The organism is Lysobacter arseniciresistens ZS79 (assembly GCF_000768335.1).
In the GTDB taxonomy this organism is placed as follows: Bacteria; Pseudomonadota; Gammaproteobacteria; order Xanthomonadales; family Xanthomonadaceae; genus Novilysobacter; species Novilysobacter arseniciresistens.
Genome location: NZ_AVPT01000007.1, coordinates 1 through 56,732 on the forward strand (window position 1 = coordinate 1; position 56,732 = coordinate 56,732).

Sequence of the window (56,732 nt, forward strand, 5' to 3'; positions counted from 1 at the left end):
AGCCGATCTGAAGAAGACAGTTGCTCCTACACAGCGCATACGGAAACGGCCGGGTTTCCCCGGCCGCTTCCGTGGTGCAATCGTTCCGACGGATCAGAACCTGTAGCGGAAACCGACCTGCACGGCCCAGCGGGACTGCCCGGTGGTGTCGTACAGGCGCTCGCTGAACACATCGTCCGGATCGAAGCTGTAGACGTACTTGCCGTCCTGCATGCCTTCAAGCTCGGCGACGCGACGACCGAACGGGAAGCCGATCTCGCTGATCTGGCCCCAGTCGTCGTTGATCAGGTTGCCGATGTTCATGATGTCCAGCCAGATCTCCGACTTGTGGCCCTTCCAGAAGCCCGGGAGCTCCTGCAGGATGCGCACGTCGAAGGTGTTGACGAACGACGAGCGCGAGCTGTTGCGCGGGGCGACCTCGCCCTGGAAGCGCGACAGCTCCGGATGGGCGGCAAGCCAGTCGAAGAACGCCGCTTCCATCTCCGCGCCACCGGTGAAGATGACGTCGCCCGGACCGGACGGCACGTAGAAGAGGTCGTTGGTCTCGCTGTCGCCGTTGGCGTCGTTCTGGAACGTCCAGCTGTACGGACGACCGGAGCGGCCTTCATAGAACACCGACACCTGGGTGTTGTAGTCACCGAAGAACGCCTTGCGCCAGGTCACGGCACCGGTGAACCGGTCGCGGATCTCGTAGTTGGAGGTGTCCGCGGTCGGGGTGTTCGGGTTGAGGATCGCCCGACCATCCCAGTTCGAGTGCGCCTGCGAGGAGGTCAGCGGATTGACCTCCGTGGCCTGGGTGTAGGTGTAGCCGAACATCCACGACCAGTTCTCCGTCAGCGGCTTGCTCAGGCTGACCGTGAGCTGCTGGCCTTCACCCTTGTTGGTCGGGCGCAGGTAGACAACGTTGTCGCCACCCCAGTCGGTGATGTTCTCGAACTCGGCCGGGAGCTGGCCCGAGGCACGCAGGGCGGCGATGGCGTCGCCGCTGTTGCAACGGTCACCACCGCTGGCGGTCGCGGGGTCGCACCAGTACGACAGGCGGCCGTCAGGCCCCATCGCGGTCGGCGCACCCAGGCCCAGGATCTCGTAGTGCAAGCCGGTCTTGACGCTGGTGAACAGCGCCTCGGCCGACGCCACGATGCCGTACCACGGCAGCTGGTGGTCGAACGCCAGGTTGGCCTTCCAAACCGACGGCTGCTCCAGCTCCGGATCCATCAGGGCGACGACCATCTGCTGGCCACCCTCGACGATCGGCTGCGCGTCCGGATCCGGGTTGAACGGATACTGAGCCCAGATCGCCTCACGCTCGGCCAGGCTGTAGTCCTCGAGCTCCAGGCCGTAGATCTGCGGGGTGAAGCCGGCGTTCTGGAACGAGTTGCCGATCCACACGTTGGCCGCGGCGCCCTGGAACAGGCCGATGCCACCACGCAACTGGGTGGGACGCTCGCTGTCGAAGGTGTAGTTGAACCCGAAGCGCGGCTGGACCAGCTCCTGGCCGTCGATTGTGGCGGTGTTGTCGAGGCCGTAGACGAGCTCGATCAGCTCGTTCTTGCGCGGGCTCTCATCAATGCTCGGGGTGTCGACGCGGACGCCGTACATCAACGTCAGGTTGTCGGTCACCATCCAGTCGTCCTGCACGAACAGGCCGAGGTTCTCGTACGAGAAATCCGCGGCGATGCTCTCGAACGGCTGGCCCGGCAGCGGACGACGGGAGCTGTATTCCCAGTATTCGCCGTCGCGGAAATGGTCGAGGCTGGCAAACGTGTAGCTGCCGAACAGGTCACGGCCGAACAGGTTGAAGATCTCGTTCTTCTCCCAATCGAAACCGAACTTGACCGCGTGATCGCCCATGTACCAGGTACCGGCACCGAACGCACTGAGCTGCTCGGTCTCGACCCGGTTGATGTGCGTGAACTCCTCGGTACCGAAGTTCAGGTAAGGGGTGCCTGCCGGCTCGTCCGGATCGAAGCCCGGCGCGGACGGATCGAACTCGCGCAGGCTGATGCCGATGTTCGGCATCGGATCGCCGAGCGAGTCGCGAATGGCGCTGTAGTCACGCGTGGACAGCTTGAACTCGGTCGAGAAATCCATCGACCAGTCGCTGAACAGCTGCACGACGGTGCTCTCGAAGGTCTTGTTGTGGTCGTACCAGTAGCTGTTGAGGGACAGCGAGCTGTTGCCGATGCCCGGCAGGTTGGCATCGACCTGCTCCATCTTGGAGTAGCGCAGCGAGGCGCGATGGTAGTCGTTGATGTTCCAGTCGAGCTTGACCGCGTACTCCTCGACGTTCGTTTCCAGGTCACCCGGGACGGTGAACGAACCGATGTCGAGCCCGTAGACGTCGCGCGCGATTTGCTGCGCCTCGGCGATCTGCTCGGGAGTGATGTCGACGATGTTGGACGCACCCGAGCCGACCGGACCGTATGCCGGCCCCGGCGCCGCACGGGTGAACTTCTCGTAGTTGGCGAAGAAGAACAGCTTGTCCTTCACGATCGGGCCACCCACCGTGAAGCCGTAGGTTTCCTCGTCGGTGAAGCCACCGAACGGCGTGCCGTCCTCGTTGTCGCGCACCATATCGTTGTCGCGGAACACGTAGTACGCCGTGCCCCCGAACTCGTTGGTACCCGACTTGGTCACCGCGTCAACGACGGCACCGGTGCCGCCGGCGATCGTGGTGTCATAGTTCGCCAGGTCGATGTTGATGGCCTCGATGGCGTCCATCGAGACCGGCTGGCGCAGCGTCGGCATGTTGTTGGCTTCAAGGCCGAACGGATCGTTGGTCGACACGCCGTCGATACGGATCGAGTTGAAGCGGGTGTTCTGGCCACCGGCGGAGATCTCGCCGCGCCCCTTGTCGGTCTGGGCCAGGCGCGGATCCAGTCGCATGTAGTCCTGGATGTTGCGCTGGATCGACGGCAGCGACTCGATCTGTTCGCGATCGACGTTGGTGCCGGTACCCATCTTGTCGGCACCGAAGATTTCCGGGAGCAACTCGCCCACGACCTGCACCGACTGCAGCGTCGTCAGGTCGTTGTTGAGCTGGGCGTCGACCGTCGTCACCTGGTTCAGCGGGAGGTAGACGTCCTCTTCCGAGCTCGTACCGGCGCCGGCCTTGTTGATGGTGATCGAGTACGGACCACCCACGCGCAGGCCGCGCGCGTTGTAGCGGCCGCTGTCATCGGTGACCACGCGGCTGACCGTGCCCGACTCGGTGTGGACGATGGTTACTTCGGCACCCGCGACGGGCTGGCCGTCGGCGCCGACGACCTGGCCGCCGACACCGGCGGAGGTGCTCTGGGCGAACGCGGGAGCGGTGGCAAGGGCGACGAGCAAACCGAGCGTGAGCCTGGACATGCGGGCGCGGCTGGGGTGATTCATGGCGGATGGCCTCGGGATGGGAAGGGCACTGGCCCCGGGGCCCGCCTGGGGCGACCACCGGGTACGTCGGACACGAGAAACCGGCGCTGACGCCGGTTAACGTGAGTTTAACACGCGGCGATACTACGGCGGATGGTTGACGGTTTTGTTACGGCGAGGAGGTCCGTTGCGTCAAGCGGAGCCGCTCCGGCGGACCGGTACGCGGCAAACCGGTGACAGTCGGATGACAGTCAGGCGGCCGGCCCGATCTGCAGATACGCGCCCAGGCCGTCGAGGAACATCTGCACCGAAATCGCGACCAGCAGCATGCCCATCAGGCGCTCCACCGCGGTCAGCGCGCGCCGGCCCAGCCACTTGTAGAGCACGGTCGCCGAGAACAGGATCGCCGCGGTCGCACCCCAGGCGATCAGCAGCGCCAGGCTCCACTCGCCCAGCCGGCCGGGCTCGTTGCTGCCCATCAGCATCACCGCGGCCATGCCGGACGGCCCGGCCACCAGCGGGATCGCCATCGGCACGATGAAGGGTTCGCCGTCGGGCAGTTCGCCCATCAGGCCTTCCGGCGGCGGGAAGATCATCCGGATGCCGATCAGGAACAGCACGATGCCACCGGCGATCGACACCGACTCCTGCCGCAGGTGCATCGCTTCGAGGAAGTACTTGCCGGCCCACAGGAAGATCATCAGCACCGCCAGCGCGATCAGCAGCTCGCGCGCGAGCACGATCCGCTGGCGCCGGGGCGGCAGCGTCCGCAGCAGGCTGAGGAACACCGGGATGTTGCCCAGCGGGTCGAGGATCAAAAACAGCAGCAGTGCGGCCGAGGCGATGGTCATCCGGGGTCCTTGAGTGCGGCCGGCTCAGCCGGCGGGCGCCCACACCTGGCCGCGATGGGCAGCGCCGGCGGCCGACAGCAGGGTGACACAGGCCTGCGCGCGGGTCTCGGGGTCGCGCGCGGCGCGGTCGTGCTCGTCGACGTAGGCGCGGGCGCGCAGGGCGGTGCGCATCGGGCCCGGACGCAGGCCGGCGACCCGCACGGAACTGTTGGCCAGCTCGCCGTGCAGCATCCCGACCAGCGCCGCGAGGCCGTGGTGGGCGATGCCATAGCCGCCCCAGTTGGCCTTGCCGACGCGCTCGGGGTCGTCCATTGCGAAGACCAGCGCGGCATCGGGGCTGCGCGCCATCAGCGGCAGGCAGGCCTGGCTCAACCACCACGGGGCGGTGAGGTTGACGTGGATCGCGCGGGCGAACGTGGCCGGGTCGGTCTGCAGCAGCGGTGTCAGGCCGCGGAACTCGGCGGCGCAGTGCAGCACGCCGTCGAGGCGGCCGAACTCCTGCTCGAGCCGGCTGGCGAGCTCCTGGTAGTCGTCCGGGCCGGCGCCCTCCAGGTCCAGTGGATACAGCACCGGTTCCGGGCCGAGCGCCGCGGCCGCGTCGTACACGCGGTTGAGGCGCGGCAGCTTGCGACCGAGCAGCACCACGGTGGCGCCGGCGCGTGCGCACGCCTTGGCGGCGGCCGAGCCGAGCCCGCCGGCGGCGCCGCTGACCAGCACGACCCGGCCGTCGAGTTCGCCGATGCCGTCGTGCGGTTCGTTGCCCACCGCGGTACTCACTCGCTGCGCGTTTCGCTGATCATGCGGGCCAGTTCGCCCGACTCGAACAGCTCCATCGTGATGTCGCAGCCACCGATCAGCTCGCCATGGATGAACAGCTGCGGGAAGGTCGGCCAGTTGGAGAAGCGCGGCAGGTTGGCGCGCACTTCCGGGTCCTCGAGCACGTTGACGGTGTGCAGGTCGGTCGCGCCGGCGGTCTGCAGCGCCTGCACCGCGCGACTGGAGAAGCCGCACATCGGGAACTGTGCGGTCCCCTTCATGAACAACACGACCGGGTGGCCTTCGACCTCGGCCTGGATCCGCTCGATCACCGACATTCGGGTTACTCCTGGGATGCCCTGTCCCGGCCTTTTCGCGGCCAGCCAACAAGGCGTGGGGATAGAATGGGGATTGTAAGCCGCCGGGCTGCCCGCACGCGATCGCTTCGGCGACCGGCGGCACGCCCTGCACCGCCAGCCCCCAACAAGGAGACCCGCCCATGGCCATCGAACTGCCTCCCCTGCCCTACGACCGCACCGCGCTGGAGCCGCACATCTCCGCCGAGACCCTCGACTACCACCACGGCAAGCACCACAAGGCCTACGTCGACAACCTCAACAAGATGATCGAGGGCACCGAGTTCGCCGACATGGACCTGGTGGAGATCATCCGCAAGGCGCAGGGCGGCATGTTCAACAACGCCGCGCAGGTGTGGAACCACACGTTCTTCTGGAACTGCATGGCCCCCAACGGCGGCGGCGAGCCGACCGGCAAGGTCGCCGATGCGATCAACAAGGCGTTCGGCGACTTCGCCAGCTTCAGGCAGCAGTTCACCGACACCGCGGTCAAGACCTTCGGTTCGGGCTGGGCGTGGCTGGTGCAGCGCCCCGACGGCGCCCTCGCGCTGGTCAGCACCTCCAACGCCAACACCCCGCTGACCGGCGAGGACACCCCGCTCCTGACCTGCGACGTGTGGGAGCACGCGTACTACATCGACTACCGCAACGCGCGGCCGAAGTACGTCGAGTCGTTCTGGAACCTGGTCAACTGGGAGTTCGTCGCTTCGAACATGAAGTGATCGGCGGCGGTTGCCTGATACGCGAAACGGCCGGGGCGACCCGGCCGTTTTTTGTTTGTGGCAAGGGTGGAACCCGGCTTCTTCCGTTGCCGGTGGACCGCTGTTCGAGCCATCAGTCTTTGTAGGAGCGACGTAAGTCGCGACCCGCCGAACCCTTGAGACGATGTACAGGTCGCGACTGACGTCGCTCCTACAAAGACTCGCCGTCCTGGAGTCGCGCGATGACAGGCGCCACCTGCGCCTCGCGACCCAGCGCCGCCCCGACCTTGCCCAGCGCCGCGGCCAGTTCCGCGGTCGAATCCGCCCGCAACGTCGCATGCCCGACCTTGCGCCCCTCGCGCGGAGCCTTGCCGTAGTCGTGCCAGTGTCCGCCCGGCTCGGCCAGCACCGCGCGGGCCTCGGGCATCGCGCCGATCCAGTTGAGCATGCAGGCGTGACCGACCATCCGGGTCGAGCCCAGCGGCAGGCCGAGCACGGCGCGCAGGTGGTTCTGGAACTGGCTGGTCTCGGCACCCTCGATGGTCCAGTGGCCGGAGTTGTGCACGCGCGGCGCCAACTCGTTGGCCAGCAGTTCGCCGTCGCGGCAGAACAGCTCCAGCGCGAACACGCCGACATAGTCCAGCGCCTCGGCCAGTTGCCGGGCATAGGTGGATGCGGTTTCGGCCAGGCCGGGCTCGACCACCGCCGGCGCGAGGCTGGCCGACAGCACGCCGTCGACGTGCCAGTTCTCCGTCAGCGGCCAGGTGCGGAACTCGCCGTCGCGGCCGCGCACCGCCACCACCGACAGCTCGCGCTGGAACGCGACGAAGCCTTCGAGGATCAGCCCCACCTTCGACGCCTGCGCACCGAGCGCCTGCCACGCCGCGTCGGCGTCGGCCGCCGTCCTGATCCGGAACTGCCCCTTGCCGTCGTAGCCGAGCCGCCGCGTCTTGAGGATGCACGGCGTGCCGACCGCGTCGATCGCCGCGTCGAGTTCCGCACGGGTGTCGATGGCGGCGAAAGGCGGCACCGGGATGCCGAGCTCGCGGAACAGGGTCTTCTCGGCCAGCCGGTCCTGCGCGGTACCCAGCGCTCGCGGGTTCGGGTAAACCGCGACGCGGTCGGTCAGCCAGCGGGCGGACTCCGACGGCACGTTCTCGAAATCGAAGGTGGCGACGTCGACGCGCGAGGCGAACTCGGCCAGCGCCGCCTCGTCGGTGTAGTCGCCGACCACCATCGGCGCGAACTGGCCGGCGCAGGCCTCGGCCGTGGCGTCCATCACCAGGAAGCGCACGCCCAGCGGAGCGCCCTCCAGCGCGAGCATGCGGGCCAGCTGGCCACCACCGAGGATGCCGACCGTGGTCATGCCGGCCTCACTTGCGCGGGTCGTCGTTGCCGGCGACCTCTTCGGTCTGCCGGGTGCGGAAGGCATCGAGCGCCTCGCCGATCGCCGGGTGCCCGGCCGCCAGCATCGCCGCGGCGAACAGCGCGGCGTTGGACGCGCCGGCATTGCCGATCGCGAACGTCGCCACCGGGATCCCGGCGGGCATCTGCACGATGGACAGCAGCGAGTCCATGCCGTTCAGCGCCTTCGACTGCACCGGTACACCGAGCACCGGCACTGCTGTCTTGGCGGCCAGCATGCCCGGCAGGTGGGCGGCGCCACCGGCACCGGCGATGATCGCGCGCAGGCCGCGGCCGGCGGCGCCGGCGGCGTAGTCGAACAGCACGTCCGGGGTGCGGTGCGCCGAGACCACCCGGACCTCGTGCGGCACGCCGAGCGCCTCCAGCCGGGCGGCCGCGTGCTGCATCGTCTCCCAGTCGGAGCGGGAACCCATCACGATGCCGACGAGCGGCGCGTGCGCGGTGTCTGTCATGGTCCGGACCTGCGGCAAAACGGTATTCTACCGACCTTCCGCCGGTGCTTCACCGCCACGCAAGGAGCCACCCACGTGGACCGCAAACTGCTCGACCTGCTCGTCTGCCCCGCCACCCGCCAACCGCTCGCGCTGCTGGACAGCCAGGGCCTGCAGGCGCTCAACCGGGCGATCGACGCCGGCGGCGTGGTCCGCGGCGACGGCGGCGCCCAGGCCACCGCGCTGCGCGAGGCACTGGTCACCCGCGACCGCAAACGGGTCTACCGGGTAGACGACGGCATCCCGGTGCTGCTGGCCGAGGAAGCGATCGAGACCACCCAGGTCGACGGCTTCCCCGCGGCATGAGCACGGGCTTCGCGATGCCCAGCGAGGTCGTCGCGGCCGACGTGGCCGCGGCGCTGGCCGAGGACATCGGTTCCGGCGACGTCACCGCCGCCCTGCTGGCCGACGAGGCGGACAGCGCCTACCTGCTGTGCAAGGAGGACGCGGTGGTCTGCGGCCGGCCGTGGTTCGACGCCTGCCATCGCGCGCTCGACCCCGACGTGCGCATCGACTGGCGGGTGGAAGAAGGCGATCGCGTCGCCGCCGGCACCGTGCTGGCGACCCTGCAGGGCCGCGCCCGCGCCCTGGTCAGCGCCGAGCGCGCGTCGTTGAACTTCATGCAGACACTGTCGGCAACCGCCACCAGCACCGCCGAGCACGTCGCCGCGGTGGCCGGCACCGGCACCCGCATCCTCGACACCCGCAAAACCATCCCGGGCCTGCGCCAGGCGCAGAAGTACGCGGTCCGCGTCGGCGGCGGCTGCAACCACCGCATGGGCCTGTACGACGCGGTGATGCTGAAGGAGAACCACGTCCGCGCGGCGGGTTCGTTGACCGCCGCCATCGAGGCTGCAAGCGCCGCCCACCCCATGCTGCCGCTGATCGTCGAGGTCGAGACGCTCGAGCAGCTGCGCGAGGCTTTGGACGCCGGCTGCGACCGCATCCTGGTCGACGACTTCGACGCGGCGACCCGTCGCGAGGCGGTCGCCGTGGCCGCCGCGCATCCGCGCCGGGTGCCGCTGGAAGTCTCCGGCGGCGTCGACCTCGCCGGCCTGCGCGCGATCGCCGGGGACGGCGTGGACTTCATCTCGATCGGCGGGCTGACCAAGCACATCCGCGCGGTCGACCTGTCGCTCAAGCTCGGCCCGCCGCCGGCCCGCTGAACCATGCCGACCCTGGTCATCCTGATGATCGCCGGCGCCGCCGCGTTCGCGTTCTGGAGCGCCGGCCGCGCCGCCGCCGAACGCGCCGAGGCGGTCGGCCGCGACGCCTGCCAGGCCGCCGGCGTTCAGTGGCTCGACCAGAGCGTGCACGCGACCGGCCTGAAGCTGTGCCGGCTCGACAGTGGCTGGCTCGGGTGGGAACGCACGTTCCGCTTCGACTACTCGCGCAATGGCGACGACCGCCATGCCGGGCGGCTGGTGCTGCGCGGCGACAAACTGGTGTCGTTCACCGGGCCGCTGGCGTCGCAGCCAGCGCGGCTGCAGTAACCGCGGCTACTTCACCACGCGCAGGTGGGCGCCGCGGCGCGGGCCCGGGCCGGCGTCGTCGGGACCGTCCGGACCATCCCCGTCATCCACGGGCTCGCCGGTCGACGCGTCGCCCGGCTCGCTCGGCACCGCACTGAGCGACGGCCGCGCGCCTTCGTCGGGCAGCGCATGGTGGCTGCCACCGTCATCGGCTTCCTCGGGCAGAGCCATGCCCTGTCCGGTCTCGCGCGCGTAGATCGCCAGCACCGCGCCGACCGGCACCGAGATCGACTGGCTGACACCGCCGAAGCGCGCGCTGAAGCGGATCAGCTCGTTGTCCATCTGCAGGCCGGACACCGCGCGCTGGGCGACGTTCAGCACGATCCGGCCCTCATTCACCGCATGCGCTGGCACCAGCACGCCGGGCCGGGTCGCATCGACCAGCAGGTGCGGGGTCATGTCGTTGTCGGCGATCCACTCGTACAACGCCCGCAGCAGGTACGGGCGGTGGCTGGTCATCGGTGCTGCGCTTTCGGTCATGCGCGCAGTCTAGAGCAGTCGCGCGCGAACGCGACCGCTTTCGTCGCCCGTTGCGGGCGCCGTCACAGCGCGTCAGGCCGGCAGGTCGCGCAGGCGGCGCTCCTGCTCGGTCAGGCTGCGGGTGAACCCCGGGTTGCGGAAGATCCGGTTGCCGTAGTCCTCGATCGCCTTGCCGTCCTTCGGCAGCGGCACGCCGAGCGCCGGCAGGCGCCAGATGATCGGCGCCATCGCGCAGTCGGCGAGGCTCATCTCGGTGTTGAGGAAGAACTTGAACGCCTTGAACAGCGGCACCGAGGCGGTCAGCAGCTCTTTCAGGCGCTTGCGGCCGGCGTCGGCCTGCGCCTTGTTGCCGAGCTGGATCGCCTGCACCTGCGGCACCCAGTCGTGCTCCAGCCGCAGCATCGCCAGGCGCAAGCGGGCGCGCGACAGCGGATCGACCGGCATCAGCGGCGGGTGCGGGTAGCGCTCGTCGAGGTACTCGCTGACCACGCTGGCGGCATACAGCACCAGGTCGCGCTCGACCAGGGTCGGCACCGAGTGGTACGGGTTGAGGTCGACCAGGTCTTCCGGCGGATTCTGCGGGTCGACCGGGATCAGGTCGTAGGTGACGCCCTTGGCGGCCAGTACCAGCCGCACGCGGTGGCACAGGACGCAGTCGTTCGAGGAGAACAGGGTAAGGGCATTACGCATGCGTGGGCTCGCCGCCATCATCGACCTCTCCAGCGCCCGGATTCCGCCGGTCGCAAGACGCCGCCCACCCAGCGCGGGCGGTCGTCACGGCCTCGAGTCGCGTCGCCGGTGCGTGCACGGACGCACCGGACCGGCACGGAAAAACCCGCACTCGAAGTGCGGGCTTTTCGACCGGGATCGCCTAGTGCACGTCTCGCCAGTATTCCTTCTTCAACAGCCAGGCGAGGAACGTGAACGCAGCGAGGAACAGGATCACCCACACGCCCATGCTCTGGCGCTTGAGGGCGGCCGGTTCACCGGCGTACTCGAGGAAAGCAGTGATGTCCCGGACGGCCTGGTCGAAGGCCTGCGGGTCCAGCGACCCGGCCTGGGTGACCTTGAGGCCGGTCACCGGGCGCTCGCCGGTCGCCGCGTCGGGCTCGCCGTACTCCGCGTGCTGCAGGCCCTGCAGCTCCCACAGCGGGTTGGGCATCGACACGTTCGGGAACAGCTTGTTGTTCCAACCCAGCGTGCTCGACTCGTCCAGGTAGAACGACTTGAGGTAGGTGTAGATCCAGTCGCTGCCGCGCACGCGCGAGATCAGGCTGAGGTCCGGCGGCATCTTGCCGAACCAGCCGGTGGCGTGCTCGGCCGGCATGGCGACCTGGATCTGCTCGCCGAACTTGGCGCCGGTGAAGTTGAGGTTGTCCATGACCTGCTCTTCGGTCAGGCCCAGGTCCTCGGCGATGCGCGAGTAACGCAGGTACTTGAGCGAGTGGCAGCCCGAGCAGTAGTTCATGTACAGCTGGGCGCCGCGCTGCAGCGAGGCCTGGTCGCCCAGGTCGACGCCCGACTGCTGCAGGTCGCCGCCCGTCGCGGCGAGTGCCGAAGCCGAAACCAGCATGCCGGCGACGACAGTGGCAAAGCGGGTGAACACGCGGTTGCGGAAAAGCCTGGACTTAGTCATGCGTCGTCACCCGTTCCGGCACCGGCTTGGTCTTGTCGATCTTGGTCCACAGCGGCATCGTGATGAAGAAGGCGAAATAAAGGAAGGTCAGGACGCGGCCGATCTGGGTCTCGACCGGGTCGGTACCCGGGCCGGCGCCGATCTTGCCGAGCCACACGAAGCACACCGCCAGCAGGACCAGCATGACCTTGGAGATCCAGCCGCGGTAGCGCACCGAGTGGACCTTGCTGCGGTCCAGCCACGGCACCGCGAACAGGATCGCGATCGCGCCGAACATCACCAGCACGCCGCCCAGCTTGTCGGGGATGACCCGCAGCATCGCGTAGTACGGGGTGTAGTACCAGACCGGCTTGATGTGCTCCGGCGTCACCAGGCGGTTGGCCTCGGTGAAGTTGTCGTGCTCGAGGAACCAGCCACCCAGCGCCGGCGCGAAGAAGATGATGAACGCAGCCAGCATCAGGAAGAAGCCGACGAACACCGTGTCCTTGACCGTGTAGTACGGGTGGAACGGGATGCCGTCAGCCGGCGCCAGCGGCGACCAGCGGTTGCCCTTCGGCCCCTTCTTGATCTCCACGCCGTCGGGGTTGTTGGACCCGACCTCGTGCAGCGCGCCCAGGTGCAGCACCACCAGCAGCAGCAGGACCAGCGGCATCGCGATCACGTGCAGGGCGAAGAAGCGGTTGAGGGTGGCATCGCCGGGCAGGTAGTCGCCCATGATCCACTCGGTCAGGCCGTTGCCGATGACCGGGATCGCGCCGAACAGCGAGATGATCACCTTGGCGCCCCAGAAGGACATCTGCCCCCACGGCAGCACGTAGCCCATGAAGGCCTCGGCCATCAGCACCAGGTAGATCAGCATGCCGAGGATCCACACCAGCTCGCGCGGCTTGCGGTACGAGCCGTACATCAGGCCGCGGAACATGTGGATGTAGACCACCACGAAGAACAGCGACGCACCGGTGGAGTGCATGTAGCGGATCAGCCAGCCCCACTCCACGTCGCGCATGATGTACTCGACCGAGGCGAAGGCTTCCGCCGCGCTCGGCTTGAAATGCATCGTCAGGAAGATGCCGGTCACGATCTGGTTGACCAGCGCCACCAGCGACAGCACGCCGAAGATGTACCAGATGTTGAAGTTCTTGGGCGCGTAGTACTCGCTCATGTGCTTGCGGTACATCGGCGCAAGCGCGGGGGCGCGTTCGTTGACCCAGTCCATCACGCCGTTGGCGCTGCGGGTGAAGATATTGGCCATGGTTTATGCGGCTCCCTGGCTGTTCGACTGCGAGGGGTCGACACCGATGACGATGGTGGTGTCGTTTTCGTAGTGGTGCGGCGGCACGACCAGGTTGGTCGGCGCCGGCACGCCCTCGTAGACGCGCCCGGCCATGTCGAACTTGGACTTGTGGCAGGGGCAGAAGTAGCCGCCCTTCCAGTTGGCGTCGAACGGCTGGGGGCGGATCTCGGCCTTCATTTCCGGCGAGCAGCCCAGGTGGGTGCACAGGCCGACCAGCACCGAGACCTCGGGCTTGATCGAGCGCATGTGGGCATCGCCCTCCAGCACGTAGGCCGGCTGCTGCTCGGGGTTCTCCGACATCGGGTCGCGCAACTGGTCGTCGAGCGTCGGCAGCGCCTGCAGGATCTCCTGCGAGCGGCGGACGATCCAGATCGGCTGGCCGCGCCACTCGAGGATCAGGCGCTGGCCCACCTCGAGCGTGCTGATGTCGGCGCTGATCGGCGCACCGGCGAGCTTGGCGCGCTCGCTGGGGTTCCACGACTTGATGAAGGGCACCGCCACGAAGCCGGCCCCGACGGCGCCGACCACGGCGGTGGTCGCGGTCAGGAACCTGCGGCGACCGTGGTTGACGGGCTCGCCCGCGGGCACGCCCGCGTGCTCGCTGCGAGGATCATGGATCCCTTGGTTGGCCATCCGGCACTCCGCGAATCTTGAAATCGACGTTCACCGCACGGCCTGCACCACTGGCGAAGGCTGGCGGCTCAAAAGACGGGGAAGTGTAACGGAACGGTTAACGACCCGACAATCCGTCGCGCCGCGCCGGTCGCCCGGCGTCGTGCGCGGCGCCCGGCCGCGTCACTGCGCGGCGCGGTAGCGCTCGGCCAGCACCCCGACGCGCTGCACGTAGCGCTGCGTCTCGCTGAAGGGCGGGACCCCGTTGTACTTGTCGACGTTGCCCTCGCCGGCGTTGTAACCGGCGGCGGCCAGGGTCAGGTTGCCGTCGAAGCGCTTGAGCAGCCACGCGAGGTATTCGACGCCGCCCTGGATGTTCTGCCCCGCGTCGAACGCGTTGCCCACCCCGAAGCGACGCGCGGTGGCCGGCATCAGCTGCATCAGGCCCTGCGCACCGACCCGCGACAGCGCGTTGGGGTTGAACGCCGATTCGGCGTGGATCACGGCGCGGACGATGGCTTCGTCGACGCCGTGCTCCCGGGCGGCGGCGGCGATCTCGTCACGGTAGGCCACCGTGTTGAGGCGGACGTTGCCGAAATCGACCCCCGGCTTGGCCGCGCAGGCGAAGCAGGTCTCGAGGAAGCTGTACTTGATCGTGCGCACCGCGCTGGCGCGGGCGACCACGCCCTTCGGCCTGTCGCTGGTGTAGTGGCGCACGCCGTCCTTGATATAGGAGTAGACCTGCCCCTGGACCAGGCGCGAGCCCGCCGAGCCGGGCTTGACCGATTTGACCGGCGCGGCGTTGGTCATGCTGGCGCCTGCCGTCTCCACCGACGCCGGCGAACCGGCGGTGGTGCTGGCTGGCGTGGCGCTGCCGATCGCGGTGGCGGACGCCGGGGTCGCGGCCTTGCGGGCCGGCGGCGGCGACTTGCTGGTGGTGTAGCTGCTGATGGCGCTGCACTTGGCGCCGGGGATGCGCTTGCTGACGTAGCTGCGGCCGCCATCGGCGCTGTCGCAGCGGTAGACGGTACCGGCGGCCACGGGCGTGGCGACCAGCAGGCATGCAAGCCCCAGAAACAACAGGTTCCCCCTCATGGGCGCGAGTCTCCCCCTTCGCCGGGGCGTTGCCAAGTCCCTGATTCTGCAAAACGCGACCTGCTGCGCGGGATGGCCGGGCTTCCGCGCTAGACTGTTCGGTTTCCAGTCAGCCGGCGCGGAATAAGCACCGCCCTTCCGGATTCCCATGACCACTACTGACACCCAAGCCCAAACCCCCGCCCGCCCCGCCACGCTCCCCTCCGGCCTGCCGGCGTCCGGAAAGCTCTATATCCAGACCCACGGCTGCCAGATGAACGAGTACGACTCGGCCAAGATGGCCGACGTGCTGGCGGCCAGCGACGGGCTGGAGCTGACCGATAACGTCGAAGAAGCCGACGTGATCCTGGTCAATACCTGCTCGATCCGCGAAAAAGCGCAGGAAAAGGTATTCAGCCAGCTCGGGCGCTGGAAGTCGCTCAAGGCCGGTGACAAGCCGGTGCTGATCGGCGTCGGTGGTTGCGTGGCGAGCCAGGAGGGCGAGGCGATCGTCAAGCGCGCGCCCTACGTGGACCTGGTGTTCGGCCCGCAGACCCTGCACCGCCTGCCGGAGCTGGTCCGCGCCCGCCGCGAGTCCGGCCAGCCGCAGGTCGACATCAGCTTTCCCGAGATCGAGAAATTCGACCGCCTGCCGGAACCGCGTGCCGAGGGCCCGAGCGCGTTCGTGTCGATCATGGAGGGCTGTTCCAAATACTGCTCGTTCTGCGTGGTGCCCTACACCCGCGGCGAGGAGGTCAGCCGGCCGTTCGAGGACGTGCTGGTCGAGGTGGCGCAGCTGGCCGCGCAGGGGGTGCGCGAGGTCAACCTGCTCGGGCAGAACGTCAATGCCTACCGCGGGCCGATGGGCGAGGACACCGCCGGCGAGGTCGCCGACCTGGGCCTGCTGATCCGCACGATCGCGCAGATCGACGGCGTCGACCGCATCCGCTTCACCACCTCGCACCCGCTGGAGTTCTCCGATTCGCTGGTCGAGGCCTATCGCGACGTGCCGGAACTGGCCAACTACCTGCACCTGCCGGTGCAGTCGGGCAGCGACCGCGTGCTGAGCGCGATGAAGCGCGGCTACACGGCGCTGGAGTTCAAGCAGAAGGTGCGCAAGCTGCGGGCTGTGCGGCCGGACATTTCGATCAGCTCGGACTTCATCGTCGGCTTCCCCGGCGAGAGCGAGGCGGACTTCGAGAAGACGATGAAGCTGATCGAGGACGTCGGTTTCGACCAGAGCTTCTCCTTCATCTATTCGCGCCGGCCGGGCACGCCGGCGGCGGACCTGGACGACAACACCACGTCCGAAGAGAAGCACGCCCGTCTGTCGCGGTTGCAGGCGACGATCAACGAGAACGCGCGGAAGATTTCCGAGGCGATGGTCGGCAGCGTGCAGAAGGTGCTGGTCGAGGGCCCGTCGAAGAAGAACCCCGACGAATTGACCGGCAAGACCGAGAACATGCGGTCGGTGAACTTCGCCGGGCCGAAGCGGCTGGTCGGGCAGTTCGTCGACGTGGTGATCACCGGGGCGTTGAGCAACTCGCTCCGCGGCCGCGTCGAAACGCTGTAACCGGCAGGTCCCGATGGCACCGCCACCCGACAGCCCGCTGCGCCGTCACGCGCTGGGGCTGTGGCTGGGCGGGGTCGCGGTGCTGGGACTGCTGCCGTTCGGCATGCGCGCCTTCGACGGCGGCGTGTTTGCGCCGAGCGTGACCGCCTGGCTGTGGCTGGGCGGCAGCATAGTGGTCGCGACGGTCGCCGCCGTGTTGCTGGTTCGCGCCACAAGGCACTGAACCCCGATGCGACGACGCCGGCACTGGGCCGGCGTCGCGCATCCAAGGAGTGGTGGACGGCTCTAGATCGGCACCACGCTGATGTCGTCGACCTGGAAATCGACGCCGGCGTTCGGCCCCATCACGTGCAGTGCGACCGAGTACAGCGTGCCGACCGGCTCGATCCGGAACTTGCCGGTCAGCTCGGTCCAGTCGCCGTTGTCGGCCGCCGCCCACGCCACGCGCTGCCAGTAGCGGCCGCTGTCATCGTGGATCAGGACCCACAGCGAGGTGGGATCGTTGCGGCCACTGACCTTGACCCGCGCGCTTGCGACGTAGTCGCTGCCCGCCTCGAGCCCGACCAGCTCCTGGCCGACGCCGTCGTACCACGAGGTACGGTTCGACAGACGCAGGCTGCGGCTGCTGTTGAAGCCGTCGCCGACCACGCCGAGGGTGCCGCCGAAGGTACGCGCCCACGACGCCGCGGTGCCGCCTTCGAAATCGCCGTTGCGAACCAGGTTGCCGCTGTCGTCACCGCCATCGACCGGGGCGATGCTGATGCTGTCGGCATGGAAGTTGACACCGGCGGCCGGGCCGTAGACCAGCAGGCGCACCCGGCTGCCGGCGGGCACCTGGTGGGTGAATTCGCCATCGATTTCGGTCCACGCATCGGTCACACCGAAGCGGCCCAGGTCGACGTAGCTCTCGCCGCCGTTGACCTCCAGCACCACGCGCGCGGTATCGCTGGACTTGCCCTGCAGGCGCATCCACAGCCCGAAGGTGTAGTCGGTACCCGTCTGCAGCTTGCCGGTGATGTCCTGGGCGAAGCCGGCCGCGTACGAGCCGCGGTTGGACACCGCCACGCCCTGCTTGCCGCCGTGGCGCCGGGTGCCGCTCAGCGACAGACTGCCGCCATGGGCACCCGCCCAGCCGCCCAGACCGTCCTCGAAGCTCGGGTTGGCGATCATGTTGCTGCCCTGCGGCGGCACCGGCAGCTCCGGATCCGGCTCCGGGCCCGGGTCGGGGTCGGTGCGCGACGGGCGATAGTCGGGGTACTGGTTCGCCATCAGGCCCAGCGAACGCGCCGAGTCCGCGGTCGAGGCGTCGCCGCAGGCGGTGCCGTTGCAGGTCTGGCGCGGGTTGGAAAAGCGATACACGTAGTTGGTGTTGAACAGGTACGCATACGCCATCAGGGTGGCGAACGAGTAGTCGACCCCGTAGCCCATGCCGTACACGTGGTGGCCGCCGGAGGTGTCGCCCTGCCGGCGGCTGTGCATCAGGCCCATGTTGTGGCCGAGCTCGTGGGTAAAGGTCAGGTAACCGCAGTCGATCGCCGAGCTGCTGTAGGCCATGTTCTTGGACGTCGTGGTGATCACGCCGCCGCTGCTCTGGCCGAGCCAGCCGACGCCGCACAGGCCGCCGGGCGCCATGTTGAGCAGGCCGACGAAATCCGCGCCATGGTCGTCGCGCAACGCGTGGATGGCGCCGTCGTTGTAGGTGATGTAGTTCAGCGCGGTGTTGCCCGTGTAGCGGTAGTTCGAGTTGCTGCTCTGGACGCTGTGCACCAGCCTCAGGCGGATGTCGACGTTGCTGGTCTGGTAGGCCTGGTTGGACTGGGCGATGTACTGGTTGAGCCGGGTCTCGATGTCGCCGCCGTACTGCGCCGCCTCGGGCGTGTAGACGTACATGATGTCGACCACGTTCTCGGCGGCGGCCTGGCCGGCGGCGACGGTGCCGGCCAGGGCCAGCGCGAGGGTCGCGAGGCGGTGTTTGCGGGGGCCGGTGTTGCTGGGGCTGTCCATATCGGCGGGTCCTTGGTTGCAGGGTGGATCGCCGGCCGGGGGCCGGCTGGGGGTGCCGCCGGAATCCGGCGACCGGGGGGATGCACGCGGACGAACGCTCGTCGCCCGCGCGCCTTGCTCAGCGTGCGTCGGGCGGTGCGACGGCGTCGGCGGGGTCGGGCAGCAGCACGTCGGGCTGGTCGAAGTCCTGGTGCTGGCGCAGCCGGTCCACGTTGGCGATCCAGCCCAGCCGGCCCTCGGCCTCCAGGCTGTAGGTGCCACTGCGCGTGCTGATGCTGCCGAAACTGGAGTCCTCGCCCTGGGTGAATACCGCAGGCAGTACTTCGCCGCCCGCATCCACCACGTGGCCGATCCAGGACTTGTCGCCGTTGGGGTGGACCTGGATCTCGTCGATCCGCACGGTATGCGGCTTGCCGTCGTCCGGGGTGCGCAGCGTCAGCGTCGAACCGACACCGAGCGATGCCAGCGCAGCGCGGTTGAACTCGACATAGGTGCGATCGTCGACACCGAACGGCAGCTTGCCGGCGAAGTGGGCCCTGGCCGGCGCATGCTCGGCATAGAGCGTGTCCGGCGGCAGGCTGGTGTCGTACTCCGGCGGATCGACCGGGTCGACCGGTGGCAGGTTGGGTGGAATCGGCGGCGTGCGCGGACTCTCGCCCGCGTGGCCACCGTCGCCGGCGTACACGAGGGTGTCGATGCCCGATGCGCCGCCACCGTTGGCCGGGGCTTCACCGCCCTGTTCCAGGTCGGTTGCGGCGTCGGCACCACGCTCGACGGCCGGTGCGATGACGAGGAAAAGTCCGGTCGCGGCGATGGCGACGGTTGCGACTACGAGGGCGCGATTGCGCCAGCGCGAATGCTTCATGCGGGTAAAGCTCCTGATCCAGGTCCGTGGACGGGTGAAACTCCGGCGCCGATTCTAGGCGCCACGATCGACCGGCAGGGTGACGGGCATCACGCCACGCCCGCACCCCGCCGTAGGGTGCGGCGGCGTACGGACGCCTGCGGGACCGCTCACGGCCGGCGGTAGACCGCCTCGCCGTCGACGTAGGTCGCCAGCACGTCGAGTTCGTCCAGCCCGGCCGGGTCGATCGCCAGCGGGTCCTGCGCCAGCAGCACGAAATCGGCGCGCTTGCCGACCTCGAGACTGCCGACCTGGTCCTCGGCGAAGCCGGCATAGGCGGCGTCGGAGGTGAAACCGCGCAGCGCCTCCCAGGCGGTGAGCTTCTCCTGCGGCTGCCAGCCACCGGCCGGCGCAGCCGTGGAATCGGTGCGGGTGGCGGCGGCGTACAGCCCGAGCCGCGGGTCGACCGACTCCACCGGAAAGTCCGAACCCAGCGCCAGCCGGGCGCCGGCATCGCGCAGCTTGCGCCACGCGTAGGCCCACTGGATCCGCTCGTCACCGATGCGGTCGGCGGCCCACGGCATGTCGGAGGTCGCGTGGGTCGGCTGCATCGAGGCGATCACGCCGAGCGCGTCGAACCGCGGGATGTCGGCGCGGGTGAGGATCTGCGCATGTTCAACGCGCCAGCGGTGGTCGCCGGCGGCATCGTCGCCAAGGACGTGCTCGAAGGCGTCGAGCACCACCCGGTTGCCGCGGTCGCCGATCGCGTGGGTGGCGACCTGCACGCCGCAGCGCTTGGCCCGCGTGGCGACGTCGACCAGTTGCTCCGGCGTCATCAGCAGCAGGCCGTGGTTGCCGCTGTCGTCGCTGTAGTCGTCCAGCAGCGCGGCGCCGCGGCTGCCAAGGGCGCCATCGATGAACAGCTTCACCGCGCGCATCTGCAGGCGGCCGTCCGGGTGGGTGTACAGGCCGTTGTCGCACAGCCACGCCAGTGCCTCGCCGTCGCCGTCGGCCATCGCGTGGATGCGCAGCGGCATCGCGTCGCGGTCGGCCAGCGCCTGGTAGGCGCGCAGTTCCTGCAGCGACACGCCGGCGTCGTGGACGCCGGTCAGGCCGTGCTCGACCGCCTGTCGCATGCCCAGCTCCAGCGCGTGTTCGGTCGCCGCGGCATCCATCGCCGGCATGGCCGAAGCGACCAGCGCCATCGCGCTGTCGACGAGGACGCCGGTCGCCCTGCCCTGCGCGTCGCGGACGATGCGGCCCCCGTCGGGCTGCCAGTCGCCGGACAGGTCGCGCTCGACCGCCGCCAGTGCCGCGCTGTTGGCCCAGCCGGCGTGGCCGTCGACCCGGGTCAGCCAGACCGGGCGGCCGGGGAAAGCGGCGTCGAGGTCGGCGGCGGTCGGGAAGGCGCGTTCCGGCCAGTCGTTCTGGTCCCAGCCGCGACCGAGCAGCCAAGCGTCTTCGGGCAGGTCGGCGGCGAACGCGCGCAGCCGCTGCAGCACCTCGTCCTTGCTGGCGGCGCCGACCAGGTCGGCACGCATCTTGGTCAGCCCGAGGCCGGCGACGTGGCCGTGGGCATCGATGAGGCCCGGGATGACGGTCGCATCGCCGGCGTCCAGTCGCGCGGCGTCGGGGTAACGCTCGTGCAGCGCGGCGCGCGTGCCGAGCGCGAGGATCCGGCCGGCGTCGTCAAAGGCCATCGCCTCGACCCGCGGTTGAGCCGGGTCCATCGTGTGGATGCGCGCGGCGTCCAGCACCGTCACGCCCTCGGCGGCTGCCGGCAGCGCCAGCGTCGCCAACAGTACGGCCAGCGTGGCCGATGTCCGTACCCGCGTCTTGCGCATGCGCCGTCCCCGCGTCGAAGTCCCCGGCACTTTGCGAAAAACACCCCGCGGGCGCAAGCTGGCACGCCCACGCGCAACCACTCCCCATGGCCGCACGCACGACGTCCGAGTTCACCCTCGACCCGCCCGACACCGAACGCCTGGCCAACCTCAACGGTCCGTTCGACGCCCATCTGCGCATGATCGAACTGCGCACCGGGGTGGAACTCGCCAGCCGCGGCAACGTCTACCGCCTGACCGGCCCGAAGGCGATGGTCGGCAAGACCGAGAAGCTGCTGCGCGGCCTGTGGGAGGACGCCGCCGGCCAGGTGCTGGACGAACCGGCGATCCACCTCGCACTGGCTGAAATCGGCGCGGACGGCATGGTCGACGAGGACATCGAACCGCAGGAGGTCGCGATCCGGGTCAAGCGCGGCACCATCCGCGGCCGCGGCCGCAACCAGGCCAAGTACCTGCACGCGATCGCCACCCACGACATCAACTTCGGCATCGGCCCGGCGGGTACCGGCAAGACCTTCCTCGCGGTCGCCAGCGCGGTCGAGGCGCTGAACGAGTCGCGCGTGCAGCGGCTGGTGCTGGTGCGCCCGGCGGTCGAGGCCGGCGAGAAGCTCGGCTTCCTGCCCGGCGACCTCACCCAGAAGGTCGACCCCTACCTGCGCCCGCTGTACGACGCCCTGTACGAGATGCTCGGCGTCGAGAAGGTGGTCAAGCTGCTGGAGAAGAACGTCATCGAGATCGCGCCGCTGGCCTACATGCGCGGACGCACGCTTAACGATGCCTATGTGATCCTCGACGAAGCGCAGAACACCACGATCGAGCAGATGAAGATGTTCCTGACCCGCATCGGCTACGGAAGCACCGCGGTGGTGACCGGCGACCTCACCCAGGTCGACCTGCCCCGCCACCAGAAGTCCGGCCTGAAGGACGCGCTCGACGTGCTGCGCAATGTCGACGGGGTCAGCTTCACCTTCTTCGAGTCGCGGGACGTGGTGCGCCACCCACTGGTCGCACGCATCGTCAATGCCTATGACGCCCGCGACGCGCAGGACGCGCAGACCGGCCCCGCTACCTGAGCGGCCACACGGACGACTGCGAATGAGTCAACCCGCCACCCTGATCGACGTCTCCGTCAGTTACGGCCTGCCGCGCGCCGGCATTCCGTCGGCCGTGAGCTTCCGCCGCTGGGTGGCCGCGGCGCTGGACGGCCGGATCCGCCGAGCCGACCTCGCCATCCGCCTGGTCGACGCGAAGGAAGGCCGCGCGTTCAACCGCCACTACCGCGGCAAGGACTACGCCACCAACGTGCTCAGCTTCCCGGCCGAGCTGCCCGAGGGCGTGGAACTGCCGGTGCTGGGCGACCTGGTGATCTGCGCGCCGGTGGTCGCCCGCGAGGCGCGCGAACAGCGCAAGCGCCTCAACGACCACTACGCCCACCTGACCGTCCACGGCGCCCTGCACCTGCTGGGCTGGGACCACGAGGACGAGCGCGAGGCCGAGTGCATGGAGCAGCTGGAGCGCGAAATCCTCGCCGGCCTCGGCATCGACGACCCCTACCTCGCCGTCGACTGACCACTGCGCCGGCCGCACCCCGCGCTCGTGCCGGGGCCTGCCACGACAGCCATGCCGATACGCTAGACTCGCGGGGACGCTCATCCCCCGGGCGTATCCATGAACCTGTTCAATGTCCGAGGACGACAGTAGTACCCACGCCCAGCCGACCGATTCGCCCGAGCGCGCCCATGACAAGCGCCGCTCCTGGCTCGACCGCATCAGCTCGGCGCTGTCCGGCGAGCCCACCACCCGCGAGGACCTGGTCGAGTTGCTGCGCGATGCGCAGGCCGACGGCCTGATCGAGGCCGACACCCTGACCATGATGGAAGGCGCCATCGCCGTCTCCGACCTCACCGTCGGCGACGTGATGATCCCGCGCTCGCAAATGGTCGCCCTGCCCGCCGACGCGCCGTTCCTGGAGCTGATGAAGATGGTGGTCGAGTCCGGCCACTCGCGCTTCCCGGTCCACGGCGACGACAAGGACGAGATCCTCGGCATCCTGCTGGCCAAGGACCTGCTGCGCGGCGTGGTCGCCGACGACGGCCCCGCCAATGTCCACGCGCTGCTGCGGCCGGCGGTGCTGATCCCCGAATCCAAGCGGCTGGACATCCTGCTGCGCGAGTTCCGCCAGTCGCGCAACCACATGGCGATCGTGATCGACGAGCACGGCGGCGTCGCCGGCCTGCTGACGATCGAGGACGTGCTGGAGCAGATCGTCGGCGAGATCGACGACGAGCACGACGACGCCGAGGACCCCAACGCGCTGATCGCGGCGCAGGCCGACGGCCAGTTCGTGGTCGACGCGCTGACCCCGATCGAGGATTTCAACGAGCGTTTCGGCGCCGACTTCGGCGACGACGAGTACGACACCATCGGCGGCCTGGTCACCGCGGCGATCGGGCACCTGCCGGAAGCCGGCGAGGAGCTGACGCTGGACCGGTTCGTGTTCCGCGTCGCCGGCGCCGACGCGCGCCGGGTGCACGCCTTCCACGTGAGCGTGCTGGGCGATGCCTGACGGCGCCGGGCACGGCGGGACGCCGATGCCGACGATCCACCCCACGGGCCGCCGCTGGCTGCAACTGGCGCTGCTGCTGCTGCTGGTGCTGGCGCTGCTGGCCGGCGTCGCCGCCGCGGCGCCGCGCATCGGCGTCGCCACCATGCAACCGGGCGAGATCTTCTGGGAGCGCTTCGGCCACAACGCGCTGGTCGTGCTCGATCCCGCCACCGGCGAGGCGATCTCGTACAACTACGGTTTCTTCGACCCCACCGAGCCGGACTTCGTCGGCCGCTTCGTCCGCGGCGAGCCGCGCTACCGGCTGGCCGCGCTGCCGTTCGAGCAGGACATGGCGATCTACCGCGACGAAGGCCGCGGCGTCGACATCCAGTGGCTCGCCCTCGACGCCACCACCGCGCAGGCGCTGGCCGACGCGCTGGCGTTCAACGCCCGTCCCGAGAACGCCCACTACCGCTACGACTACTTCCTCGACAACTGCTCGACCCGCGTACGCGATGCGATCGACAACGCGCTGGGCGGCGCGCTGCGGCGGCAGATGGCGGGACGCTCCCAGGGCAGCACCTACCGCAGCGAAGCGACCCGGCTGGCGTCGCCGGCACCGTTGATGTGGCTGGGCTTCGACCTCGGCCTGGGGCCGTCGGCCGACGTTCCGCTGTCGCGCTGGGCCGAGGCCTTCGTGCCGATGCGGCTGGCCGACGCGCTGCGCGACACCCGCCTGCCCGACGGCCGGCCGCTGGTGCTGGAGGAGCAACAGATCCTTCCGCACCGCCTCGCCCCCGAACCGATGGGCGCGCCGACCCGCTGGCTCCTGTGGGCGCTGGCGGGCGTGACCGTTGCCATCGCGCTTGCCGCGCTGGGCCGGCGTTCGCCGCGCGCGGTCGCGGGGTTCGCCGCGGTGTTCTGGCTTGCCTGCGGCGTCGCGGGCGCGCTGATGCTGTTCATCTGGCTCGGTACCGAACACCGCTTCGGCTGGGCCAACCGCAACCTGCTGCTGGCCAACCCGCTGTGCTGGCTGCTGCTGCCCGGCGCGGTCACGCTGCTGCGCGGCCGCGTGCCGCGCGCGTGGTTCCGGGTCACGCTGTGGGCCGTCGCGGCGCTGCCGGTCGCGGCGCTGTTTGGCTACTGGCTGTCGGTGCTGCCGCAGCGCCACCTGCACTGGATCGCGCTGCTGTGGCCGTTGCACCTGGCGCTGGCCTGGACTTTCGGCCGGCGGAGCGCCCGCCCCGGCTTGTGACGCACGCCGCCCGCGGGCACGATGCGGCCCATGAGTGATCCCGGCCCCGCCCTGCCCGCCAGCGTCATCAACTGCGCCGCCTACGACCGCCACGGCGAGCGGCGCGACATCACCCTCGACGCGATCAGCGACGTGCTGGCGGTGGACGACGGCAGCTTCGTCTGGGTCGGCCTTTACGAACCCGGCGAAGGCGTGCTGGCGAAGCTGCAGGAGGAGTTCGACCTGCACGACCTGGCCGTGGAGGACGCCCACCACGCCCACCAGCGGCCCAAGATCGAGACCTACGGGCAGTCACTGTTCATCGCGCTGCACACCGCGCAGTCGGTCGACGAACACATCCGCTTCGGTGAAACCCATGTCTTCGTGGGTCCACGCTACCTGGTGACGGTGCGGCACGGCGCGTCCAGCAGCTACGCCGCCGCGCGCTCGCGGATGGAGCGCGAGCCGGAGATACTGCGCCACGGCCCGGGCGCGGCGCTGTACGCGGTGCTGGACATGGTGGTCGACAACTTCCTGCCGATCGTCGACGAGTTCTCCGACGCGCTGAACGCGCTGGAGAAGGACATCTTCGCCGAGGACTTCCGGCGGCACACGGTCCGCCGGCTGTACGACCTCAAGCGCGAGCTGACCCGCCTGCGGATGGCGGTCTCGCCACTGCAGGACATCCTCGGCCAACTGGCGCGCGCGCGGGGCGGGCTGATCGACGAGGAGATGCAGTTCTACATCCGCGACGTCCACGACCACACCGTGCGCCTGAGCGAGACCACCGACACCCTGCGCGAGATGCTCACCACCGCGGTCAGCGTGAACCTGTCGCTGGTGACGGTGCGCCAGGGCGAGACGGTGAAGCGGCTGGGTGCCTGGGCCGCGCTGCTGGCGGCGCCGACGCTGATCACCAGCTGGTACGGCATGAATTTCACGCACATGCCCGAGCTGGCCGGGCGCTGGAGCTACCCCGTGCTGATCGGCATCGTCGCCGTGGTGTGCGTGGTGCTGTACCGGATGTTCAAGCGCGCCGGCTGGCTGTAGCCGCGCAGTGCGGCGTCAGCCGGCGAGCGCCTGCAACGCCAGCCCGGTGATGTAGGCGCAGTAGGTGCCCAGCGCGTAGCCGAACACCGCCAGCAGCACGCCCACCGGCGCCAGTGCCGGGTGGAACGCGGTCGCCACCACCGGCGCCGAAGCCGCACCGCCGATGTTGGCCTGCGAGCCGACCGCCATGAAGAACAGCGGCGCCCGGATCAGCTTGGCCACGCCGAGCATCAGCGCCGCATGCACGCTGATCCAGATCACGCCCAGCAGCAGCAGCAGCGGCCGGTCGGCCAGCGCCTTGAGGTCCATCTGCATGCCGATCGTGGCGATCAGGATGTACAGCAGCACCGAGCCGACATTGGAGGCGCCCGCGCCTTCCAGCCGCCGCGCGCGGGTGAAACTGAGGACCACGCCGAAGGTGGTCGCCAGTACCACGATCCAGAAGAAGCCCGAATCGAGGCTGTAGTCCTGCAGCCGCCACTCGGCCGGCAGCGAGCGGATCCAGTCCACCAGCGGGCCGGCCAGCAGGTGCGACAGGCCGGTCAGGCCGATGCCGACCGCGAAGATCATCATCAGGTCCGGCATCGACGCCACGCGCGAGTGCTCGGCCTGGTAGCTGGCGATGCGCTGCTTGAGGTCCTCGATCGCCGAGGTGTCGGCGCCGGTCCAGCGGTCGAACTGCTTCGCCCGGCCGGCCAGGAACAGCAGGATCGCCATCCAGAAGTAGGCGACGATCACGTCGACCGCGACGAACTGGCCGAACAGGTTGGCGTCGACCTCGAACACCTCCTTCATCGCCGCCTGATTGGCGCCGCCGCCGATCCAGCTGCCGGCGACGGTGGTCATGCCGCGCCAGGTGTCGCCGGCCACCACCGACGGGAACAGCGCCTGCATCACCAGCAACGACACCACCGCACCGAGCATCACGCCGACGGTGCCGGTCAGGAACATGATCACCGCCTTCGGCCCCAGCCGCAGCACGGCACCGATGTCCATCGCCACGCAGAACAGGATCAGCGCGGCCGGTAGCAGGTAGTCGCGTGCCATCGGGTACAGCCCCGAGGCGCTGCCGTCGATCAAGCCGACCGTGTTGTAGATGGCCGGCGCCAAGTAGCACATCAGTAGCGCCGGCACGTAACTGTAGAACCGGTGCCAGAAGCCCGACGGGCGCGAAGCGGTCCAGAACACCGCGCCGAGGGTGGCGGCGAGCAGGCCGAGGACGACGGCCTCGTTGGTGATCAGGGCGGTGCTGGGTGGGGCCATGCGGGACTCCGGCGCGGGGCGTCCCGGCGGGACGGGGTGGATGACACGGAGTCCTTTCCGCAACCGGCACCGTCACCCCCGCGCGGGCGGGAATGACGGCACGTGACTTTCGGGTAGCGGTTACTGGCCCAGGTGCTGTTCCAGCCAGCTGTTGACGGTGTCGTGCCACATCACGCTGTTGTGCGGCTTGAGCACCCAGTGGTTCTCGTCGGGGAAGTACAGGAACTTCGACTCGATCCCCTGCCGCTGCAGCGCGGTGAACGCCGCCAGCCCCTGGCTGACCGGGATGCGGAAGTCCTGCTGGCCGTGCACCACCAGCATCGGCACGCGCCACTTGTCGACGTGGCGGCTGGGGTTGAACTGCTCGTAGTTCTGCGGGACCTGCCACGGCGTGCCGCCGTTCTCCCACTCGGTGAACCACAGCTCCTCGGTGACGAAGCCCATCATCCGGGTATCGAACACGCCGTCGTGGTTGACCAGGCACTTCCATGGCGCGTTCCAGTTGCCGGCGATCCAGTTGACCATGTAACCGCCGTAGCTGGCGCCGAGCGCGCAGGCGTTGTCGCCGTCGAGGAAGCCATACTTGCGCTGCGCGGCCTGCCAACCCTTCTGCAGGTCCTCCAGCGGGCGGTCGCCCCAGTGCTGGCTGATCGCGTCGGTGAAGGCCTGGCCGTAGCCGGTGGAGCCGTGGAAATCGATCATCACCACCGCGTAGCCCTGTCCGGCGTAGGTCTGCGGATTCCAGCGGTAACTCCAGCCGTTGCCGAAGCTGCCCTGCGGACCGCCGTGGATCAGGAACGCGACCGGGTACCGCTTGCCTTCCTCGTAGTTCCACGGCTTGACCACGTAACCGTGCACGGTGTCGTTGTTCCAGCCCTTGAAGGTGAACTGCTCGTACTCGCCGAAGCCGACCTCGGGCAGCATCTCGCCGGCACTCGGGGTGATCGCGCGCTCGGGCGCGCCGTTGATGCCGCCGGTGAACACCTGCACACCACTGGCGAGGCTGTCACGGGTGAACGCGAGCGTGCCACCCGACAGCTGGACCGAGCCGATGCTGCCGTCGCCGATGATCCGGGTGACGCCGCCGCTGTCGACGTGGACCGCGAACAGCGGATGCTCGCCGGTGTCCTGCGCGGTGACGTACAGGGTCTCGCCATCCTCCGACACGGCGATGCTGCCGGCCGAGCGGTCCCAGCCCGGCGCGATTTCACGGCGCTCGCCGCTGGCCAGGTCCAGCGCCATGATCGCGAAGCGGTCGGCCTCGAAGCCGGGCCGCTTCATCGCGCGGTAGTAGAGCGTGTCGCCGCCGTTGCCGAACACCGCGCCGGTGTCCCAGGCCGGGTTGCCGGCGGTCAGGTTGGTCGCCGTGCCGCTGCCGTCGGCGCTGACGCGGTACAGATCGAAGTTGGTCGACCACGGCTCGGTGCGGTCGGCGCTGCGGGCGCTCAGCACCAGTGACTTGCCGTCCGGCGCCCAGGTGTACTCGCTGCTGTCACCGAACGGGCGCGACGGGACGTCGGCGATGACATCGGTCGCGATCGCGATCGCGCTGGTGACCGGCGCGCCCTCGCCCGGCAGTCCGGCGACGAACACGCGGTTGAGGCGGCCGTCGTTCCAGGCGTCCCAGTGGCGCACGAACATGCGGTCGTACACGGTGCCGGTGGCGGGGCTCTTCTCGCCCGCGGCGAGGCGGTCGCGGGTGCAGGCCAGGTCGCTGCCGCAATCGATGAAGGCCTCGGCGTTGAACGCGACGCGGCCGCCATCCGGCGACAGCTGGAAACCGCCGACATCGACCGCGAAGTCGGTCACCTGGCGCGGCTTGCCGCCGTCGATGCCGATCGCGTACAGCTGCGAGGTGCCGGACTTGCCGCTGAGGAAGTACACCGTGCGTCCGTCGGGCGCGAAGGCCGGCGAGTTGACGTTCCAGCCCTCGGGCGTCAGCCGCACCGGCGGCGCCGCGTCGCGGGCGACCAGGTTCTCGATCCACAGCGAGGTCGAGGCCTTGTTGGCGTCGAAGTCAACCTCGCGCTTGGCCACCACCAGCAGGCGGCCGTCGGGCGACAGCGTCGGCGAGGACCAGCGGTCGAGCGTCGCCAGGTCGGTCGGCTGGAGGCCGCGGGTGGCGGCGTCGGCGGCCGGGCTGAAGGCCGGCAGGGCGAGCGCGAGCAGTACCGGCAGGGCGGCGGGACGCAGGTTCATGGCAGGGTTCCCCGGAGCAATCGAAGCCCGATGGTAGGCGCAGCCGCTACCCGCGGCCAAGCGTGGCGGCCGGGCGCCGCCGCCACGCGATGCGGCCCAATGCTCAGTCGGCCGTCGCGGAACGGCGGGCGCCGGTGCGGTACAGCAGCCAGCCGACCACGACCAGCACCAGCAGGCCCAGCCATTGGCCGAAGCGCAGGCCGTCGGGCATCGCCAGCACCTCGGCGTCGCCCGTGGCCACGATCGGGATCGCGATGGCGATGCCCATCAGGGCCTCGCCGGTGATCAGGCCGGCCGCGAACAGCGTGCCCGGGCGGTGGATGCGGTCGCGCGCCTCCTCGTCGCCGGCGCGCAGGCCGTGGCGACGCTCGACCAGCCACGACAGCAGGCCGCCGAGGAAGATCGGCACCATCAGTTCCAGCGGCAGGTAGATGCCGATCGCCGCGGCCAGCACCGGCACGCGGAAGCTGGCGCCACGCTTCTTCAACCGCTCGTCCAGCGCGATGATCACCGCGCCGACCACGGCGCCCAGCGCGATCATGTCCCACGGCAGGTGGCCGCCGAACATGCCCTTCGCCACCGACGCCATCAGTGTCGCCTGCGGCGCGGCCAGCGAGTTCGGCCGCTCCGCGGTGGGCGCGCCGATGCCGTAGGCGGCCGCGAGCAGGTCCAGCACCGGTGCCATGATCAGCGCGCAGGAGAATGCGCCGATCGCCAGCATCAGCTGCTGTTTCCACGGCGTGGCGCCGACGATGTAGCCGGCCTTGAGGTCCTGCAGGTTGTCGCCGCCGACCGCCGCGGCGCAGCACACCACCGCGCCGATCATGATCGCGGCGACCGCGCCGATCTCCGAATCGCTGCCCAGCAGCAGCACCAGCACCAGCGATGCGAACAGGATCGTCGCGATGGTGATGCCCGACACCGGGTTGTTGGACGAGCCCACCAGGCCGGCCAGGTAGGCCGAGACCGAGACGAACAGGAAGCCGGCGACGATCATGATCACCGTCATCGGGATGCTGACCGTCCATTGCCCCACGATCGCCTGGTACAGCAGGCCCAGCGGCACGACGAAGGCCACCAGCGCGACCAGCATCCACTTCATCGGCAGGTCGCGCTCGGTCTCGGCGACCACCTGGCCGACGCCCTTGCGGGTCGCCGCGATGCCGCTCTTGATGCCCGACACCAGCGATTTGCGCAGCGAGAACAACGTCCACACGCCGCCGATCAGCATCGCGCCGACGCCGAGGTAGCGGATCTTGGCGTCCCAGATCGCGAACGCCGCGGTGGTCGCGTCCTGCCCGGCAACGGCCGCGGCCAGCGCCGGGTCGGTGTCGAGGAACAGCGCGTGGTAGATCGGGATCGCGATGTGCCAAGACAGGATGCTGCCCGATACGACCACGATGCCGATGTTGAGGCCGACGATATAGCCCACGCCCAGCAGCGCCGGCGACAGGTTGGTGCCGAGGTAGCCGAGGTAGCGGCCGAAGAAGCCCGAGCCGGCGGCGGCGTCGGGGATCATCCGCAGGCCGCTGCCGGCGGCCAGCTTCACCAGCGCACCCAGGCTCGCGGCGATGCCGAGGATCTTCAGCCCGGGGCCGGGATTCTCACCGGCCTTGAGCACCTCGGCCGCGGCCTTGCCTTCGGGGAATGGCAACGGTTCCTCGACGATCATCGAGCGCCGCAGCGGCACCGAGAACAACACGCCCAGCAGGCCACCGAGGCCGGCGATCGCCAGCACCCACGAGTAGCGGAAGTCGTCCCAGTAACCGAGGATCACCAGCGCCGGGATCGTGAAGATCACGCCCGCCGCGATCGACGAACCGGCCGAGGCGCCGGTCTGCACGATGTTGTTTTCGAGGATCGTGCCGCCACCCAGCAGCCGCAGTACGCCCATCGATACCACCGCCGCCGGGATCGCGGTGGCGATGGTCAGGCCGGCGAACAGGCCGAGGTAGGCATTGGCGGCCGCGAGGATCATCGCCAGCACGATGGCCAGCACGACGGCGCGGAAAGTCAGTTGCGGCACGGGCCGGTCGGCCATGGCGGGTCCCCTTTGTCGGATGGCGGATATTCGCACGCCGCGCGGGGACAGGCGAGACGGGAAGCGGCGGTCTGCGGTGCCGCTTCCCGTCTTTCAAGCCGGGATCAATCGGCGGCTACGTTGTTGCCGCCACCCGCCGCCCGGTCACCCCCGAGGTGCCGCGCGAGGAAATCCAGCAGCGCGGTGTAGTACTTCCGGCGATTCTCCGGCAGGTAGTAGCCGTGCCCCTCGTTCTTGAAGTAGAGCGCCTCGACGGGCACGTCGGCGTCGCGCAGCGCGCGTTCCATCATCCGGGTGTGCTGGACCGGCGCGCGCTCGTCCTCCTCGCCGGCGGCGAGGAACACCGGGACGCGGATGCGCTCGGCAAGCCGCGTGGGCGAGTGGGCCGCGACCTCGTCCCGTCCGCCAACCCATTCGCGGAGGAACGTCTCGCCCGAACCGCGCTCCTGCACGTCGCCCGCCGTGTGCATGGTGGGCAGGTCGTAGACACCGATGTTGCCGGACGCACAGCGATACAGATCCGGTTCGCGCACGGCACCCATCAGCGCCGCGTACCCGCCATAGCTGGAACCGTGGATGCAGATGCGGTCGGCCGCCGCGACACCCTCGTCGATCAGCCAGCGGGTCGCGTCGGTCAGGTCGTCCTGCATGGCCTGGCCCCACTGCCTGGCACCGGCCGAGCTGAAGGCCTTGCCGTACCCGCCGGAGCCGCGGAAGTTGACCTGGAGAACTGCGTACCCCGCTTCGGCGAGCATCTGGACGCCGCTCTCGAACCCCCATCGATCCCGCACTCCAAACGGCCCGCCGTGCGGCACCACCACCGCCGGCAGCGACTTGCCGGTGGAACCGGTCGGGACGGTGAGATACCCATGCAGCGCCAACCCGTCGCGGGCAGGGATGGTGACGGGCTTCTTGGCCGCCATGGTCGCCGGGTCGAACCACGCGCGGCGACTGAGCAGGTGGTCGGCCTTCTTGTCGACCGTGTCGAACAGGAAGAAGTCACCGGGATTGCGGTCGCTCCATGTCTGGACCAGCGCGATCCGTCCATCGCTGGTACGCGAGGTGATCTTCACCGGGACTCCGCCAAACGCGGCTTCGAGGCTGCGATACATCCGCGCCTCTTCGCTGCCGGGCTGGAAGAACTCGGTGCGCGGCTTGCCATCGAGCAGGAACACGCCAACCGGCTCAAGACTCCCGTGGCGATAGATGATCTCGCCGGGATCGACGCTGTCGTCGCCGAGGACCTCGGTGCGCTGGCCTGTGGCGATGTCATGCGCAACCAGTACGTTGGGGCCGTTTGCGCGCTGGGCCTCCAGGTAGGCGGTGCGGTCATCGGCGGCAAATCCAACGGGGAAATGCCGCAGTCCGTTGGTCGCCTCGTCGTTCACCAATTCCCACTTGGCGCCTTCGCCGGCCCGGTAGTACACCTTCTGGAGCCGGTCGACGCCTTCGCCGACGGCGTAGCGCACCACGCCCTGGTTGTCGGTCACGAAGCTCGCGTTGCGCACCGGGGCCGACGCCACCGGGTGACGCCGGCCGCTGTAGACGTCCAGACGCTCCGCCTCGGTGAACGCATCGGCATGGAACGGGCTGACCGAAATGATGACGTGGCGGTCGTCGTTCCGAAGCGTGTCGACGAGGAAGGCGGCGACCCGTTCGACCTTCTTGGGCTGGATACGCGTACCCAGGCCCCGCCCCCGCACACGTTGACCGACGAGAAGCTCGACCCCGGTGCCATCGGCATTCATCGCATACAGCTCGCCGGTGAGCGACGGCTGCTCCAGCAGACCGAACTTCTCCGATATGCCGATCAGCACGCGCTCGTCGTTGACCCACCAGAAATTCTCGACGTGGGTGTTGCGTTCAAGCACGAACGTGCCGGTGACCGCGTTGTCCCCGCGCCGCATGATGACAAGCGCGGTTCTGCTGCCATCGTCCATCGGAACGGTGGCCGCGAAGTAGCCACCGGTCGGCGAGATCTTGATGGTGCCGAAGCTGTCGTCCTTGATGTAGCGCTCGATGTCCACCGCCTGCGCGGGCGACATCCACAGCAACGCGGCCGACAGGGCCGCGCCCCAAATCCATTTCTTCATGTGTTTCCCCTGGTTGCGATCCTCCAGCGTGCCCCGCGCGCACCACGATCAGCCGCCGCGGCATTGCTGGAACTGGTGTTCGACGTTCCCCGTCGTCCGCGGACGAAGCGCGGGTACCGCACGTCGCCCATTGGAAGCGTACTCGAACCGGGCGAATCAGCGCGACGACGACGCCAGGGTCGTCCGTAGCGCATCGCGCCAGTGCGGCATTTCAAGGCCGTACTCGATCTGCAAACGCGTGGTGTCAAGCACCGACCACGCGGGGCGGACCGCACGCGTCGGGAAGCCGGAGGTGGGGATCGGCAGGACCGTCGGGCGCGAGGCGAGCAACCCGGCGTCCCGGGCCTCATCGAAGATCGCGTCGGCGAACCCGTGCCAGCTGGTCTGCCCCGCGGCCACGAGGTGGCGGATGCCGGAGGCGGCGATTCCGTGCCGGATGATGGCCGCGGTCACGTCGGCGATCAGCCACGCGGGCGTGGGCGAGCCGATCTGGTCGGCGACCACCTTGAGCTCGTCGCGCTCCGCACCCAGGCGCAGCATTGTGCGCAGGAAGTTCGCGCCGTGCAGGCCGTAGACCCAGGCCGTGCGCAGGATCAGGTACCGCGCGCCGCTCGCCGCGACGGCCTGCTCGCCGGCCAACTTGCTGCGGCCGTAGGTGCCCAGCGGCCCGGTCGGATCGTCCTCGCGCCACGGGCGCTCGCCGGAACCGTCGAACACGTAGTCGGTCGAGTAGTGGATCAGGCTCGCACCCTGTGCGGCACACGCCGCCGCGATGCGGCCCGGTGCGTCGCGGTTGATCAGGAACGCCGCCGCTTCGTCGTCCTCGGCGCGGTCGACCGCCGTGTACGCGGTCGCATTGACCACCATGTCGGGCGCGACCCGTTCGATCAGCGGTGCGATGTCATCGAGCCGCGACAGGTCGAGCGCCTCGCAGCGACTCCCGTCCGGCAGCTCGCCGGTGCGGGTGGTCACCACCAGCTCGCCCAGTGGCGCAAGCGAGCGCCGGCACTCGTGGCCGACCTGGCCGTTGCCGCCCAGCAGCAGGATCCTCATCGCGGCGTCAACCCTCGAACACGGGCAGGCGCTCAGACGTTACGTCCGCGAGCAGCGGTGCCTTGGCGTCCTTGCCCGACAGCAGCGGATCGGCCACCGGCCAGTCGATCGCCAGTTGCGGATCGTCCCAGCGGATGTTGGCGTCGGCGTCCGGGTCGTAGGTGGCAGTGCACAGGTAGGTGAACACCGCGCGCTCGCTCAGCGTCACGAAGCCGTGGGCGAAACCCTCGGGAATCCAGAAATGCCGCTTGTTCTCGGCGCTCAGCACCACCGCGGTCCAGCGGCCAAAGGTGGGCGACCCACGGCGGATATCGACCGCCACGTCCCAGACCTCGCCCTCCACCACCGACACGTACTTGCCCTGTGGCCGTGGCCACTGGTAGTGCAGGCCGCGCAGGACCCCCTGGGTCGAGGACGAGACATTGCCCTGCACGAAGACCGGCTGCAGGCCGTGTTCACGCAACCTGTCGTTGTTGAACGATTCGAAGAAGAACCCGCGGTCATCGCCGAACACCCGCGGCTCGATGACCAGGCAACCCGGCAGGTCGGTTTCGATCACCTTCACGGCACGTACCCCCGGTCGATCAGGTTGAGCAGGTACTTGCCATAGCCATTCTTGACCAGCGGTTGGGCAAGCTCGCGCAGGCGGTCGTCGTCGATCCAGCCGTTGCCGTGGGCGATCTCCTCCGGGCAGCACACGCGCAGGCCCTGGCGGGCCTCGATTGTCTCGATGTAGTTGGACGCCTCAAGCAGGGACTGGTGGGTGCCGGTGTCGAGCCACGCGTAGCCACGCCCCAGCCGCTCCAGATGCAGCGAGCCTTCTTCGAGGTAGCACTTGTTGAGATCGGTGATCTCGAGTTCGCCACGATGGGACGGCTTGATGCCGGCGGCGAAGTCGCTCGCACGGCCGTCGTAGAAATAGAGGCCGGTGACCGCGTAGTTGGATCGTGGCTGCGGCGGCTTCTCCTCCAGCCCGACCACCCTGCCGTCGGCATCGAACTCGGCGACGCCGTAGCGTTCCGGATCGTTGACCCAGTAACCGAACACCGTCGCGCCCTGCTCGCGCTGGCCGGCGCGCTTGAGCATCGCGGTCAGGCCGGGGCCGTGGAAGATGTTGTCGCCCAACACCAGGCAGCTCGGCTGGCCGCCGAGGAAGTCGCGGCCGATCAGGAACGCCTGCGCCAGACCGTCGGGGCTCGGCTGGACGGCGTACTCGATCTTCATCCCCCACTGCGAACCGTCGCCGAGCAGGTTGCGGAACAACGCCTGCTCATGCGGGGTGTTGATGATCAGCACCTCGCGGATGCCCGCCAGCATCAGCACGCTGAGCGGGTAATAGATCATCGGTTTGTCGTAGATCGGCAGCAGTTGCTTGCTGATGGCCTGGGTGATCGGATAGAGCCGGGTGCCGGAACCCCCGGCGAGGATGATGCCCTTGCGGTTCATGCGTGCTCCTGCTCAGGCCTGGCCGATGCGTTCGAGGCGGTAGCTGCCGTCGAGCACGCGCTGCACCCAGGGGGCGTTGTCGAGGTACCAGTCCACAGTGCGCGCCATGCCTTCGTCGAAGGTCACCGTTGGCGCCCAGCCCAGTTCGTCCTTGAGCTTGGTGGCATCGATCGCGTACCGGCGGTCGTGGCCCGGGCGGTCCTTGACGTAGGTGATCAGCGATTCACGCGGCTTGCCGTCCGGCAGCGGGCGGCGGGCATCGAGCAGTTCGCAGATGGTGCGCACGACGGTGATGTTGGTGCGCTCGGCATCGCCGCCGACGTTGTAGGTCTCGCCCAGGCGGCCCGCCTCGAGCACCCGGCGGATCGCCGCGCAATGGTCGCCGACATACAGCCAGTCGCGCACGTTCAGGCCGTCGCCGTAGACCGGCAGCGGCTCGCCGGCGAGCGCCTTGGCGATGACCAGCGGGATCAGCTTCTCGGGGAACTGGTACGGGCCGTAGTTGTTCGAGCAGTTGGTGGTGAGGACCGGCAGGCCATAGGTGTGATGGAAGGCGCGGACCAAGTGGTCGGACGCGGCCTTCGAAGCCGAGTACGGCGAATTGGGCGCGTACGGGGTGGTCTCGGTGAACTTGCCGGTGTCGCCCAGCGTGCCGTAGACCTCGTCTGTGGAGACATGCAGGAAGCGGAACGCGTCGCGCCCGGCCGGATCGAGCGACTTCCAGTAGTCGCGAACCTTCTCCAGCAGGCTGAGGGTGCCGACGACATTTGTCTGCACGAACGCCGCGGGGCCGTCGATCGAACGGTCGACATGGCTCTCGGCCGCGAAGTTGATCACCGCGTCGGGGCGGTGTTCCCGCAGGAGCCGTTCGACCAGGCCGGCGTCGCCGATGTCGCCTTCGACGAACACGTGGGCCGGATTCCCCTCGAGCGACGCGAGGGTGTCCAGGTTGCCTGCATAGGTCAGGACGTCGAGATTGATGACGCGATGGCCATCATTCACCGCACCGAGGACGAAATTACCGCCGATGAAGCCGGCACCGCCGGTCACGAGCCATGTGGACACTCGGAAACTCCAGTTTGAAACCAGGGATTGTTCAGGGTCAGCGGACGCCCATCAGAACGGAATATCGTCATCCGCGAAGTCGTCGCCGAAATCGTTCGACTTGGCCGGCGGGGCCTCGCGGCGCGGGGCGTCCTGTCGGGCTGCCGGGCGCGAGGGGCGCTCGCTGCGGTCACCGCCACGGAAACCGCCACCACCGCCACCGCTCCCCTCGCCACCGCCGCCGAGCATCTGCATCTCGTCGGCGACGATATCGGTGAAGTACTTCTCCACGCCGTCCTGGCCGGTGAACTTGTCATACCGGATCGAGCCTTCGATGTAGACCTGACGGCCCTTGCGCAGGTATTCGCCGGCGATTTCGCCGAGCTTGCCGAACAGCTTGACCCGGTGCCACTCGGTGCGCTCCTGGGTGTTGCCGTCGCGGTCCTTGCGCACGCTGGTGGTGGCCAGGCTGAGGGTGGTCACGGCCATCCCGCCCTGGGTGTACTTGGTCTCGGGATCGTTGCCGAGGTTGCCGACGAGGATCACCTTGTTTACGCCACGTGCCATGAGTTCGGTCCTGTCCGGTCGTTTGGCCCGCCATCGCGCGGCGAGCGGCTGGCCAGTATACCCATCCCGCCCACCCACCCCGGGTCGGAACCGGCCGCGCGCAGGTGTCGGAATTCATCCCGCCAGGGCAGGGCCGGTTTGCGGACCGGCCACGCCCACGACCGCGGCCTATAATCCCGAATCCCCCGCCGCCGGTCGTTCAATGCACGCTCGCACCCAGCCTTCGCCCGCCCTCGACCTGCCCGGCATCCAGGCGCTCGCACGTGGCGACATGGAAGCCGTCGACGCGCTGATCCGGCGCCGGCTCGCATCCGACGTGGTGCTGATCAACCAGGTCGCCGAGTACATCGTCAACGCCGGAGGCAAGCGGCTGCGGCCGATGCTGCTGCTGCTGGCAGCGGGCGCGCTCGACCACCGCGGCGCAGACGCGCACCAGCTGGCGGCGGTGATCGAGTTCATCCACACCTCCACCCTGCTGCACGATGACGTGGTCGACGAGTCCGACCTGCGCCGCGGCCGCCGCACCGCCAACGCGGTCTGGGGCAACGCCGCCAGCGTGCTGGTGGGCGACTTCCTGTACTCGCGCAGCTTCCAGCTGATGGTCGAGCTGGATTCGATGGAGGTGCAGCGGATCCTCGCCGACACCACCAACCGCATCGCCGAGGGCGAGGTGCTGCAGCTGCTGCACGTGCGCAACCCGGACACCGACGAGGCCGCCTACCTGCGCGTGATCGAACGCAAGACCGCGGTGCTGTTCGCCGCGGCGACGCGACTGGGCGCGCTTCTCGCCGGGGCGGACGAGGCCATGCAGCAATGCCTGCACGACTACGGCCTCAACCTCGGCTACGCCTTCCAGATCGCCGACGACGTACTCGACTACGCCTCCGACGCGCAGACGCTCGGCAAGAATCTCGGCGACGACCTGGCCGAGGGCAAGGCGACGCTGCCGCTGATCCACGCGATCCGCCACGCCGATGCGGCCACCGCGACGCGGCTGCGCAAGGCGATCGAGGACGGCGACACCGATGCGTTGCCGGCGGTGGTGGAGGCGATCCACGCCACCGGCGGGCTCGATTACAGCCGCCAGCGCGCCCGCGATTACGCCGAACTGGCCGTGGATGCACTGGACGGGCTGGCGGACAACGACTACGTGGCCGCCCTGCGTGGGCTGGCGGCATACGCGGTCAGCCGCGACCACTGAGCCTCAAAGTTCCGCGCAGGAGCGGCTTCGGCCGCGATCGCGAAACAGCCTTCGGCGAACGATTCCACGATCGCGGCCGAAGCCGCTCCTACCGCCCACCCGGATCCACAGCCGGTTCGCGTCCGCCGGCGGACACGAGAGACGCTATTCCGCCGCGAAGCGCTCGCGCAGGAAGTCGTGCGTCATCTCGAACGCCCGCTTCGCAGCCCGCTCGTTGTAGACGCAGCCCGGCGGGTTGTTCGCGTCCGCCTCGGCGAAGCAGTGCACCGCGCCGCTGAAGTTGACGAACTGCCAGTCGGCACCGGCGGCATCCATCTCGCGCTCGAAACCGGCGATGTCCTCGTCGGTCACGCCGCGGTCGTCGGCGCCGTTGAGCACGAGGATCGAGGTCCGAACCGCGTCGTCCTTCGCCGGCACCGGCGTCGACAGGCCACCATGCAGGCTGACCACGCCGGCGAGGTCGCTGCCGGCACGGGCGAGCTCCAGCACCGCGGTGCCGCCGAAGCAGAACCCCAGCGCGGCGATGTGTTCGGCGTCGAGCGGCACCTTGCCCGCCTGCGCCTGCAGCACCTCAACCGCCTTCCCGACACGCGTGCGCAGCAGTCCGCGGTCATCGCGCAACGCGCCTGACACCTTGCCCGCGGCCTCGCGGTCGACCGGCCGCACATCCTTGCCGTAGACGTCGGCCACCAGCACCACGTAGTCGTCGCCGGCGAGCTGCTTCGCCTTCTCGACCGCGGACGGGGTCACCCCCATCCAGTTCGGCACCATCACCACGCCCGGCCGCGCGATCTCGTTGGAATCGTCATGGACCAGCACGCCGCTGAAGGTGGTGTCACCGATCGACCACTCGACCGGTTCGGCCTGCATCGCGGCGAACGCCGGGCCGGCGAGCAGGACAAGCGGGAGTGCGAGGGCAAGGCGGGGCAGGCGCATGGCGGAACTCCTCTCCGTGGCGTTCTCCGGAGGGTAGCGCCGTTCTGGCCCGGTTGCGTCGGGGCGGGCCGGGCGGACCGCCCCGCCCGGATCAGGCCACGCCGATTCCGGGAATGGCGCTGATCGCGTCGGGATCGAAACCCGCCAGCGCGGCGAAGTGTCGGCCACGCTCGACGTAGTCGCGGTACGGCCCGAAGCTCGGCGCACCCGGCGACAGCAGGACCACGCCCTCCCCGGCCAGCGCGGCTTCGGCCTCGTGGACGGCGTCGGCGAGGTCGTCCGCGGCCGCAAGCAGGAATCGCCCTTCGGCCGCGAGCGGCGCCAGCAGCGCGTGGATCCGCGGACCGTTGGCACCCATCGTGATGGTCGCAGCCGGTGCGCGCCGCGCCATCGCGGCAGCGAACCCCGACCAGTCGACCCCGCGGTCATGGCCACCGACCAGCAGCGCGACCGGGCGTGCGCCGAAGCATTCCAGCGCGGCGAGGCTGGCGTGCGGCGTGGTGCTGATCGAATCGTTGACGTAGCTCACCGCGCCGCGGGTGCCGAGCATCTGCAGCCGGTGCGGCAGCGGGCGGAACGACAGCGCGTGGCCCGCCAGCGCCGCCGCGTCGAACCCCAGCGCCTCCAGCGTCGCCAGTACCGCGCAGAGGTTGCCGCGGTTGTGCCGTCCCGGCATCGGCAGTGGCAGCGTATCCATGACGAACATGTCGCCGCGGTACAGGTCGTCGCCACGCAGGTGCCAGCCGTCCTCGCGACCGAACCAGCGCACCTCGCTGCCGGGCAGTTCCAGCGCGGCCAGCTCCGGGTCGGCGGCGTTGAGCACCGCCACCCGCGGGCGCGCATCGGTCAGCAGGCGCAGCTTGTCCTCGACGTAGCGCGCCTGCGAGCCGTGCCAGTCGAGGTGCTCGGGGAACACGTTGAGTGCGACCGCGACCTCGGGACGCCCGCCGCCCGCGGCGACGTCACCGGTCTGGTAGCTCGACAGTTCGATCGCCCAGTACGCCGGCGGCCGCGGCACGTCCAGCAGCTCCAGCAACGGCAGGCCGATGTTGCCGGCCAGCGCGGTGCGGTGGCCGGCCGCGCGCAGCAGGTGGGCCAGCAACGCGGTGGTGGTGCTCTTGCCTTTGGTACCGGTGACGCAGGCAGTACCCGGGGCGATGCCGTCGGCGCCGGCGTGCTCGCCGAACCACAGCGCGGTGCCGCCGATGAAACGCGTGCCCCGCTCCGTCGCCGCAGTGGCTTCGGGGCCGTAGGGGCTGATGCCGGGCGACTTCACCACGACGTCGAAGCCGGCCAGGCGCTCGCCGCTGACGGCGGTCTCGACCTGCAGGTGCGCGTCGCCGAGCGTGCGCGCCTCGTCGGCCTCGGTCGCGTTGCAGAACAGCGTCAGCGGCAGCGCCGGCAGGCGGTCGCGGATCGCGCGGTAGGCGGCGCGGCCCTCCCGCCCCCAGCCCCACAACGCGACCCGGCGGTCGCCCAGTTGCGCGATCCTAAGCGGCGAGGTGCGCACGCAGGCGCTCCCACAGCCGCGGCGGGATGCGCTGCTCGTCGTCGATCACCAGCAGCGGTTCGATCCGCAGGTCATCGTCGGACAGTTGCGGGCGGATCTCGCGGGCGAAGCGCTTGACCAGCGCGTCCTCGCGCCACTCCGGTCGCGCCGCCAAGGCCGCCATCGCCGCGCGCGATTCGCGCCCCTCGCCGACGCACTCGAACGGCTTGTGGTCGCGGAACTCCAGCAGCGCGTCATAGCCCGCGGTCTGCGCGGCGTCGTCCAGCAGATTGCGGCCGAAAATGCCGACCAGCCGCGGCTTGCTCATGAACGGCGCCAGCGCCAAGAACACGAATTGGCACTTCGGGCAGACCCCGCACCAGCGGTTGACCGGCCGCTCGCCGAGGATGTGGAAGTTGCGGTTGCAGCTGGAGAAGTGCGCGTCGTAGCGGTCGGTGCGGGTGAACTGGCGCGCCACCGCCAGCTCGCTCAGCGGACGCAGCAGCGAGTAGTAGTGCAGGTCGGCGGCGACGTGGCGCTCGATGTGTTCGCCGAACGCGGTCTCGAACGCCCAGCCCTTCGACCACTGGTGGTTCACCTCGCCGGTGCCTTCGATCAGGCTGCCGTAGCTGGCCGAGCGCTCGTTGGAGAACACCACCTGGTCGACGCCCTGCAGCAGCGCCGCCAGCACCAGGATCGCCGAGTTGACCGCGGTCACCGGGATGTGGCCGTTCCACGCGCCCTCGCGGTTGTAGTCGAACAGTTGCGGCGCCAGCGCCCGGCCGATGTTGAGCGTCGGCAGGCCGGTGCGGTCGGCGCAGGCGCGGATCAGCTGCGAACCGCCGATCCAGCTCACCGTCTGCCCGACGCCGAGCGCACGCAGCGCCTCGATGCTGACCAGCGAATCCTTGCCGCCGCCGATCGCCACCAGCGCATGCTCGCGCAACCCGAGCGCCGGGGCGGCGGTGCTCTCGCCCCCTTCGTGCGGGAAACGGATGCGACCGTGCAGGTCGAGTCCGTTGCGGTAGGCGAATTCCCCCAGGCCGTTGAGGTAAACCGTCTCCAGCAGCGCGGCGGTATCAGCGTCGATGGTGTACGCGTCGAGGCGGATCTCGCCGGGCACCGCGGCCTTGTAGTAGCTGACGCCGGCGATCAGGTGCAGCAGCCGCAGCGCGCGCTCGACCGCCGCCGCGCGCTCGCCTTCCAGCACGAACGGCGCGCCGGGCACGGTCACCGTCTCGACCAGCTCCGGGCCGTCGTCGAACGCGTACACCAGTTGCGCGACACCGGTCCGCGGGTCCAGCCCGCAACGCACGAACCGGAACGCGGCGATCGCGTCGCGACGGAATTTCCACTCGCTCATTCAATGACATCCTCTGCCGGCAGTGCCCGCAGGTTGTAGGTGTTGGCCATGACCATGCCGTAGGCGCCGGTGTCGGCGACCAGCAGCACGTCGCCCTCGGCGGTCGCGGCCGGCAGCGGGCGCCCGAAGCCGAGCACGTCGCCGCTCTCGCAGATCGGGCCGACCACGTCGTACTCCAGCGTGTCTTCGTCGCCGAGCCGGCTCAGGTTGTGGATGCCGTGGTAGGCGTCGTACACCGACGGCCGCATCAGCGCGTTCATGCCGGCGTCGGCGCCGATGCGGCGCACGCCGTCCTTGTCGACCACCTGGGTGACCGACAGCAGCAGCACGCCGGCTTCGGCGACGAGGTAGCGGCCGGGCTCGACCACCAGCCGGTAACGCGGGTAGTCGGCCTTGATGGCCTCCAGCCCGCTGCGCCACAGGGCGACGTCGAACAGCGGCGACTCCGGCGTGTACGGCACCGGCAGGCCGCCACCGATGTCGATGCTCTCGACCGTGCCGATGCGGTCGGCCAGGCAGGCCAGCTGCGCGTACACGTCATGCCAGTGGCGGGCGTCGTCGATGCCGCTGCCCAGGTGGGCGTGCAGGCCGCCGATGCGCAGGTCGATCGCGCGTGCGGCATCGAGGAAGGCATCGACCCGCGCCAGCGGCAGGCCGAACTTGGCCGCGACACCGCCGGTCTTGACCTTGGCGTGGTGGCCCTCGCCGCGGCCGAGGTCGAGGCGCAGCCACACGGTCCGGCCGCGGAACACCTCCGGCCAGCGCTGCAGCGCCTCGACGTTGTCGACGGTGACGGTGACGCCGTGCCCGAACGCCGCCTCGTACTCGTGCCGCGGCGCGAAGCTCGGGGTGAACAGCACGCGCTGCGGCGACAACCCCGGCACGTTCGCGAACACGTGCTCGATCTCGCCCAGCGACACGCACTCCAGCCCGAAGCCCTCGGTCACCAGCGTGCGCAGGATCGCCGGATGCGGGTTGGCCTTGATCGCGAAGTAGCAGCGGTCGATCGCGTCGGTGCCGGTCAGCACGCGCGCATGTTCGCGCACGGTTTCCAGGTCGTAGACATAGCGCGGCGTGCCTTCGGCGGCGCGGGCCAGCAGTTGCCCGCGCCGGCCGACCCACCACGAGGCCCGCCGCTGCGCCCGGCCGACTTCCAGCTCGCGCCAGCTCGGGCCGAACACCCCCGCCGCGCGCACCGGCATCGCGCCGCTGCGGATCAGCTCGGCGTGCAGCTGAGGCAGCAGTCCGGCGGCGTCGGCCTCGTCGATCACGAAAGTCAGGTTGAGGTCGTTGGACGACTGCGAGATCAGGTGCACGCGCTCCTGCCCGAACGTCGCCCAGATGTCCGACAGCCGGTGCAGCAGCGAGCGCATGCCGCGGCCGACCAGGGTGATCGCGCTGCACGGCACGATCACCTTGACCCGGCAGACCTCGGCGAGGTCGGCCGCCAGCGCCTCCAGCACGTTGCCGGTGACGAGGTTCTCGCTCGGGTCCAGCGAGATGGTGACGTTGGTCTCGGACGAGCCGATCAGGTCGACCGACAGGCCGTGGCGGCGGAAGCGCTCGAAGATGTCGGCGAGGAAGCCGACCTGCTGCCACATGCCGATGCTTTCCATCGACACCAGCACGATGCCGTCGCGGCGGCTGATCGCCTTGACGCCGGGGACGGTCTCCGCGCTCGCGTCGATGCGTGTGCCGGGCAGGTCCGGGCGTTCGGTGTCGAGGATCGCCATCGGTACGCGCGCCTCGCGGCAGGGACCGATCGACCGCGGGTGCAGCACCTTGGCGCCGGTGGTGGCGATCTCCTGCGCCTCGGCGTAGTCGAGCCGGGCCAGCAGGCGGGCATCGGGCACCTCGCGCGGGTTGGCGCTGAACATGCCGGGGACGTCGGTCCAGATCTCCACCCGCGCGGCACCCAGCAACGCGCCGAAGCACGCCGCCGAGGTGTCGGAGCCGCCGCGGCCGAGCACCGCTGTACCGCCGTCGGCATGGCGGGCGATGAACCCCTGGCTCAACAGCATGGCGGTCGGCTGCGCGGCGAAGCGTCCGCCGAAGCCGGCATCGGCGTCGCGCCGGCAGTTGACCGCCAGCCGCGCCGCCCACTCGCTCTGGTTCGGCAGTGCCACTGCCTCGAGCCAGTCGCGCGCGTCGCACCAGCCGAAGTCGTGGCCCTGCGTGCGCAGGTAGGCGGCGCCGATGGTCGATGACAGCAGTTCGCCCTGCGCGAGCACCTCGGCCTGCCAGTCCAGCGGCCGGGTCGCCGTGCGCGGGTCGCCGGCCAGCGCCTGCAACGCGGCGAGCCGCTCGCCGAGCACGGCGTCGGGATCGAGGTCGAGCTCCACGCAGAAGCTGCGGTGGCGGTCGACCAGCGCGGCGACGCGGCCGGCGATGTCGTCGCCGTTGCCGATCGCCAGCAGCTCGTTGGTCACGCCCGACAACGCCGAAACCACCACCAGTACCCGCGCGTTCTCCTCGGCCATGCGTTTGGCGGCGATGCGACCAATGGTGTCCCAACGGTTGCGGCGGGACACCGAGGTGCCACCGAACTTGAGTACTACCCAGCGTTGCGCTTGCGCCACCACGTCCGCCTCTGGTTTGTGGGTACGGGTCGGCGCGCGCCCGCAAAGCGCCTAGAATGGCTGCCCCGCCGACACCCGCCTCATCGCGAACCCGCGATTCTAGGGTGCGCCCCGCCCGGCAGTCATCCGGCCCCGCGCCGGGGCCGCCACGACCTTCCTCCCCCGATCCTCATCCCCCCGCCATGCCCCTGCGCCGCTACCTGCAGCTCGACGTGTTCGCCGACCGGCCCGGTGCCGGCAATCCGCTGGCGGTGGTGCTCGACACCGACGGCCTCGACGACGCCACCATGCAGGCGATCGCCCGCTGGACCCGGCTGCCGGAAACCACCTTCATCTTCGCGCCCGGCGCGCCGGGTGCGAGCTATCGGGTGCGGATCTTCAGCCCGCAGCGCGAGGTGCCGTTCGCCGGCCACCCCAGCGTCGGCAGTGCGTTCGCCGCGCTCGATGCGGGACTGGCCGCGCCGGTTGATGGCCGCCTGCTGCAGGAGGGCATCGCCGGGCTGCTGCCGCTGTCGGTCGATGACGGCGACGGCGGCCCGGTGATCGCGGTGCGGACGCCGCGCGCGGAGGTGGTCGAGGTGGCCACGCGCGACGACCGGCGGCTGGCCGCCGCGGTGGCCGCGCTGCCGGCGGGTACGTTGCCCCCGGCGCTGGTCGACGGCGGTCGGCGCTGGTGGCTGGTCGAGGTGGCCGACGAAGCCGCGCTGCGCGGCGCACGCCCCGACTGGGAAGAGATCAGCGCGCTGGCCCGCGACACCGGCAGCATGGGCGTGTGCGCATTCGCCCGGGCGGACGGCAGCGGCGGCCACGACCTCGCGGTACGCGCGTTCGTCGGCGCGAGCGGGCCGTTCGAGGACGCCGCCTCGGGGGCCGCCAACGCGATCCTCGCCGCATGGCTGGCCCACAACGAGGCCCTGCCCGGCCGCGACGGCCGCTACGTCGCCAGCCAGGGGCGCGAGATCGGTGCCGATGCGCGCCTGCAACTGCGGGTCGATGCCGACGGCGATGTCTGGTCGGGCGGCCGGGTGCAGCCGGTGGTCCGCGGCCACATCGACTGGTAACCGCCGCGGCGGCGGCACAAGGAAAAACGGGGGCGCTCCGGCCCCCGGCGCGCATCCGCGCGGCTCCCCTTTCAGGTGTGGTCGACAGGCGGGCGGTCGATCGCTCGCAGGCGCGCCATTACGCCGGTCATTCAGGGCGGACGTCGACCCGGACCCGGATGCGGTCGCCCGGGTGGTAGGCGGTACGGGTGGTGTACTGGCGCCCGGCGTACTCGTAGGTCACGTCGTACTCGCTGACGCCGTTGCCGCCGGTCTGCATGTAGTGGCCGTCGGCCGGGACCGGATCGCACACCGTCACGGTGCCGCGATGGTCCTGCTGGCGCCGGTTCTGCTCGTAGATCTCGCGGCCGGCCATGCCGCCGACCATCGAGCCGATCGCCGAGGTCGCGTAACGGGCGCTGCCGCCGCCGACCTGGCTGCCGATCACCGCGCCGACCACGCCGCCGATGACGGTCGCCATCGTGCTGCCGACCTGGCTTCCGCCGCCGTAGCGGTCGTCGCGGTAGCCATCGCGGTAGTAGTCGTCGCGCCCGTAGTCGCGGTAATAGCGGTCGTCGTAGGCGTCGCCGCGGGCGTAGCTGTCGCGCTGGTAGCAGCGCCGGTCGTTGCTGGCGTAACGGCCGGAATCGAACACCGGATCGACCCGCACCACGCGAGCATAGTCGTACTGCACGCCCGGGGCCGCGTAGCCGTTGCCCGCCGGCTGCACATACAGGCCGGTGTACTGCTGCGCGCCTGCGGCGCCGCTGGTGGCGACCAGCGCGAAGGCCAGGAGGGGGGCGAGGCCCCGGGGGGTTGGTCGGTTCATGCGCAACGGCTCCGGAAAAGGCGGGCCGGACCATCCTCGGCAGCGCGAACGCAACCCCCGCTGAATTTTGTTAGGACAAAGTGAAACCGTTCAGCGGGGGTGGCGCGCGCCTCTCAGGCCCTGAGCGTCGCCTCCAGCGAGATCGGCACCGCCGACAACGCCTTCGACACCGGGCAGTTCTCCTTCGCGTCGTTGGCGATCGACTGGAACTTCGCGTCGTCGATCCCCGGCACCTCGGCGTCCACCTTCAGCCGGATCCGCGACAGGGCCGGCCCGCCCTCCATCGACAGGTCGACATCGGCGCGGGTGTCGAGCCGCGCCGGTGGGTGCCCCGCCTCGCTCAGCTTGGCCGACAGCGCCATCGTGAAGCAGCCGGCGTGCGCGGCGGCGATGAGCTCCTCCGGGTTGGTGCCCTTCTCGTCACCGAAGCGGCTGCTGAAGGCGTACGGCGTGTCGGACATCAGTCCGCTCTGGGGCGTGGCGAGGCGGCCGCGGCCGGTCTTGAGGTCGCCTTCCCAGTGCGCGGTGGCGTGGCGCGAAATACCCATGTCGTGCTCCCTTGGTGGCCAGGAACCGCCATCCTGCGCGGGCCGGCGTTAGCCCCGCATGCACGCCGCGCCACGGCTTGACGCGCCCCGGCGACGGCGCGAGGCTTGGGGTCCGGCGCCCGCCGCCGGCCTCCCGCCATGACCGCCCGCCGAGCGCACCACGCCCGGCGCGCAGCGCGGACAGCCATGACGGCCTTCCATCCCGCCCAAGGGAGAAGTCCGCTCATGTCCTACACCACGCAAGACATCCGGAACGTGGCGCTCGCAGGCCACCCCGCCGCCGGCAAGACCACCCTGTTCGAAGCCCTGCTGCACGCCGGCGGCACCATCCAGACGGCAGGCACGGTCGAACGCGGCAACACCCTGTCCGACTCCGACCCGGTCGAGAAGCAGCGCGGCCACTCGCTCGACATCGCGGTCGCGGCGATCGACCACGCGGGCATCCACCTCAACCTCGTCGACACCCCGGGCTATCCCGACTTCCGCGGCCCGGCGCTATCGGCGCTGGCGGCGGTGGAGACGGTCGCGATCGTGATCGATGCCACCAGCGGGGTCGATTACGGCGCGCGCCGGATGATGGACCGCGCCCGCGCGCGCGGACTGTGCCGGGTGGTGGTGGTCAACAAGATCGACGCCGACGGCGCCGAACCCGCGCGCGTGCTGGAGGAACTGCGCGAGACCTTCGGCCCCGAGTGCCTGCCGCTGAACCTGCCGGCCGACGGCGGCAAGGCGGTGGTCGACTGCCTCGCCAGCCCGGAAGGCGACAGCGACCTCGGCCCGGTCGCCGACTGGCACCGGAGGATCATCGACCAGGTGGTCGAGATCAACGAGACGGTGATGGAGCGTTACCTCGACGTCGGCGAGGGCGGCCTGTCCGGCGACCAGCTGCACGACGCCTTCGAGCAGTGCCTGCGCGAAGGCCACCTGGTGCCGGTACTGTTCTGCTCGGCACGCAGCGGGGTCGGGGTAAGGGAGCTGCTGGACGTTGCCGAAAAGTGGTTCCCCAACCCGGCCGAGGCCAACCCGCCGCCGTTCGAGAAGGGGGCCGCGCGCACGCGCATCCAGGCCGTGCCCGACCCCTCCGCGCACGTCATCGCCGACGTCTTCAAGATCGTCAACGACCCGTTCGTCGGCAAGCTCGGCATGTTCCGCGTCTACCAGGGCACGGTGCGTCGCGACAGCCAGCTGTACATCGACGACGGCAAGAAGCCGTTCAAGGTCGGCCATCTGTTCAAACTCAAGGGCCGCGAGCACGCCGAGATCGACCGCGCGGTGCCCGGCGACATCGCCGCGATCGCCAAGGTCGAGGACCTGCACTTCGACGCGGTGCTGCACGACAGCCACGACGAGGACGAGATCCACCTCTCGCCGCTGGACTTCCCCAGACCGATGTTCGGCCTCGCGATCGAGGCGGCCAGCCGCGGCCAGGAGCAGAAGCTCGCGACCGCGCTGCACAAGCTGGCCGAGGAGGACCCGTGCTTCGTCGTCGAGCACGAGAGCGAGACCAACGAGACCGTCGTGCGCGGCCTGTCCGACCTGCACCTGCGGGTCAACCTGGACCGGCTGAAGGAGCGTTACGGGGTCGATGTCGAATCGCGCCCGCCGCGGATCGCCTACCGCGAGACCATCAGCGCGCCGGCCGAGGGCCACCACCGGCACAAGAAGCAGACCGGCGGCGCGGGCCAGTTCGGCGAGGTGTTCCTGCGCGTCGAACCATTGCCGCGTGGCGGCGGCTTCGAGTTCGTCGACGCGGTCAAGGGCGGGACGGTCCCGGGGCAATTCCTGCCGGCGGTCGAGAAAGGCGTGCAGCAGGTGCTGCGCAGCGGCGCGCTGGCCGGTTACCCGATCCAGGACGTGCGCGTGACCGTGCACGACGGCAAGCACCATCCGGTCGACAGCAAGGAGGTGGCTTTCGTCGCCGCTGGCAAGAAGGCCTTCCTCGACGCGCTGGGCAAGGCGCGGCCGCAGGTGCTGGAGCCCATCGTCGACCTGGAGGTAGCCGCGCCGGAGCAGCACATGGGCGACATCAGCGGCGGGCTGGCAGCCAAGCGCGCGCGGATCAACGGCACCGACACCCGTCGCGACGGCATCGTGGTGAAGGCGCAGGTGCCGCTGTCGGAGCTGGAGGGTTATGCCGCGGAGCTGAAGTCCGTCACCGCTGGCCGCGGCCGCTACTCGCTCGACTTCAGCCATTACGAGCCGGTGCCGCCGCAGGTGCAGCAGAAGCTGGTGGCGGCCTACCAGCCGCGGCACGAGGACGACTGAGCAACGAGGACGGTTCGGCCGGCGATGGTGTCCAGTGGGATGTCCAGCTCGGCGACGCGGGCGCCGTTCGCGCTGGCGGCGCCGACGTGCAGCGTCGCGCCGGTCGGGCCGTCGTCCAGTCCGGCATGGCGAACCCCATCCGAAGGTCACCGTCTTCGCGCTAGCATCCACGGGCGCCGGTGGTGCGTGGCCGCCACCGTCGCTGACCCGTCATTCACCACCGCCGGGTAAGGTGGCGACGCTCTTTCGAGGACCGATCATGCGCAAACCCGTGGTATCTGCCGTCTTCCTCCTGGCCCTGCTGGTGGCCGGCTGCTCCACGCTCAACACGCTGGGCGCGCTGCTCGGCAGCCAGGTGACGTTCACCCAGCCGCAACTGCAGCACGCGCTGGACGGCAACTTCCCGAAGGAGTACGACAAGCTCGGCGGGCTGGTGTCGCTGCGCCTGACCAACCCGACGCTGTCGATCCCCTACGACAGCAACCGCCTGCGGCTGGACTTCGATGTCGGCCTGTCGGCGATGGGCACCAGCGTCGCAACCACCGGCCACTTCGCGCTCAGCAGCGGCCTGCGCTTCGACCCCGGCACCCGCGGCCTGCACCTGCAGGACCCGATCATCGAATCGGTCGACGTGCCCGCGCTGGGCGGCGTGATGAGCGGCAGTTCGCGCGAACTGCTCAATTCGTGGCTGGCGGACTACGCGAAGCAGGAGCCGGTCTACCGCCTCGACAGCACCCTGCTCGACCGGATCAGCGCGCGCCGGATCGACTCGACCGTGATCGACCGCGGCGTGGTGGTGGTCAACCTGGGCGAATGACGTGCGCGCACTGGCTCCCCTGCTGTTGGCGATGACACTGGCCGTGGCCGGTTGCGGCGATGACGACGACGCGGCCCGCAGCGTCCGCCAGGCCGGCGGCGAAGACGCCCTGCCCGCGCCCGAGCGCACCGGCGGCAGCGTCACCGGCATGCCCGACGCGGGCGATCCGCGCCGGACCCTGCCGCCGACGGAACCCCCCACCGAACGGCCGCCCGACTCCGCCGTCGACAGTGACGGCAATCCGCTGCCGCTCGACGGCCTCGCCGGGCTCGAGCCGGGCCTCGCGGGGCAGACCCCGCCGGGCGAGGTCCCGCCGTTCCCCGGCGCGGCCACCGACGGCGTGCCGCCGGTCCCCGGCCCGGCCGGCGATCCAGTCACCGCCGAGGGCCCCGGCCCCGCCGAAGCCATCGCGGTGATGAAGGCGTACTACGACTCGCTCAACGCGCACAGTTTCGGCAGTGCCTACGCGCTGTGGTCCGGCGGCGGCAGCGCCAGCGGCCAGTCGCCGCAGCAGTTCGCCGACAGCTTCTCGCAGGTGGCGGGGATGTCGGTCGAGATCATGGAGCCCGGCCGCATCGATGCCGCCGCCGGTTCGCGCTACATCGAGGTGCCGGTGGCGGTGAAGACCACCCGCACCGACGGCAGCGTGAACCGCTACGTCGGCGCCTACACCCTGCGCCGGGCGGTGGTCGACGGTGCCAGCGAGGAGCAGCGCAGCTGGCGGATCGCATCGGCCGACCTGCGCCAGGTGCAGCCATAACCGGCAACCGGCAGGTGGCGGAGATAACGCTTGTCGCCGGCGCGCCGCGGATCGTGCTGGACACCAATGTCTGGCTCGACCTGCTGGTGTTCGCCGACCCGCGCACCGCCCCACTGCGCGAGGCGCTGGACAGCGGCGCGGTGACCGCGGTGGTCGATGCCGGGTGCCGCGAGGAGTGGCAGCGGGTGCTCGGCTACCCGTTGCTGCGGCTGGAGCCGTCGCGGCGCGATGAGTTGGTGGCCGCGTTCGACGCGTTGGCGTGGGCGCTGCCGGCGGTGTCGGGTGCGGACGGGACTGCGCGGTCGGCCCGGGCGGGCACTGCCGCAGGTTCGGTGCCGCGCTGCCGTGACCCCGACGACCAGAAGTTCCTCGAACTTGCGCAGGCCAGTGGTGCCCGCTGGCTGCTCAGTCGCGACCGCCACCTGCTGTCGCTGGCAAGGCGATGCAAGCGCGAGGGACTGTTCGAGATCACCACGCCGGAGGAGTGGGTCTCTCCCCGCCCTACAACTCGAACCGGTACGACAGCTTGACCAGCAACTGTTCGCTGTCGCGCAGCGAGAAGCTGTCGAGCAGCTGCTCGCGCGGGCCGGTGGAGAACTCGTCGAGCATGTAGCCGCCGCGGCCGTACACCACGTACAGGTCCGACAGGGGCGCGAGGATGTAGCGGTAACGCACCTGGAAGCCGAGGTTGCGCAGGCTGAAATCCGTCACCGGCTCGGCCGACGCCACGGTGCTTCCGTCGGGCAGCACCTCGACCGCTCCGGTCAGGTCCGCGTCCAGCCCGATCGCCTGCAGCTTGACCCGCAGCTCCTGCCGCTGGCCGATGCTCCAGTCCATGCCGGCGTCCAGCTGCAGCGAGCGCTGCTCGAAGCGGCCCACCAGGTTGTCGTGCTGCCACACCAGCCAGTCCGGGTCGTACTCGGCACTGCCGGCGACGAACACGCTCAGCGCATCGCTGAAGTAGTAGGTCGGCTCGAAGTCGACGCTGTAGCCCACCTCGTCGTTGCCCTCCAGCCCGCCGCTGCCGACCCAGGCGTCGAACTCCCATGCCCACGCGCCCTTGCGCGGCCGGTTGCGCTCGAACGACAGGCTGAAGTTGCCCGGCCGGTACAGCGGGTTGCGGCCGCGGGTCAGCTGGTCGTCGTACGCCGGCGCGTTGAGGTTGAGCTGCAGGTACTCGCTGCCGCCGTCGCGGCGGTCGCTGGAGCGGATCAGGCGCAACTGGCGCTGCAGGCGCAGGCCATGGTCGTTGTCCAGGCCGATGATGCGGCCGCGGTAGTCGTGCGACGAGTAGGCCGACGCCGCCGGCAGGTCGGTCAGCCGCCGGCTCAGCTGCCAGTGGCCGTAGTTGAGGTTGTTGCGGCCCAGGTAGCCGAAGTCGTTGACCTCCAGATCGTCGCCGAAATGCATCGCCAGCCACTGCTGGCGCCAACCGTCGCCCATCTCGTAGTCGACGATGGTGGTCGCGCCGCTGCCGCGGGTGGTCCGGCCTTCCTGCTCGATGTCGCTGCCGACCACGTTGCTGGTGACGGTGAGCGTATCGGTCGGCTGCCAGCGGTGGTCGATGCCGAGCACGCGCGCTTCGCGGTCCAGCCACGGACGCAGCACCTGGGTCGCCAGCAGGCCGACATTCTGCCGCTCGAAATCATGGTTGAGCCGCAGGGCGCGGAACGAGCGGCCGGCCTCGCCGTCCTCCTCGGCCGCCATCACGCCGTAGTTGATGCCGCCGATGCTGCCGTTGAGCTTGACCGCCGCCTCGATGTCGCTGGCGCCGCTGCCATCGTCGGCCGCGCCACCCACGCGCCGGGTGTAGATCAGCTGGCTGTTGTCGATCAGCAGGCCGAAATTGAAGATGCCCTGGTTCTCGGTGAAGAACGGCCGCTTGTCGCTGAAGAAGGTCTCCTCGGCGCCGAAGTTGACCACCAGGTCGTCGCTCTCGACCTGGCCGAAGTCCGGGTTGATCGTCGCGGTCAGCTGGGTCTGGCCGTTGGGCTTCCAGAAGATGTCGGCGCCGGCGTCGAACTCGCTTTCGCCTGCGATGTTGTCGTGCACGCCGACCACGTACGGGGTGATGGCCAGCAGCGACTGGCTGTACGCCGGCAGCTCGACCTTGTTGAAGTCCGACAGGAAGCGCGGCCGCAGGAAGCTCGCGGTCGGCCAGGACACACGCTCGCCGGTGGAGCCGATCACGCGGTCGAGGTACAGGCCGACCGTGCGGGTGTCGCCGTCGGCCTTGCGCATCGGCGCGATGTACCACGGGATCAGGAACTCGGCGTCCCAGCCGGCCTCGGTTTCCAGCGAGGCGTGCTTCCAGTTGCCGTCCCAGTCGTTGTTGAACTGGCCCTCGTTGGTCACGACCTCGTCGGCGATGCCGCCGGCCAGGGTGATCATGAAGTCGTAACCGGTGCGGCCGTCGCCGTCGAAGTCGACGATCACGTTGACCCGGTCGAGCTGGCCACCCTCGTCGCGGCGGGTGCGGGTGCGGGTGCGCGGCACGCCGGCCGGCTGGGTGTTGCGGAACGCGACGGCGAGGCCGTCCGGGGTCGACTTGACCCAGGCCTCGGTCGGGTACGGCGAAGCCTCCAGCGACAGCGGCTGGGTCAGGCGGAAATCGGTGATGTGCCGCGCGCCGGCCCATTCGTCGGGGTCGATGCGGCCGTCGACCTCGATGCCGCGCGGCTCGGGGGACGCGGCGGCGGCCGGCGCGGGCAGGTCTTCGGCCATGGCGTGGGCGTGGGCCGGCACGGCCAGGCAGGCGATCAGGGAGGCGGGCAGCAGGCGCATGGGAAGCCGGGTAGTCGGAACGGTGCGCAGCGTAGGCGGGATCGGTCACAAGGCCGACTGGCACAAGTCATGGCAACCAAACCGGGGCGTGGCGCATCGCAGGGTTGGGGCCGGCTCCGGGCAGGAGCGACATGAGCGCGACCCGCCGAACTTTTGAGGCGATGTACAGGTCGCGACTTACGTCGCTCCTACAGGGGAAGCAGGCGCGGAGCCGGATCAATCCGGCGCGGTGGCGTCGTGGGTGACGAAGGTGTTCTCCCCCGTCGGCAGCTCCAGCCACTCCGGATGCGCCAGCGCGCGGCCGATGTCGGCCAGGCCGGACTGCCAGTGCTCGCGCATCGCCACCCGGCCGAACTGGTAGTCCTTGAAGTGGCCGAACCGGGCCCGCTCGCGGTAGATCAGGTGGATCACCCCGATCCGGTTGTCGCAGGCCAGTTCCGCCGCGTGGCGGCACCACGGGTTGGACTCGCGCACGTCGGCCGGGATCTCCTCCAGCAACTCGCGCAGCAGCCGCCGGTAATGCTGCCCGACGCGCTGGATGTCGGTGACCATGCGGGTGCGGCTGGAGTAGCGGATCTCCTTCTCGCGCTCGGCGACGTCGAGCAGGGTCTGCGGCAGCTCGCCGCGCGCATTCCACAGGTCGACCTGGAACACCAGCGTGTCGGCCTGCGGTTCGGCCTGCAGCAGGTACGACAGCGGGGTGTTGGAGACCAGCCCGCCGTCCCAGTAGAAGCGCCCGTCGATCTCGACCGCCGGGAACGCCGGCGGCAGCGCACCGGATGCGAGGATGTGGCGCGCGTCGAGCCGCATGGCGCGGTTGTCGAAGTATTCCAGGTTGCCGCTGGCGACATCGACCGCGCCAACCGAGACCCGCATCTCGCCGTCGTTGAGCCGGTCGAAGTCGACCAGCCGTTCCAGCGTCGCGATCATCGGGCGGGTGTCGTACCAGCTGGCGACCGTGGGGCCGCCCGGCTGCAACGGGTTCTGCCCCGGCAGCCAGCTGCTCCAGCTGCGCGGCTGGTAGAAGCCACGCTGGCCCTCGGTCAACGCGCGCCACGCTTCCCAGGTGTCGAGCCAGGCGCGCGCGTGCTCGCCGATGTCGAGGAAGTGCGCCTCCTGCCCGAGCGTGGTCGCCGGCAGGAGGTACGGCTGCGAGATCGTCTCCCAGAACTCGTGCAGCGCGTCGACCCGCCGCTGCGGCGGGTTGCCGGCGATGATCGCGGCGTTGAACGCGCCGATCGAGATGCCCGCGACCCAGTCGGGCTCCACGCCGGCCGCGTGCAGGCCCTGAAACACGCCCGCCTGGTAGGAACCCAGCGCGCCGCCGCCCTGCAGCACCAGGGCGATGTGTCCGGGCAGGCGCAGCTCCGGCGTGGCGGTCATCGGTACGGCCCCGTTTCCGCCGTTACTGCATGTGCCAGCCGTGGCTGACGACGAAACTCTGCCCGGTCAGCGCGGCGCTGGGGAACTCGCACAGGAACCGGACCGTCTGCGCGACGTCCTCGACCGTGGTGAAGATGCCATCGACGGTCTGGCCGAGCATCACGTTGCGGATCACCTCCTCCTCGCTGATCCCCAGCTCCTTCGCCTGCTCCGGGATCTGCCTGTCGACCAGCGGGGTGCGCACGAAGCCGGGGCAGACCACGTGACTGCGCACGCCGCGCTCGCCGCCCTCCTTCGCCAGCGTGCGCGACAGCCCGAGCAGGCCGTGCTTGGCGGTGACGTACGCCGACTTGAGCTTGCTGGCCTGGTGCGAGTGCACCGAGCCCATGTAGATGACCGTGCCGCCGCGCGGCTTGCCGTCGTCGCCGGCCGCGTACATGTGCGGCAGCGCCGCCCTGGTGGTCAGGAAGGCGCCGTCGAGGTGGATCGCCAGCATCTTCTTCCAGTCGGCGTAGCTGTAGTTCTCGATCGGGTTGACGATCTGGATGCCGGCGTTCGACACGAGGATGTCCACCGGGCCCAGCTCCTTCACCACCTGCGCGGTGCCCGCGTTGACCGCGTCCTCGTCGGTGACGTCCATTGCCACGCCGATCGCACGGCCGCCGGCCTGCCCGATTTCGGCGGCGACGGCACGGGCGCCCTCGAGGTTGATGTCGGCGATCGCCACGGCCGCGCCGGCCCGCGAAAGCTCGAAGGCGATTTCCTTGCCGATGCCGCTGGCCGCGCCGGTGACGATGGCGACCTTGCCGTTGATCGAGGTCATGCGGGGGACTCCGTCTGCGATGGAATCCCCCGATGGTAACGGGTGCTCGTGACGATGCCCCGCGATGGACCGCAGCCGTTGGTCCAGTTGTCGACGAGGTGGCCTGCTTGTAGGAGCGACGCAGGTCGCGACCCGCCGCGCCTCCGTGGCGCTGTACAGGTCGCGACCTGCGCCGTTCCTACACGAACCGTCGGCCGTCGACCGGGTTCAGGCCTTCTTCCTGCGCTTCGGCTGCAGCATCGTGCCGGTGCAGTCCTTCGCGCCGCAGCGGCAGGCCCAGATCTTCTTCATCCGCGGCGTGTGCGCTTCTTCCAGGGTGATGCCGTAGTTGTAGGCCAGCTCCTCGCCGGGCCGGATGTTGCGGGTCGCCTCGATGAACACCCGGTCCCGGCGGCGGTCGTCGCCATCGTGCTCCTCCAGCACCGCCTCGCAGTTGGGCGCGCAGCTGTGGTTGATCCAGCGCGCGACGCCGCCTTCGTAATTGGCGTCGATCACGTACTCGTCGTTCAGGGTGAACAGGAAGGTGTGGCCGGAGTCGGCGTCGCCGGTG

General features: G+C 69.7%; 51 protein-coding genes (1 of these 51 running past the window's edge). 17 read left to right on the plus strand and 34 right to left on the minus strand.

Going from position 1 to position 56,732, the window contains the following annotated elements; all coding sequences use genetic code 11:
- Positions 1-93 precede the first annotated feature (93 nt).
- The 4 genes from N799_RS05420 to grxD all read right to left on the minus strand — a co-directional run bounded on the left by N799_RS05420 (position 94) and on the right by grxD (position 5,302).
- Positions 94-3,378, minus strand: a complete 3,285-nt coding sequence (locus N799_RS05420) for a TonB-dependent receptor (protein ID WP_036209076.1) — start codon at positions 3,376-3,378, stop codon at positions 94-96.
- Positions 3,379-3,608: 230 nt separating this feature from the next.
- Positions 3,609-4,208, minus strand: coding sequence for a YhgN family NAAT transporter (locus N799_RS05425; RefSeq protein ID WP_036209078.1), 600 nt, complete (start codon positions 4,206-4,208; stop codon positions 3,609-3,611).
- Between the two features lie 24 nt (positions 4,209-4,232).
- The gene (locus N799_RS05430) at positions 4,233-4,985 is read right to left on the minus strand and encodes an SDR family NAD(P)-dependent oxidoreductase (RefSeq protein WP_052101266.1); all 753 of its coding nucleotides are present in this window, start codon (positions 4,983-4,985) and stop codon (positions 4,233-4,235) included.
- Positions 4,982-5,302: a Grx4 family monothiol glutaredoxin gene (gene grxD, locus N799_RS05435; protein WP_036209080.1), complete on the minus strand. Its 321-nt coding sequence runs from the start codon at positions 5,300-5,302 to the stop codon at positions 4,982-4,984. Before grxD ends, N799_RS05430 begins: the two co-directional genes overlap by 4 nt.
- A gap of 161 nt (positions 5,303-5,463) precedes the next feature.
- Between grxD and N799_RS05440 the strand changes: the two genes are divergently transcribed.
- Entirely contained in the window at positions 5,464-6,042 is a 579-nt protein-coding gene (locus tag N799_RS05440; RefSeq protein WP_036209083.1) for a superoxide dismutase, read from the plus strand.
- A gap of 190 nt (positions 6,043-6,232) precedes the next feature.
- Here the strand turns inward: N799_RS05440 and N799_RS05445 are convergent, their stop codons facing one another.
- Positions 6,233-7,387, minus strand: coding sequence for a 5-(carboxyamino)imidazole ribonucleotide synthase (locus N799_RS05445; RefSeq protein WP_036209086.1), 1,155 nt, complete (start codon positions 7,385-7,387; stop codon positions 6,233-6,235).
- A 7-nt stretch (positions 7,388-7,394) separates the two neighbouring features.
- A complete protein-coding gene (gene purE / locus N799_RS05450) occupies positions 7,395-7,898 on the minus strand; it encodes a 5-(carboxyamino)imidazole ribonucleotide mutase (protein WP_036209089.1) in 504 nt (167 codons plus the stop codon).
- 75 nt (positions 7,899-7,973) lie between these two features.
- On the opposite strand from purE, the gene N799_RS05455 reads away from it, so the two are divergent.
- Genes N799_RS05455 through N799_RS05465 form a run of 3 tightly spaced genes read left to right on the plus strand, consistent with a single transcriptional unit; the run spans position 7,974 to position 9,430 of the window.
- Positions 7,974-8,243 (plus strand): Trm112 family protein, encoded by a 270-nt coding sequence (locus N799_RS05455; RefSeq protein ID WP_036209092.1) that lies wholly within the window; start codon positions 7,974-7,976, stop codon positions 8,241-8,243.
- The gene (gene nadC, locus N799_RS05460) at positions 8,240-9,103 is read left to right on the plus strand and encodes a carboxylating nicotinate-nucleotide diphosphorylase (RefSeq protein WP_036209094.1); all 864 of its coding nucleotides are present in this window, start codon (positions 8,240-8,242) and stop codon (positions 9,101-9,103) included. Before N799_RS05455 ends, nadC begins: the two co-directional genes overlap by 4 nt.
- Before the next feature lie 3 nt (positions 9,104-9,106).
- On the plus strand, positions 9,107-9,430 hold the full coding sequence (locus tag N799_RS05465) for a DUF3301 domain-containing protein (protein ID WP_036209098.1): 324 nt from the start codon (positions 9,107-9,109) through the stop codon (positions 9,428-9,430).
- Positions 9,431-9,436: 6 nt separating this feature from the next.
- Here N799_RS05465 and N799_RS05470 read toward each other — a convergent pair whose 3' ends face one another.
- The 6 genes from N799_RS05470 to N799_RS05495 all read right to left on the minus strand — a co-directional run bounded on the left by N799_RS05470 (position 9,437) and on the right by N799_RS05495 (position 14,586).
- Positions 9,437-9,949, minus strand: coding sequence for a ClpXP protease specificity-enhancing factor (locus N799_RS05470; RefSeq protein WP_036209103.1), 513 nt, complete (start codon positions 9,947-9,949; stop codon positions 9,437-9,439).
- 72 nt (positions 9,950-10,021) lie between these two features.
- Entirely contained in the window at positions 10,022-10,657 is a 636-nt protein-coding gene (locus N799_RS05475) for a glutathione S-transferase N-terminal domain-containing protein (protein WP_036209291.1), read from the minus strand.
- Positions 10,658-10,820: 163 nt separating this feature from the next.
- Positions 10,821-11,522, minus strand: coding sequence for a cytochrome c1 (locus N799_RS05480; RefSeq protein ID WP_425476958.1), 702 nt, complete (start codon positions 11,520-11,522; stop codon positions 10,821-10,823).
- Positions 11,523-11,577: 55 nt separating this feature from the next.
- Positions 11,578-12,837 (minus strand): cytochrome b, encoded by a 1,260-nt coding sequence (locus N799_RS05485; RefSeq protein WP_036209109.1) that lies wholly within the window; start codon positions 12,835-12,837, stop codon positions 11,578-11,580.
- 3 nt (positions 12,838-12,840) lie between these two features.
- Positions 12,841-13,512 (minus strand): ubiquinol-cytochrome c reductase iron-sulfur subunit, encoded by a 672-nt coding sequence (gene petA, locus N799_RS05490; RefSeq protein WP_052101267.1) that lies wholly within the window; start codon positions 13,510-13,512, stop codon positions 12,841-12,843.
- 162 nt (positions 13,513-13,674) lie between these two features.
- Positions 13,675-14,586 carry a lytic transglycosylase domain-containing protein gene (locus N799_RS05495; RefSeq protein WP_036209112.1) on the minus strand — a complete coding sequence of 304 codons (912 nt, stop codon included), beginning with the start codon at positions 14,584-14,586 and terminating at the stop codon, positions 13,675-13,677.
- A 148-nt stretch (positions 14,587-14,734) separates the two neighbouring features.
- Between N799_RS05495 and miaB the strand changes: the two genes are divergently transcribed.
- Both miaB and N799_RS05505 read left to right on the plus strand, forming a co-directional pair.
- Positions 14,735-16,138 carry a tRNA (N6-isopentenyl adenosine(37)-C2)-methylthiotransferase MiaB gene (gene miaB, locus N799_RS05500; RefSeq protein ID WP_081974707.1) on the plus strand — a complete coding sequence of 468 codons (1,404 nt, stop codon included), beginning with the start codon at positions 14,735-14,737 and terminating at the stop codon, positions 16,136-16,138.
- A 13-nt stretch (positions 16,139-16,151) separates the two neighbouring features.
- Positions 16,152-16,361 (plus strand): hypothetical protein, encoded by a 210-nt coding sequence (locus N799_RS05505; protein ID WP_036209116.1) that lies wholly within the window; start codon positions 16,152-16,154, stop codon positions 16,359-16,361.
- A gap of 62 nt (positions 16,362-16,423) precedes the next feature.
- Here N799_RS05505 and N799_RS14320 read toward each other — a convergent pair whose 3' ends face one another.
- The 3 genes from N799_RS14320 to N799_RS05520 form a co-directional block, all read right to left on the minus strand.
- Positions 16,424-18,142 (minus strand): carbohydrate binding domain-containing protein, encoded by a 1,719-nt coding sequence (locus N799_RS14320; RefSeq protein ID WP_052101268.1) that lies wholly within the window; start codon positions 18,140-18,142, stop codon positions 16,424-16,426.
- 118 nt (positions 18,143-18,260) lie between these two features.
- Positions 18,261-19,007, minus strand: coding sequence for a hypothetical protein (locus tag N799_RS15625; protein WP_036209118.1), 747 nt, complete (start codon positions 19,005-19,007; stop codon positions 18,261-18,263).
- 149 nt (positions 19,008-19,156) lie between these two features.
- The gene (locus tag N799_RS05520) at positions 19,157-20,830 is read right to left on the minus strand and encodes an amidohydrolase (protein ID WP_081974709.1); all 1,674 of its coding nucleotides are present in this window, start codon (positions 20,828-20,830) and stop codon (positions 19,157-19,159) included.
- Between the two features lie 86 nt (positions 20,831-20,916).
- Between N799_RS05520 and N799_RS05525 the strand changes: the two genes are divergently transcribed.
- The 5 genes from N799_RS05525 (at position 20,917) to corA (ending at position 25,659) form a co-directional block, all read left to right on the plus strand.
- Entirely contained in the window at positions 20,917-21,903 is a 987-nt protein-coding gene (locus tag N799_RS05525) for a PhoH family protein (protein WP_036209121.1), read from the plus strand.
- Between the two features lie 22 nt (positions 21,904-21,925).
- Positions 21,926-22,399, plus strand: a complete 474-nt coding sequence (gene ybeY, locus N799_RS05530; protein WP_036209124.1) for an rRNA maturation RNase YbeY — start codon at positions 21,926-21,928, stop codon at positions 22,397-22,399.
- Positions 22,400-22,511: 112 nt separating this feature from the next.
- Positions 22,512-23,396 carry a CorC family transporter gene (locus tag N799_RS05535; protein ID WP_036209126.1) on the plus strand — a complete coding sequence of 295 codons (885 nt, stop codon included), beginning with the start codon at positions 22,512-22,514 and terminating at the stop codon, positions 23,394-23,396.
- 25 nt (positions 23,397-23,421) lie between these two features.
- A complete protein-coding gene (locus N799_RS05540) occupies positions 23,422-24,630 on the plus strand; it encodes a lipoprotein N-acyltransferase Lnb domain-containing protein (RefSeq protein WP_052101269.1) in 1,209 nt (402 codons plus the stop codon).
- A 30-nt stretch (positions 24,631-24,660) separates the two neighbouring features.
- A complete protein-coding gene (gene corA, locus N799_RS05545; RefSeq protein WP_036209129.1) occupies positions 24,661-25,659 on the plus strand; it encodes a magnesium/cobalt transporter CorA in 999 nt (332 codons plus the stop codon).
- A gap of 15 nt (positions 25,660-25,674) precedes the next feature.
- Here the strand turns inward: corA and N799_RS05550 are convergent, their stop codons facing one another.
- The 9 genes from N799_RS05550 to ssb form a co-directional block, all read right to left on the minus strand.
- The gene (locus N799_RS05550) at positions 25,675-26,922 is read right to left on the minus strand and encodes a DUF819 family protein (protein ID WP_036209133.1); all 1,248 of its coding nucleotides are present in this window, start codon (positions 26,920-26,922) and stop codon (positions 25,675-25,677) included.
- A gap of 120 nt (positions 26,923-27,042) precedes the next feature.
- Entirely contained in the window at positions 27,043-29,121 is a 2,079-nt protein-coding gene (locus N799_RS05555) for a S9 family peptidase (protein WP_036209139.1), read from the minus strand.
- 103 nt (positions 29,122-29,224) lie between these two features.
- Entirely contained in the window at positions 29,225-31,162 is a 1,938-nt protein-coding gene (locus N799_RS05560) for an OPT family oligopeptide transporter (RefSeq protein ID WP_036209142.1), read from the minus strand.
- 104 nt (positions 31,163-31,266) lie between these two features.
- Entirely contained in the window at positions 31,267-33,255 is a 1,989-nt protein-coding gene (locus N799_RS05565) for an alpha/beta hydrolase family protein (protein WP_036209145.1), read from the minus strand.
- 156 nt (positions 33,256-33,411) lie between these two features.
- Positions 33,412-34,308, minus strand: coding sequence for a dTDP-4-dehydrorhamnose reductase (gene rfbD, locus N799_RS05570; protein WP_036209148.1), 897 nt, complete (start codon positions 34,306-34,308; stop codon positions 33,412-33,414).
- 7 nt (positions 34,309-34,315) lie between these two features.
- Positions 34,316-34,873, minus strand: a complete 558-nt coding sequence (gene rfbC / locus N799_RS05575) for a dTDP-4-dehydrorhamnose 3,5-epimerase (RefSeq protein ID WP_036209151.1) — start codon at positions 34,871-34,873, stop codon at positions 34,316-34,318.
- A complete protein-coding gene (gene rfbA / locus N799_RS05580; RefSeq protein ID WP_036209154.1) occupies positions 34,870-35,754 on the minus strand; it encodes a glucose-1-phosphate thymidylyltransferase RfbA in 885 nt (294 codons plus the stop codon). The genes rfbC and rfbA overlap by 4 nt, the downstream gene beginning before the upstream one ends.
- A gap of 12 nt (positions 35,755-35,766) precedes the next feature.
- Positions 35,767-36,819: a dTDP-glucose 4,6-dehydratase gene (gene rfbB, locus N799_RS05585; protein WP_036209158.1), complete on the minus strand. Its 1,053-nt coding sequence runs from the start codon at positions 36,817-36,819 to the stop codon at positions 35,767-35,769.
- 51 nt (positions 36,820-36,870) lie between these two features.
- Positions 36,871-37,365 carry a single-stranded DNA-binding protein gene (ssb, locus tag N799_RS05590; RefSeq protein ID WP_036209161.1) on the minus strand — a complete coding sequence of 165 codons (495 nt, stop codon included), beginning with the start codon at positions 37,363-37,365 and terminating at the stop codon, positions 36,871-36,873.
- Between the two features lie 202 nt (positions 37,366-37,567).
- Here ssb and N799_RS05595 point away from each other — a divergent pair, with 202 nt between their 5' ends.
- A complete protein-coding gene (locus tag N799_RS05595; RefSeq protein WP_036209164.1) occupies positions 37,568-38,566 on the plus strand; it encodes a polyprenyl synthetase family protein in 999 nt (332 codons plus the stop codon).
- A 144-nt stretch (positions 38,567-38,710) separates the two neighbouring features.
- Here the strand turns inward: N799_RS05595 and N799_RS05600 are convergent, their stop codons facing one another.
- From N799_RS05600 to N799_RS05615, 4 genes are all read right to left on the minus strand, one after another.
- Positions 38,711-39,502, minus strand: a complete 792-nt coding sequence (locus N799_RS05600) for a dienelactone hydrolase family protein (RefSeq protein ID WP_036209167.1) — start codon at positions 39,500-39,502, stop codon at positions 38,711-38,713.
- 91 nt (positions 39,503-39,593) lie between these two features.
- A complete protein-coding gene (gene murD / locus N799_RS05605) occupies positions 39,594-41,012 on the minus strand; it encodes a UDP-N-acetylmuramoyl-L-alanine--D-glutamate ligase (RefSeq protein WP_036209169.1) in 1,419 nt (472 codons plus the stop codon).
- Positions 40,993-42,354, minus strand: coding sequence for a UDP-N-acetyl-alpha-D-muramoyl-L-alanyl-L-glutamate epimerase (gene murL / locus N799_RS05610; protein WP_036209171.1), 1,362 nt, complete (start codon positions 42,352-42,354; stop codon positions 40,993-40,995). Before murL ends, murD begins: the two co-directional genes overlap by 20 nt.
- Positions 42,351-44,933: a bifunctional aspartate kinase/diaminopimelate decarboxylase gene (locus N799_RS05615; protein WP_238978773.1), complete on the minus strand. Its 2,583-nt coding sequence runs from the start codon at positions 44,931-44,933 to the stop codon at positions 42,351-42,353. The genes murL and N799_RS05615 overlap by 4 nt, the downstream gene beginning before the upstream one ends.
- A gap of 182 nt (positions 44,934-45,115) precedes the next feature.
- Here N799_RS05615 and N799_RS05620 point away from each other — a divergent pair, with 182 nt between their 5' ends.
- Entirely contained in the window at positions 45,116-45,994 is an 879-nt protein-coding gene (locus N799_RS05620) for a PhzF family phenazine biosynthesis protein (RefSeq protein WP_036209177.1), read from the plus strand.
- A 127-nt stretch (positions 45,995-46,121) separates the two neighbouring features.
- Here the strand turns inward: N799_RS05620 and N799_RS05625 are convergent, their stop codons facing one another.
- Positions 46,122-46,802 (minus strand): glycine zipper 2TM domain-containing protein, encoded by a 681-nt coding sequence (locus tag N799_RS05625; RefSeq protein ID WP_036209180.1) that lies wholly within the window; start codon positions 46,800-46,802, stop codon positions 46,122-46,124.
- 113 nt (positions 46,803-46,915) lie between these two features.
- Positions 46,916-47,350, minus strand: a complete 435-nt coding sequence (locus N799_RS05630; protein ID WP_036209183.1) for an OsmC family protein — start codon at positions 47,348-47,350, stop codon at positions 46,916-46,918.
- Between the two features lie 225 nt (positions 47,351-47,575).
- Here N799_RS05630 and fusA point away from each other — a divergent pair, with 225 nt between their 5' ends.
- From fusA to N799_RS05650, 4 genes are all read left to right on the plus strand, one after another.
- The gene (gene fusA, locus N799_RS05635) at positions 47,576-49,615 is read left to right on the plus strand and encodes an elongation factor G (protein WP_036209185.1); all 2,040 of its coding nucleotides are present in this window, start codon (positions 47,576-47,578) and stop codon (positions 49,613-49,615) included.
- 259 nt (positions 49,616-49,874) lie between these two features.
- Positions 49,875-50,432, plus strand: coding sequence for a DUF1439 domain-containing protein (locus N799_RS05640; RefSeq protein WP_036209188.1), 558 nt, complete (start codon positions 49,875-49,877; stop codon positions 50,430-50,432).
- Between the two features lies 1 nt (position 50,433).
- Positions 50,434-51,192: a hypothetical protein gene (locus N799_RS14325; RefSeq protein WP_052101270.1), complete on the plus strand. Its 759-nt coding sequence runs from the start codon at positions 50,434-50,436 to the stop codon at positions 51,190-51,192.
- Positions 51,193-51,206: 14 nt separating this feature from the next.
- Positions 51,207-51,722, plus strand: coding sequence for a PIN domain-containing protein (locus tag N799_RS05650; protein WP_238978775.1), 516 nt, complete (start codon positions 51,207-51,209; stop codon positions 51,720-51,722).
- Here N799_RS05650 and N799_RS05655 read toward each other — a convergent pair.
- From N799_RS05655 to N799_RS05670, 4 genes are all read right to left on the minus strand, one after another.
- The gene (locus N799_RS05655; RefSeq protein WP_238978777.1) at positions 51,694-53,976 is read right to left on the minus strand and encodes a DUF5916 domain-containing protein; all 2,283 of its coding nucleotides are present in this window, start codon (positions 53,974-53,976) and stop codon (positions 51,694-51,696) included. The genes N799_RS05650 and N799_RS05655 overlap by 29 nt on opposite strands.
- Positions 53,977-54,192: 216 nt before the next feature.
- On the minus strand, positions 54,193-55,359 hold the full coding sequence (locus tag N799_RS05660; RefSeq protein ID WP_036209191.1) for a DUF3734 domain-containing protein: 1,167 nt from the start codon (positions 55,357-55,359) through the stop codon (positions 54,193-54,195).
- A gap of 22 nt (positions 55,360-55,381) precedes the next feature.
- Positions 55,382-56,182 carry a 3-hydroxybutyrate dehydrogenase gene (locus tag N799_RS05665; RefSeq protein WP_036209193.1) on the minus strand — a complete coding sequence of 267 codons (801 nt, stop codon included), beginning with the start codon at positions 56,180-56,182 and terminating at the stop codon, positions 55,382-55,384.
- Between the two features lie 207 nt (positions 56,183-56,389).
- On the minus strand, positions 56,390-56,732 hold the 3' portion of the coding sequence (locus N799_RS05670) for an SET domain-containing protein (RefSeq protein ID WP_036209320.1). It continues 137 nt past the right edge of the window; the window shows 343 of its 480 coding nt (coding positions 138-480); its start codon lies off the right edge, out of view; its stop codon occupies positions 56,390-56,392.

Coding starts and splice junctions, on each gene's coding strand:
- N799_RS05625 (WP_036209180.1), bottom strand. CDS start 46,802: ATGAACCGACCAACCCCCCGGGGCCTCGCCCCCCTCCTGGCCTTCGCG.
- N799_RS14320 (WP_052101268.1), bottom strand. CDS start 18,142: ATGGACAGCCCCAGCAACACCGGCCCCCGCAAACACCGCCTCGCGACC.
- N799_RS05640 (WP_036209188.1), top strand. CDS start 49,875: ATGCGCAAACCCGTGGTATCTGCCGTCTTCCTCCTGGCCCTGCTGGTG.
- N799_RS05495 (WP_036209112.1), bottom strand. CDS start 14,586: ATGAGGGGGAACCTGTTGTTTCTGGGGCTTGCATGCCTGCTGGTCGCC.
- N799_RS05465 (WP_036209098.1), top strand. CDS start 9,107: ATGCCGACCCTGGTCATCCTGATGATCGCCGGCGCCGCCGCGTTCGCG.
- N799_RS05440 (WP_036209083.1), top strand. CDS start 5,464: ATGGCCATCGAACTGCCTCCCCTGCCCTACGACCGCACCGCGCTGGAG.
- petA (WP_052101267.1), bottom strand. CDS start 13,512: ATGGCCAACCAAGGGATCCATGATCCTCGCAGCGAGCACGCGGGCGTG.
- N799_RS05655 (WP_238978777.1), bottom strand. CDS start 53,976: ATGCGCCTGCTGCCCGCCTCCCTGATCGCCTGCCTGGCCGTGCCGGCC.
- N799_RS05520 (WP_081974709.1), bottom strand. CDS start 20,830: ATGCGCAAGACGCGGGTACGGACATCGGCCACGCTGGCCGTACTGTTG.
- N799_RS05565 (WP_036209145.1), bottom strand. CDS start 33,255: ATGAAGAAATGGATTTGGGGCGCGGCCCTGTCGGCCGCGTTGCTGTGG.
- N799_RS05470 (WP_036209103.1), bottom strand. CDS start 9,949: ATGACCGAAAGCGCAGCACCGATGACCAGCCACCGCCCGTACCTGCTG.
- N799_RS05535 (WP_036209126.1), top strand. CDS start 22,512: ATGTCCGAGGACGACAGTAGTACCCACGCCCAGCCGACCGATTCGCCC.
- rfbA (WP_036209154.1), bottom strand. CDS start 35,754: ATGAACCGCAAGGGCATCATCCTCGCCGGGGGTTCCGGCACCCGGCTC.
- N799_RS05540 (WP_052101269.1), top strand. CDS start 23,422: ATGCCGACGATCCACCCCACGGGCCGCCGCTGGCTGCAACTGGCGCTG.
- N799_RS05420 (WP_036209076.1), bottom strand. CDS start 3,378: ATGAATCACCCCAGCCGCGCCCGCATGTCCAGGCTCACGCTCGGTTTG.
- N799_RS05665 (WP_036209193.1), bottom strand. CDS start 56,182: ATGACCTCGATCAACGGCAAGGTCGCCATCGTCACCGGCGCGGCCAGC.
- ssb (WP_036209161.1), bottom strand. CDS start 37,365: ATGGCACGTGGCGTAAACAAGGTGATCCTCGTCGGCAACCTCGGCAAC.
- ybeY (WP_036209124.1), top strand. CDS start 21,926: ATGAGTCAACCCGCCACCCTGATCGACGTCTCCGTCAGTTACGGCCTG.
- N799_RS05475 (WP_036209291.1), bottom strand. CDS start 10,657: ATGGCGGCGAGCCCACGCATGCGTAATGCCCTTACCCTGTTCTCCTCG.
- N799_RS05505 (WP_036209116.1), top strand. CDS start 16,152: ATGGCACCGCCACCCGACAGCCCGCTGCGCCGTCACGCGCTGGGGCTG.
- N799_RS05600 (WP_036209167.1), bottom strand. CDS start 39,502: ATGCGCCTGCCCCGCCTTGCCCTCGCACTCCCGCTTGTCCTGCTCGCC.
- N799_RS05620 (WP_036209177.1), top strand. CDS start 45,116: ATGCCCCTGCGCCGCTACCTGCAGCTCGACGTGTTCGCCGACCGGCCC.
- grxD (WP_036209080.1), bottom strand. CDS start 5,302: ATGTCGGTGATCGAGCGGATCCAGGCCGAGGTCGAAGGCCACCCGGTC.
- N799_RS05550 (WP_036209133.1), bottom strand. CDS start 26,922: ATGGCCCCACCCAGCACCGCCCTGATCACCAACGAGGCCGTCGTCCTC.
- N799_RS05560 (WP_036209142.1), bottom strand. CDS start 31,162: ATGGCCGACCGGCCCGTGCCGCAACTGACTTTCCGCGCCGTCGTGCTG.
- N799_RS15625 (WP_036209118.1), bottom strand. CDS start 19,007: ATGAAGCATTCGCGCTGGCGCAATCGCGCCCTCGTAGTCGCAACCGTC.
- fusA (WP_036209185.1), top strand. CDS start 47,576: ATGTCCTACACCACGCAAGACATCCGGAACGTGGCGCTCGCAGGCCAC.
- N799_RS05445 (WP_036209086.1), bottom strand. CDS start 7,387: ATGACCACGGTCGGCATCCTCGGTGGTGGCCAGCTGGCCCGCATGCTC.
- N799_RS05555 (WP_036209139.1), bottom strand. CDS start 29,121: ATGAACCTGCGTCCCGCCGCCCTGCCGGTACTGCTCGCGCTCGCCCTG.
- N799_RS05525 (WP_036209121.1), top strand. CDS start 20,917: ATGGCCGCACGCACGACGTCCGAGTTCACCCTCGACCCGCCCGACACC.
- N799_RS05485 (WP_036209109.1), bottom strand. CDS start 12,837: ATGGCCAATATCTTCACCCGCAGCGCCAACGGCGTGATGGACTGGGTC.
- rfbD (WP_036209148.1), bottom strand. CDS start 34,308: ATGAGGATCCTGCTGCTGGGCGGCAACGGCCAGGTCGGCCACGAGTGC.
- N799_RS05595 (WP_036209164.1), top strand. CDS start 37,568: ATGCACGCTCGCACCCAGCCTTCGCCCGCCCTCGACCTGCCCGGCATC.
- N799_RS05425 (WP_036209078.1), bottom strand. CDS start 4,208: ATGACCATCGCCTCGGCCGCACTGCTGCTGTTTTTGATCCTCGACCCG.
- N799_RS05480 (WP_425476958.1), bottom strand. CDS start 11,522: ATGCTGGTTTCGGCTTCGGCACTCGCCGCGACGGGCGGCGACCTGCAG.
- purE (WP_036209089.1), bottom strand. CDS start 7,898: ATGACAGACACCGCGCACGCGCCGCTCGTCGGCATCGTGATGGGTTCC.
- nadC (WP_036209094.1), top strand. CDS start 8,240: ATGAGCACGGGCTTCGCGATGCCCAGCGAGGTCGTCGCGGCCGACGTG.
- N799_RS05630 (WP_036209183.1), bottom strand. CDS start 47,350: ATGGGTATTTCGCGCCACGCCACCGCGCACTGGGAAGGCGACCTCAAG.
- corA (WP_036209129.1), top strand. CDS start 24,661: ATGAGTGATCCCGGCCCCGCCCTGCCCGCCAGCGTCATCAACTGCGCC.
- miaB (WP_081974707.1), top strand. CDS start 14,735: ATGACCACTACTGACACCCAAGCCCAAACCCCCGCCCGCCCCGCCACG.
- N799_RS05660 (WP_036209191.1), bottom strand. CDS start 55,359: ATGACCGCCACGCCGGAGCTGCGCCTGCCCGGACACATCGCCCTGGTG.
- murL (WP_036209171.1), bottom strand. CDS start 42,354: ATGAGCGAGTGGAAATTCCGTCGCGACGCGATCGCCGCGTTCCGGTTC.